Genomic DNA, 57,671 nt, shown 5'->3' on the forward strand with positions numbered 1-57,671 from the left:
CGGCGTTGAGCAGCCCCGGTTGCACGACCGCGGTGCGCGTGACGGGATCGACGTCGATCGAGCGCATCGCCTCGGTGCTCAGCACGATCCCGCCGTCGACGGCGGTGGCGCCGCCCGACAGGCCCGATCCGGCGCCGCGTGGCACGACCGGCACACCGTGCTGCGATGCCCACCGCATGACCGCCTGCACGTCCGCGGTCGACCGGGCACGCACGACCGCGAGCGGTCGCCCCGCCTCGGGATCGCGCGCACGATCGCGTCGATAACCTTCGGTGACGTCGGGATCGTCGACGACGCTCGACGCGTCCTCGAGGACATGTCGCAGCGTGGCGACCAGATCGGCGGTGGCGGTCATGTCAGAACCGTGTCGTGCGTCACGCCGGTTGTCAACACTGCCGGGCCGCCCGGCTCACCCGAATTCGACACCCTGCGCGAGGGGCAACTCGGTGCCGTAGTTGATCGTGTTGGTGGCACGGCGCATGTACGCCTTCCACGCGTCGGAACCCGATTCGCGGCCGCCGCCGGTGTCCTTCTCGCCACCGAACGCGCCGCCGATCTCGGCGCCCGACGTGCCCAGGTTGACATTCGCGATGCCGCAATCGGATCCGTCGGCGGCCAGGAAGCGCTCCGCCTCGCGCTGGTCGGTGGTGAAGATCGCCGACGACAGGCCCTGCGGCACGTCGTTGTGCACCGCGATCGCGTCGTCGAAGGTCTCGTAGGCCATGACGTAGAGGATCGGCGCGAACGTCTCGGTCCGCACGATCTCGCTCTGCACCGGCATCCGCACGAGCGCGGGTGTGACGTACCACGCGGTGTCGCCGACGCGCTCGCCGCCGATCACCACGGTGCCGCCCTCGTCGCGGGCCCGTGCGAGGGCGCTGCACATCGCGTCGTAGGCGTTCTCGTCGACGAGCGGACCCACGAGGGTGGACGCGTCGAACGGATCGCCCACCGGTAACGACCGGAACGCGGCCGCGACACGGTCGACGAGTTCGTCGACGATCGACGTGTGCGCGACGACGCGCCGCAGCGTCGTGCAGCGCTGGCCCGCGGTGCCTGCGGCCGCGAACACGATGGCGCGGACCGCGAGGTCGAGATCGGCCGACGGGGCGACGATCGCGCCGTTGTTGCCGCCGAGTTCGAGCACGCACCGGCCGAACCGTGCCGCGACGCGCGGTGCGAGCGCGCGGCCCATCCCCGTCGACCCGGTCGCGCTCACGAGTGCGACGCGTCGATCGTCGGCGAGTCGCTCGCCCACGTCCCGCCCGCCGACGAGCATCCGGTGCACGTCCTCGGGGGCGCCGGTGTCGCGGGCGGCGCGGCGCAGCAGTGCGTCGCACGCGAGCGCCGTCAACGTGGTGCGCTCGGACGGCTTCCACACCACTGTGTCGCCGCACACCAGCGCGACGGCCGTGTTCCACGACCACACCGCGACGGGGAAGTTGAACGCAGACACGACGCCGACGACACCGAGCGGGTGCCACGTCTCCATCAGTCGATGCTCGGGCCGTTCGGAAGCCATTGTCCTGCCGTACAACTGACGTGAGAGGCCGACGGCGAACTCGCAGATGTCGATCATCTCCTGCACCTCGCCGAGCGCCTCCGACGCGATCTTGCCCGCTTCGAGGGTCACGAGTTCGGCGAGATCGGCCTTGTATTCGGTGAGCAGCTCGCCGAGCCGGCGAACGGTGGCGCCACGCACCGGCCCGGGCACGGTGCGCCACTGCCCGAACGCGTGCGTCGCCGCGTCGAGTGCTGCGTCGACGTCGGCGGTCGACGACCTCGTGAACTCGGCGAGTACGGACCCGGTGATCGGTGTGACCGCCGTCGCGGGCGGACCGGAGAAGCCGGACCCTCCGGCCGGAACAGCGGCGCCGATGCGGCCGAGGGCGGCGTGTGCCCGGTCGCGCAGGGCGCGGGGAGCGGGCAGAGGGGGTCCGAGAGTCGATGCGGGACAGGGATCGTGCGGCGTCACGTCGTGATCCTTTCGTGCGGTACCGGATTCGTGCACGGGCAGGCCTTGCCGGGCGTCTTCGGAGTCGGTACGGAACGGGAAAGTCCGTTCGGGACACCGGGTCCGCGGGCTGCGCTAGCCTGCCGGGATGGATTCTTCACGGACCGACGGGCGGGGGAGCGCCCTCGACGACATCGACCGTGTCCTGCTTCGCGAGTTGGTTGCCGACGGGCGGTCGACGCTCGCGGCCCTCGCGGACAAGGCAGGGCTGTCGGTGTCGGCCGTGCAGTCCAGGGTCCGGCGTCTCGAGGCGCGCAAGGTGATCGAGGGCTACACCGCTCGCGTCGATCCCGAGGCGCTCGGCAATGCGTTGTCGGCGTTCGTGGCGATCACCCCTCTCGACCCGTCGCAACCGGACGACGCTCCCGCGCGGCTGAGTGCACTTCCCGAGATCGAGGCGTGCCACTCGGTGGCGGGCGAGGAAAGCTACATCCTCCTCGTGCGGGTGGCCTCGCCCCGTGCACTCGAGCATCTGTTGCACGAGATTCGCACGACGGCGAATGTGCACACCCGCAGCACGATCATCTTGCAGACATTTTACGACCGACATTGATCGACACCGGTAGATTTACGTGAAACACGGGCCGTTGACGCAATTCCACGCATATCCTGGTGGCATGACTGCCACGGTCGCGAGTGCCGTCCCGGCGGGCCGGGTGCGGGAGATCCTCGCGCGGAACATGCTCACCGACGGCTTCGACCTGGTGCTCGACCTGCGGCGTTCGCACGGCACGACGCTGGTCGACGAGCGCGACGGCACCCGATACCTCGACATGTTCGGGTTCTTCGCCTCGTCGGCTCTCGGCACGAACCACCCCGCGTTGGCCGAGGACGCGGGGTTCCGGGACGAACTCGCGCGCGCTGCCGTGAACAAGCCGAGCAATTCCGACGTCTACACGGTCGCGATGGCGGAGTTCGTCGCCACCTTCGAGCGGGTACTCGGCGATCCCGCGCTTCCGCACCTGTTCCTCGTCGACGGTGGCGGGCTCGCGGTCGAGAATGCGCTCAAGGTGTGCTTCGACTGGAAGAGCCGCATGGCGCAGCAGCAGGGCCGCGACCCGGCACTGGGCCGCTCGGTCCTGCATCTGACCGAGGCATTCCACGGCCGCACCGGCTACACGATGTCGCTCACCGGCACCGACCCGGTCAAGACCGAGCGCTTTCCCGTCTTCGACTGGCCGCGCATCGACGCGCCCTATCTCGCCGACGGGCGCGACACCGACGCGGCCGAACGTCGTGCGCTCGCGCAGGCCGAGGCGGCATTGCGCGAGCGCGGCGACGACATCGCGTGCTTCGTCGCCGAGCCGATCCAGGGGGAGGGCGGCGACCATCATTTCCGTCCGGAGTTCTTCCAGGCGATGTACCGGCTGTGCCGGGCGCACGACGTGTTGTTCGTGTTCGACGAGGTCCAGACGGGGTGCGGAATCACCGGCACGAACTGGGCGTACCAGCAGATGGGCGTCCAGCCGGATGTCGTCGCCTTCGGCAAGAAGACGCAGGTGTGCGGCATCATGGCCGGGGGCCGGGTCGACGAGATCCCCGACAACGTGTTCCGGGTGTCGTCGCGTCTCAACTCGACGTGGGGCGGCAATCTCACCGACATGGTCCGGGCCCGGCGGATCCTCGACGTGATCGAGCGGGACGGCCTGGTCGCGCGCGCCGCCGAGACCGGCGCGTATCTGCTCGCGCGGCTCGACGATCTCGCCGCGCGTCGCCCCGAGGTCACCGAGCCACGCGGACGCGGCCTGATGTGTGCGTTCACCTTGCCGTCCGCCGAGCGGCGCGACGACGTCGTTGCGCGGCTGCGCGCCGACGAACACGTGCTGATCCTGCCGACCGGGCAGCGCGGCATCCGGTTCCGGCCGCCACTCACGGTGACGACTGCCGCGCTCGACCGTGCGGTCGAGTCGATCGACCGCGTCCTCGCAGGGTGAGAACTGCCGCGTAACCCAGGGTGCCGAGCACGGCGCCCACGGCATCGGCTGCGAAATCCCACGGGGATCCGGACCGGCCGAGCGGAGCGATCGCACCCTGCGCCACCTCCGACAACGCCCCGAACACGACGATCCACGAGAGCGTCGCGGCCGCGGACAGTCCGGCGAAACGGGACGTCGCCGCGAGGACCGCGAACATCGTCGCGTGCACCAGCTTGTCCGAGCCGTCGGCGCCCTGCGGGGTTGCCGACGCGGGCATGAACAGCACGATCAGGACGGCGATCGTGCACACGACGAGCGGAAACCGCCGGAGCAGCGCCGCCCGTGCCGGTGCCGTCATCGGTGTCGGCGGTGGCCGCCGTGCAGCAGCGTGCCGGACAGCGGGATCAGCAGGAAGAACAGCCACGCGTGGTCGATCGGGACGGTGAAGAACAGGGCGAGCGCGACGAGCGGCATGACCGCGACCGCGGTGCGCCGCCAGGTGCGCTCGCCGTCGGTGCGCGCCGGACGCTCACCCGACATGCGTGCCGGCGCGTCCGACGGCAGGTCGGTGAAGAGCTTGTCGAGGTCGCCGCGCGTGCGCGCGTGCGTGACCTGCGCGCTGCGCTCGTCGAACTCCGCGACGGTGAGGCGTCCGGCCGCGAAATGAGTGCTGAGCTCGTTCAACGCGCGATCGCGTTCGGCCGTGCCGATACGGACCTCGGGGGCATCGGACATGGGTTCACACTACTGCGTGCGTTCACGTGCCGGAACCGACGAGAGCGGCCGTGCACCTTCGGGTGCACGGCCGCTCTCGCAGTCGAGGGACCGGCTACTTGATCTCGGCGAGCACGGTGCCCTGCGTGATCGCAGCGCCCGCCTCGACCGCGAGACCCGAGACGGTGCCCGCCTTGTGCGCGGTGACCGGGTTCTCCATCTTCATGGCCTCGAGCACGGCGATGAGATCGCCCTCGGCCACCTCGTCGCCGTCTGTGACCGCGACCTTGACGACGGTGCCCTGCATCGGAGCGGTGACCGAGTCACCCGACGCCGCGCCGCCGTGCGCGCCGCCGCGCGTGCGCGCCTTGGGCTTCTTGCGCACGACGCCCGCGCCGGAGCCGCCGCCCGCGCCCAGCGTGAACTGGCCCGGTAGCGACACCTCGACGCGACGGCCGCCGACCTCGACGACGACATTCTGCCGCGGCAGGGCGTCGTCCTCGTCGATCGGCTCGGCGCCGGTGAACGGCGGGATGGTGTTGTCCCACTCGGTCTCGATCCAGCGCGTGTGGACGTCGAACTTCGTGCCGTCGCCGATGAACGCGGGATCGTCGAGCACCGCACGGTGGAAGGGGATGACCGTCGCGAGACCCTCGACGGTGAACTCGGCGAGCGCGCGGCGTGCACGACGCAGCGCCTCGTCGCGGTCGGCGCCGGTGACGATGAGCTTGGCGAGCATCGAGTCGAACTGGCCGCCGATGACGCTGCCGGACTCGACGCCCGAGTCCAGGCGGACGCCCGGACCCTCCGGGGGATCGAAGGTGGTGACCGGGCCGGGGGCGGGCAGGAAGCCGCGACCGGCGTCCTCGCCGTTGATGCGGAACTCGAAGCTGTGGCCGCGCGGCGTGGGGTCCTCGGTGATCGAGAGCTTCTCGCCGTTCGCGATCTTGAACTGCTGCAGCACGAGGTCGACGCCCGACGTCTCCTCGGTGACCGGGTGCTCGACCTGCAGGCGCGTGTTGACTTCGAGGAACGAGATCAGGCCGTCCTGGCCGACCAGGTACTCGACCGTGCCCGCGCCGTAGTAGCCGGCCTCGCGGCAGATGGCCTTGGCCGACTCGTGGATCTGGGCCCGCTGCTCGTCGGTGAGGAACGGCGCGGGTGCCTCCTCGACGAGCTTCTGGAAACGACGCTGCAGCGAGCAGTCGCGGGTGCCCGCGACGACGACATTGCCGTGCGTGTCGGCGATGACCTGGGCCTCGACGTGGCGGGGCTTGTCGAGGTAGCGCTCGACGAAGCACTCGCCTCGGCCGAATGCCGCGACCGCCTCGCGCGTGGCCGACTCGAACAGCTCGGGGATCTCCTCGATGGTGCGCGCGACCTTCATGCCGCGGCCGCCGCCGCCGAATGCAGCTTTGATCGCGACCGGGACGCCGTACTCGCGGGCGAACTCGACGACCTCGTCGGCGTTCTTGACCGGGTCGGGGGTGCCGGGAACGAGGGGAGCGCCTGCCTTCATCGCGATGTGGCGGGCGGTGACCTTGTCGCCGAGGTCACGGATGGACTGCGGCGACGGGCCGATCCAGATCAGACCCGCGTCGAGCACGGCCTGAGCGAACTCGGCGTTCTCCGACAGGAAGCCGTAGCCGGGGTGGATCGCGTCGGCCCCGGACTTGCGGGCCGCGTCGATGATCTTGTCGATGACGAGGTAGGACTCGGCGGACGTCGAGCCGCCGAGGGCGAACGCCTCGTCCGCGAGCCGGACGAAGGGCGCGTCGGCATCGGGGTCCGCGTAGACGGCGACACTGCCGTAGCCCACGTCCCGAGCCGCACGGATCACCCGTACTGCGATTTCGCCGCGATTGGCGACGAGCACCTTCGAGATCTGCGCGTTCGCATGACTGGGCACTGAGCCTCCTGAGCTTCTCATGTCTTCGTCGTCCCCGCGGTCTCGGTGGGAGGCCGCGGGACGGTTACGGGCGTCACACCGCAGTGTAGGCACCGTCCAAGCCTGTGCCGACACCGGTAGCCCCTACACGTTAAGCACACCGAAGTGTGCCGCAAACCTACGGGTACCTGCTGCGCAACCCTACCGACGGGTAGGTATCTGCAACCTGTTCCATCCGGGCACGCACGGCGGATATCCACGCGCGAACCTGCCCGGCTGCGACGCCGTTGTCGGGAAAACGCATCGCGATGTTCACGCCGTCCGGCGTGCGGTTGATCCACGCGTACACGTCGTGCGTGTACTGCCTGCTGCGCAGTGCACGGGCGTTGATGTCCGGCCAGTCGTGCGCGCCGGGCAGGAAACGCACGTCCAGGTAGGACACCACGAAATGCGGTGTGATCGACGTGCCCAGGATCCTCTCGACGCGGTCGAAGGCGAACGCTCCTGCGGGCTTCGCGCGGTCGACCGCGGCCGACGCGCGCTGCGCTGTCGACGCGAAAGACGAGTCCTCGACACGGAATTCGAGTGGAGACAGCCCCACGAACCATCCCATCGCCGCGGCCCATTCGGGTTCGTGTCGCGTGTGCACGGGCGTGACGGTGCGGAAGGTGTCGCGGCCCGCGACGTCCAGTCCGGCCTGCGCGAGACATGCGAGCAGGCCGGGGAAGAAGCCGACACCCGCCGCACGGCACGCCTCGCCGAAGCCTCGGTCGCCCGACGCGTCGAGCAGCCACGTCGACACCCCGGTCTGCGGCAGTGACGTGCGCGGACCGATCTCGAGCGGGAACTCGGGCAGCCCGGCGCCGTCGAGCGCGGCACGCCAGATGTCGACGGCCCGGCGCGCGGTGCCCGGTGCGGGTGGCGAGCTGCGCTCTCGGTCGCCGTAGTCGACGTAGCTGCCGACGGGCGGCAACTCGCCGCCGTCGCCCGACCGCGCCTGTTGGTACAAAGTCGTCAGCTCGTGTGCGACGAGCACGATCGAGAACCCGTCGAGGATCGCGTGGTCGCCCGCGAAGAACACGGTGAACCGGTCGGCCCGCTCGACGGTCGCGAACACGTACGACGGCCACGCCCGTGGCGTCGCGCGGTCGTCGAAGATGCGTTGCAGCCGGTCGACATTCGGCATCGACCGCGTCGCGTACACGATGCGGTCGAAGGACACCGAGCCCGTCGGCACGGTGCGACGCTCGATGTCGCCTGCGCCGGTACCGTCACCGTCCGCGACGTCGGTGCGGGTGCGGAGCACCTCGTGCCGGTCGACCCACGCGCGCAGTGCGTGCGAGAACGCGCGCGGGTCGAGCATGCCGGAGATCTCGAACGCCGACCCGAGCCACGACAGCCCGCGGCCGTCACCCGCGGTACGCCGCAGCCGTGCCTCCTGCACGTATGCCGTGCGTCTACGGTCTTCGATCCACGGCCCGGAGGTGGTGGGAAACCACTCGGTGAGCGCGCCTTCGGGCACCGGGTAGTCGGTGAGCTCGGTGAATTCCATCGCCGGAGCGGTCAGCTCCCCGCAGCGCGCAGTCGTCTCTTGATGCGCGCGAGCATCGCCGACATGCCACGCAACCGCAACGGGCTGACGGCGGACGCGAGTCCGAGATCGGTGTAGAAGTCGTCCGGCACCGACAGGATGTCGTCGGCGGGCAGCCCGTCGAGACCCTGATGCAGGATCGACGCGAAACCGCGCGTGGTGGGTGCCTCGGGCGGCGCGCTGAAGTACAGCCGCACCGCGCCGCGGTCGGAGTCGTCGACCGTCAGGAACAGGGGCGACTGGCACTCCGGAACGGGTTCCATCGCGTCCTGCTCGAGTTCGGCGGGCAGTGCCGGGAGCTCACGGCTGAATTCGAGCAGCAGCGCGAGCTTGTCCTGGCCTTCGACGGCGGCGAAGTCGTCGACGATCTCGGCGAGAGCCTCGGGCAGAGCGGTCATGAGCGCGCGGGAGCCTCTCCCGGCTCGTCGCCCTGGACGATCGGGACACGCACGGTGTTGCCCCACTCGGTCCACGAACCGTCGTAGTTGCGCACGTGCTCGAAGCCGAGCAGGTGCGTGAGGACGAACCACGTGTGGCTCGAGCGCTCGCCGATGCGGCAGTACGCGACGACGTCCGAGTCCGCGCCCAGCCCGCCGTAGATCTCGTCGAGTTCGGCGCGCGACTTGAACCGGCTGTCCGACGCCGCGGCCTTGGCCCACGGGATGCTCACCGCGGTGGGGATGTGCCCGCCGCGCAGGGCGCCCTCTTCGGGGTAGTCGGGCATGTGGGTGCGTTCGCCCGTGTACTCCTGCGGCGAGCGGACGTCGACGAGGGGACCGCCGCCGAGGTGCGCGAGCACGTCGTCCTTGAACGCGCGGATGGGCTCGTCGCGGCGCTCGACGACGGGATAGCCCGACGTGGTCACGTCCGGGACGTCGAACGCGGTGTCGCGGTTCTCGGCGATCCACGCGTCCCGGCCACCGTCGAGCAGGCGCACGTCCTCGTGGCCGAAGAGCGTGAACACCCACAGGGCGTAGGCGGCCCACCAGTTGCTCTTGTCGCCGTACACCACGATCGTGTCGTCGCGGCGAATGCCCTTGCGGTCCATCAGTTCCGCGAAGCGCTCGCCGTCGATGTAGTCGCGCGTGACGGGGTCGTTGAGATCGAGATGCCAGTCGATCTTGACCGCGCCGGGGATGTGGCCGACGTCGTAGAGCAGCACGTCCTCGTCCGACTCGACGACCTTGAGGCCGGGGGTGCCGAGGTGAGCCGACAACCACTCGGTCGACACCAGCCGATCGGGATGTGCGTACTGGGCGAAGGACGCATGGGGATCGGGCGCGACAGGCACGGGCAGCTCCTGGTTCGATGCGGGTCGGGGCTCGGGTGCGGCCCCCGGTCGGACCCACCACCGTGCGGGCCCGGTCACGATTCTATGCCCCGGCGGCGCCCCGGATCGACCGGCGGAGCCCTGTCCGCGCACGGAGCCGGTGTCACACGATCGGAGACCCGTATCCGACGAGTTCCTTCGCGGCTGCGACCGGCGCGACGCCGCCGCCCGCGACGCTCTCGAGGGTCGCGGTGAGCACGTCGAGGAAGTCCGCGATCGTCGCGTTCGCGACCGCGGTGTCCGGGAAACGCGATCGCAGCGCGAGGCCGCGCGTCGTGCGCGAGATCCAGAACTGCGCGTCGTCGGCCATGGTGACGTTGCTGATGTGGTGCGCGTTGAGCCGTTCGTGGTCCGCGGTGCCCGGCAGTTTGCGGTAGTCGATGTACGACACCATGAACACATCGGTGCGCGTGCGGCGGTAGGACGAGCCGAGGCTGTCGATCACCTGCGACATGGTGACCCCACCCAGTGTGAGCGCGTGCCGGAAGGCGGCGTGCGTGGCACGCAACGACGACACGAAGTCGCCGTCCACCTCGACCACGATCGGCGCGCTCGTGGTGAGCCAGCCGATTGCATTGGCCCACTGCGGATCCCGTCGAGTGTGCAGCGGAAACTGCATCGGCAGCACCGAACTCGCGCCCATCGACTCGAGCGCCGTCGCGATCGCGGTGAGGGTGCCGGTGAACAGGCTGCCGCCCCCTGCGACACACAACTCCTCGAACGCGGCGGTGTCGGCCTCGCCGAGCAACTCGCGCACGTCCGCGCCCTGCGGGGCGGGCCTGCCGGGCTCGACACCGAGGTCGAGCGGGAAACTCGGTGCCGTGCCGCCGCACCGCGCGTAGAAGCGGCCCCATTCGCCGATCCGTGGGTCGTCCGGATCGGCGGCGGGCTGCTCGGACTCGAGCCGGCAGTAGCTCAGGAAACTGCCCGCGTCGCCGAGTTTCTCGGTGAGCGCGCGTGCCGTGTCGCTCGCGTCGCGCTCGCCGCCCGCACACGACCCCTCGCGGCCCGAGAACGACTCGTAGATGCTGCGCAGCTCGCCGAGCGCGATCACGAGCGAATACCCGTCCACGAGCGTGTGATCGAACGCGCTGATCACGGTGTGGTGGCCGGCGCGTTCGACGGTGGCGAACGTGTACGCGGGGTAGGTGAGCGGATCGCACACCTCGGTGAAGTGGGTGCGCAGGTGATCGCGCAGCTCGCCCGCGTCGTCGATCGCGACGGGCGTGGACGCAGTGACGGCGACCTGCGCCGGATCGAAGTCCACGCGGTGCATGTGCTCCGGGCCCACGTCGAACCCGCTGTGCAGGGTGTCGTGCCGTGCGATGAAGTGCCGCAACGCGAGTTCGAGCGCGTCACGATCCAGCTCACCGGGCAGATCGAAGGCTGCCGCCATCCACACGCTGCGCCCGACTCCGTGGGTGCGGGCGGTGTCGAGGTGGAAGCGCTGGTTGTACGACGGTGGCGTCGCCGACCGCCGCGCGACCGTGGGGGAGACGAGCCACTCGGTCACGACACCGGGCTCGAGGACGTAGCGGTCGATCGACGTCACCTTCATGCGGTCACCTCGCTCGGTTCGGGGGCAACGGCATCGGTGCCGCCGGGAACGGAGATCGTGTAGTCACCCGTCGCCGCCACCGTGCGGATCACCTGCGACACGCGCTCGGCGTAGCGGCCGACCGACTCGTGCGCCGCGGGGGTGTCCGGGTGGGAGATCGCCATCCATGTGCCCTCCGCGACGCGGTTGACCCAGAGGGAGGCGATCGTGGTGTCCTTGCCGCCCACGATGCCCGTCGCGCGGGTCGACACGAAACTTTCGTTGTCGGGGACTCGTCGGCCGTCGATGTACGACACGATCGGCGGCGGCGTCAGATCGCCGCCCGCCGTGCCCGCCGCCGTGCCCGCCGCGCCGGTGACCGTCTCGAGCGCCTGCTGTGCCGACACCGCACCGACGGCCTTGCCCGCGCGGAACGCAGCCTGCCCGCGTGCCGCGAGCTCCGCGAAGGATGTGGCGCCCGCGCCGTCGACGAGCACCGGGACGAGGTTGATGAACCAGCCCTGGGCGAAGAGGAAGTCGTTCTCGCGGGTCGACACGGGAGACAGTGCGAGGTAGCGCTCTCGACCGGCGAGTTCACGTTCGGCGACCGCGAGTGCCGCGAACACTCCGCCCACGAAATTCGCGCCGAGTTCCTTGCACCGCGCCCCGAAGCGGTCGCACTCGGCCGCATCCGCCAGATCGAAGCGGCTGCCGATCGCGGGCTTCGGGCCGTCGGCGACGCCGAGATCGAGCGGAAAACCCGGGAAACTGCCGCCGCTCGCCATCAGGTGGCCCGCCCACTGCACGACCTCGGGCGACTGCGGGGTGAGGGCCGCAGCACGCTCACGTTCGCGCGTGCTGTACTCGACGTAGCTGCCCGGAGCAGGAAGGTCGGGCTCGTGACCTGCGCGGATCGCGTCGTGGATCGTACGGATCTCGGCGTACGTGAGCAGCATCGACATCATGTCGGTGTGCGCGTGGTCGACCGCATGGAACAGCGTGAACGTGTCGTCGTCGTGCACGACTGCGCCGAACACGAAGGCGGGCCACGCGAGTGCACTCGTCTCGCTCGCGAACCGCGCCGCGATGTGATCGCGCACCGCCTCGGCGGTGCCGAGGGGAGCCGGATCCGACGCGCTCAGCGTGATGTCGGCAGGCGCCACCGCCTTGCGCACGAGCGCGTCGGGTGCATCGTCGGCGTCGACGAACTCGAAGCGGCTGTGCAGAGTGTCGTGCCTGCGCACGTAGTGCTCGAGCGTCCGCGTCACGACGTCCACGTCGAACGGGCCGTCGAAGTCGAACGCGAGACCGATCCACGGCGACTGGGGCTCGCCACGCTCGGCCGTCGCACGGGCACGTCGCAGATGCCGCTCCTGCATCGTGGTGGCAGGAGTCGCGGCGATCGGAGCGTCGACGGCCGCGCGCGCCGCGTCCACACTCGCGGTCCAGTCGACGACACGACCGGGGCGCGGTTGCCAGTGCGTGATCAAGTTGAGGTCCATCGGGGGCAGCTCCTGAGTACGAGTGCATCGGTGCGTGGGAACGGTGCGGGGACGGTACGAGGGTCGCTGCCGGTAACAGCATGAGCCACGACGCGGTCGGGCGCGAGGCCGGGGACCGGGAAAGCACTATGACGTCTGTTACACGGCACCTGCCCCTGTCGTACATCGCACGTGAGATCGGGTACGGCATCGGAACCCACGGTCGGCAGCACCCTACACACCCGCTCGCGTGGGTGGGTGAGGCACGACACGCAGTCCGCCGCCGCAGCATTCGCTAGTGTGACGCGAATGGCCCCCGTCCTCACCGGTCGCCGTGCACGCTGGGCGCCGTGGCTCGGTCTCGCCGCCAGCCTCACCGCAGTGTTCATGCAGTTGCTCGACGCGACGATCGTCAACGTCGCGTTGCCGAGCATCGCGGTCGATCTCGACGCCACCGTGTCGATGCAGCTGCTCACCGTCACGGTCTACACGCTCGCGTTCGCATGCTCGCTCATCACGGCCGCGCGCGTCGGCGACATCCTCGGCAGGCGCGTCGTGTTCCTCGGCGCGCTCACCGTGTTCGTTCTCGCGTCCGTTGCGTGCGGGCTCGCGCAGACCGACACCGCGCTGGTCGGGTCGAGGGCGGTGCAGGGGCTTGCCGCCGGCTCGATGTCGGCGCAGACCTTCGCGCTCATCGCCGGCTCGTTCCCGAAGCGCGCGCACCCCAAGGTGTTCGGCATCTACGGCGCGACGATGGGCATGGCCACGGTGTGCGGCCCGCTCGCGGGCGGCCTGCTCATCGACTGGGATCTCGCGGGTCTCGGCTGGCGACTGGTCTTCCTGGTGAACCTGCCGATCGGCCTCGCCGCGCTCGTCGTCGGGTGGCTGTTCCTGGTCGACGCGAAACCGCCCGGCCGCAGGCGGCTCGACCCGATCGGTGCGGTCGCGTCGGCGGTCGGCCTGTTCCTGCTCGTGTTCCCGCTGGCAGAGGGGCGCGAACGCGGTTGGCCCGCACCGCTGGTCGTCATGCTGTGCGCCGCCGTACCGGTGCTCGTGGGCTTCGTGGTGTACGAGTGGTGGCTCGGCAGGCGCGGCGGCGACCCCGTCGTCGACGTGCGCCTGTTCCTCGACCGCGCGTTCTCGCGCGGCGCGCTGCTTGCCTTCGCATTCTTCGGCACGCTCACGTCGCTCGTGTTCACGATCTCGCTCACGCTGCAGTTCGGATTCGGGTTCTCGCCGCTGCGCGCGGGCCTCACGACGCTCCCGTGGGCGGTCGGCACCGGCGCGGCCGCGGTCGTGTCGGCACTCGTGTACCGGCGCATCGGCAACCTCGTGCTGCCGCTCGGAATGGGCTTGTTCGCAGGCTCGCTCGTGCTCCTGTCGGCGCTACTGCAGCACGAGGGCACCGATCCGCGCTGGCTCGTGCTCGCAGGCCCGCTGCTCGTCGGCGGTGCGGGCATGGGGCTGTTCGTCGCGCCGTTGCAGTCGGCGATCCTCGCCTCGGTGCGGCCCGCGAATGCGGGCTCGGTGTCGGGGCTGTTGCCCACGGTGCAGCAGGTGGGCAGCTCGATCGGGCTCGCCGTGATCGGGGTGGTGTTCTTCAATCTCGTTGCCGGACAAGCGCCCACCGCGGTCGACGAGCAACGGCCCGGACTCGTCGCCCAGTTGCGTGCGGACGGGGTGCCCGAGCCCTACCTCACGCGCGCGGCCGACACCTTCGTCGACTGTGCCCGCGAACAACTCGGGTCGTCGTCGCCCATGCGAGTGCCCGAGCACTGCACTCGGACGCCCGGCGGTGACGGCACGCTCGACCCGAACACGCAGCGCATGGCGGACGGGGCCGTCGCGGCGGCCACCCAGTCGACGCGTGCCGCGGCGGGCGAGGCGTTCCTGCAGGCCGAACGCCGGGTGCTGTGGACGATCGGCGGTGTGGCCGTCGTGGTGGGGGCACTCTCGCTCACGTTGCCGCGCCGCAACCGGCTGGTCGGCGACGAGGAGTCGGACGCAGTGGACCCCGGTGCTCAGGAGTGGATGGACGATCCGGAGCGTGTCACCACGGGCTCGGTCACCACGGGCCCGGTCACCACGACGGGGCAGCCGACCACAGGTCGGTGACGTCGACCTCGAGCGCACGCAGCAGCGAACGCACGAGCGGCAGTCCGATACCCACGACCGACGACGGATCGCCCTCGATGCGGTCGACGAACCAGCCGCCGAGGCCGTCGAGCGTGAACGCGCCCGCGACGGCGAGCGGCTCGCCCGACGCGAGATACGCGGACAGCTCGGCATCGGACGGTGTGCCGAAGTGCACGACGGTCTCGCTGTGCGCGGCCTGCTCGCCCGCGACGACACCGTCGGACACCTTCAGTACACAGTGACCGGTGAGCAGGGTGGCGCTGCGGCCGGCCATCGACGCCCAGCGCGTCCGCGCCACGTCGACCGTGCCCGGCTTGCCGAGCAACTCGCCGTCCTGCAGGAGCATCGAATCGCAGCCGACGACGACCGCGTCCTCGATGCCGTCCCGGACGACGCCGGGCACGACCGCGTCCGCCTTCGCGCGCGCCAGCTCCGTGACGACCGTGTGCGGCGCTGCCGCCGCCCCGAGTGCCCGCGTGACGGCATCCTCGTCGACCCCCGACACCCGCACCGTCGGTTCGATGCCCGCAGCGCGGAGAACCGACAGCCGGGCGGGAGAGGCCGACGCGAGGACGAACCTGGTCACCAGGTGCGCCAGGCGCTCGCCACGTTGGGGAACGAGTACGGCGACGTCGGCGCGAACACGCGGTGCATCCGGGTGGGCGAACCCCACAGCTCCGGCGGCAGTGCCGACTCGGCCGGGCCCGACGAGGCGGCCGCCGCCGACAGGACCGCGACGAGCGCCGCGATGTCCTCGTCGGTGGGTGCGCCCTTGACGATGCGGATCGCGTCCGCACCCGACTGAGCCGAAGCCGATTCGGCGGCTGTGCTCGAAGCCGAGTCGTCTGCTGCGGCAGGGTCGAAACTCACGGAAACCTCGATCGTGGATGCGTCGTCGGCGGCCGCGGCCGCCGTGTCGTCGGCAGGCCGGCCCGCGGGCGCCGTTTCGTCGGTGCGCAGACTCATAGCGGGATGTTTCCGTGCTTCTTCGGGGGCAGGCTCACCATCTTGCGCTCGAGCAGTCGCAGACCGGCGACGATCTGACCGCGGGTGTGGCTCGGCGGGATGACCGCGTCGACGTAGCCACGCTCGGCGGCGACGTACGGGTTGACGAGCGTGTCCTCGTACTCGTCCTGCAACTCGATGCGCAGCGCGTCGACGTCCTCGCCGTTCGCTTCCGCGTCCTTGAGCTTCTTGCGGTACACGAATCCGACCGCGCCCGAGGCGCCCATCACGGCGATCTGCGCGGTGGGCCACGCGAGGTTGAGGTCAGCACCCATGTGCTTGCTACCCATGACGTCGTACGCGCCGCCGTAGGCCTTGCGCGTGATGACGGTGATCTTGCCGACCGTGGCCTCGCCGTACGCGTACAGCAGCTTCGCACCACGGCGGATGATGCCGTTGAACTCCTGCTCGGTGCCGGGCAGGAAGCCGGGGACGTCGACGAGCGTGACGATCGGGACGTTGAACGCGTCGCACGTGCGGACGAAGCGCGCGGCCTTCTCGGACGCGTCGATGTCGAGGCAGCCCGCGAACTGCGTGGGCTGGTTGGCGACGATGCCGACGCTGCGGCCGTCGATGCGCCCGAAGCCGACGATGACGTTGGCGGCGCGTTCGGCCTGCACCTCGAGGAACACGTCGTCGTCGAGCAGGCGCGAGATGATCTCGTGCATGTCGTACGGCTGGTTCGCCGAGTCGGGAATGATCGTGTCGAGTTCGAGGTCCTCGGCGGTGATCGAATCCTCGATCGATCCCGAGATCGGGTCGGACGGGAGCATCCGCGGAGCGGCGCCCTGGTTGTTGGACGGAAGGTAGGACAGCAGGTCCTTGACGTAGTCGAGGGCGTCCTGCTCGTCGGACGCGACGTAGTGCGCGGCACCCGACTTCACCATGTGAGTGTGCGCGCCGCCGAGTTCCTCCATCGTGACGTCCTCGCCGGTGACCGTCTTGATGACGTCGGGACCGGTGATGAACATCTGGCTGGCCTGGTCGACCATGACGACGAAGTCGGTGAGTGCGGGCGAGTACACGTGGCCGCCCGCGGCCGCGCCGAGGATGAGCGAGATCTGCGGGATGACGCCCGACGCCTGCACATTGCGGTGGAAGATCTCGCCGTACAGGCCGAGCGAGACGACGCCTTCCTGGATGCGCGCGCCCGCGCCGTCGTTGATGCCGATGAGCGGCCGGCCGGTCTTGATCGCCAGATCCATGACCTTGACGATCTTCTCGCCGTACACCTCGCCGAGTGATCCGCCGAAGACCGTGGAGTCCTGCGAGAACACGCACACGTCGCGGCCGTCGATCGTGCCGTAGCCGGTGACGACGCCGTCGCCGACGGGCCGGTTCTCGGCGAGACCGAAGTTGGTGCTGCGGTGGCGGGCGAGCGCGTCGAGCTCGACGAACGAACCCGGGTCCAGAAGCGCCTCGATCCGCTCGCGGGCGGTGAGCTTGCCCTTCGCGTGGACCCTCTCGATCGCTGCTTCGCCGCCGGGGGCGAGCGCGGCCTCGTTGCGGGCCCGCAGGTCGGCGAGCTTTCCGGCGGTGGTGTGGATATCAGGCGACGCCGCCGCCTCGGGCGTGGATGGCTCCTGAACAGTGGTCATGACACGTGAGCTTAACGACGCGCCACCCGGTGCCCGCAACCCAGGTAGGGGAGTTGGATCGGCCGTCCGCAAGCTACTGGCGAGTAATGCCGGTCACATCTTTTCCCGCCCCGGTGCATCCGTCCGATTCCGTACGCCCTTCTAGGCTCTGCGTCATGTGGACGAACCTGGACCGCCCCCCGCTCGACGAGGCCGCACTGCGCAAGGCGCTCGTCGCAGGTGCCGGGGCGCCGGCCGATCCGCGGTCGTTCTGGCGGCGTCTCGACGTCGTCGCCGAGACCGGATCGACCAATGCGGATCTGCTCGACCGCGCTCTGCGCGGCGACGCCGACCGGCACGTGCTCCTCGCGGAGTACCAGTCGGGGCCGCGTGGGCGGCACGCGCGGCCGTGGGTGAGCCCGCGGCAGGCCCAGATCTCGATGTCGGCGGTGCTCACGATGCCGGGACGGACACTGTCGGACATGGGCTGGCTGCCGCTGCTCACGGGGGTGGCGGTCGTCGACGCGTTGCGGTCGATCGCCGACGTGCCTGCCGAGCTCAAATGGCCCAACGACGTCCTGATCGGAGGCCGCAAGGTCGCCGGAATCCTCGCCGAGGTCGCGTCGGCGGCACCCGACCCGACCGCGGTGGTGGGTGTGGGCCTGAACGTCTCGCTCACCGCGGACGAACTGCCGGTCCCGACCGCGACCTCGCTGGTCCTCGAGCACGCGGCGACCGCCGACCGCGACACCCTCGTCCGCGGGCTCGCGCGTGCCCTCGCGCAGCGATGGAGCGAGTGGGCGGCCGCAGGCTGGGACGTCGAGGCGCTCGCGGACGCGTACCGCGCACGCTGCGCGACGATCGGGCAGTCGGTGCGCGCCGAACTGCCCGGCGGCCGCGTCCTGCTCGGCACCGCCGTCGACATCGACCGCGACGGCAGGCTCGTCGTGCAGACCGACGACGGCACGCGCACCGCCGTCGCGGCAGGCGACATCACGCACGTACGCGCCGTCGAACGGTAGGGCCGGACCGCGATTCACACGTACTGGGAGACACTGGGATCATGGGATATCCGGAAGACGCCCTCGCGCCCGACGAAGAACTCGTCCTCCACCGGCACCCGCACTGGAAGATGCTGCTCGTGCCGGGCCTCGTGTTCGTCGTCGCGTCTGCAGTCTGCGGATTCGCGCTCGGTCTGGTGCAGCGGAACCTGACCGGCGCCGCCGCCACCACCGTGACGGTGGTCGTGCTGGTCGTGTGGGGCGCGCTCGTCTTCTGGCGATCGGTCGTGCCGTTGCTGCGCTGGCTCACGACGCACTTCATCGTCACCGACCGCCGCGTGCTCGTGCGCGAAGGTCTCGTCACACACACCGGCATCGACATTCCGGTCGCGCGCGTCAGCAACGTCCAGTTCCGGCACGGCCTGATCGACCGGATGCTGCGGACCGGGACGCTCGTGATCGTCGCGGCCTCGGACGATCCACTCGAGTTCGACGACATCCCGGACGTCGAACGGGTGCATTCGCTGCTCTACCGACAGGTCATGGACGCCGGTGACGCTCGGTGGTGATCGCGCCGTTGCGGTCCGGCATCCGGTGGGCTCCGTACGCTGTCCCTGTGACCGCAGTCCTGCTTGCCGAAGACGACGAAGCCATTGCCGCACCCCTGTCCCGTGCGCTGGGCCGCGAGGGGTACGACGTCACGATCGAGCAGACCGGCCCGGCCGCATTGCAGGCCGCGCTCGACGGCTCGTTCGACCTGCTGATCCTCGACCTGGGTCTGCCCGGCATGGACGGACTCGAGGTGTGCAGGCAGGTCCGGGCCCGCAGTTCGGACCTGGCGGTCCTCATGCTCACCGCGCGCACCGACGAGGTCGACTTCGTCGTCGGCCTCGACGCGGGCGCCGACGACTACGTCGGCAAGCCGTTCCGGCTCGCCGAGTTGATGGCGCGGGTGCGTGCGCTGCTGCGCAGGCGTGGCGGCGGCGACGACGCGGTGGTCGAGGTCGGTGGCATCCGGCTCGACCCCGCCGCGCGTCGTGTGCTCGTCAACGGCTCCGAGGTCACTCTCGCGAACAAGGAGTACGAGCTGCTGCGCGTGCTGCTCGAACACGCCGGTCAGGTCGTCTCGCGCGAGACGATCCTGCGTGAGGTGTGGGGAGACGCCGAGCTGCGCGGCTCGAAGACACTCGACATGCACATGTCGTGGCTCCGCCGCAAGATCGGCGACGAGGGCCCCGCCGCCGAGCGGCGCATCGCGACGGTGCGCGGCGTCGGCTTCCGGATCAACACCGACTAGGCGGGCTCGTGCGCAGGCGGATTCTGCAGTCGATCCTCGCGGTCGTCATCGTCACCGGTCTGGTGCTCGGTCTGCCGCTGATCTACACGGCGTGGCTGTGGGTCGAGGATCTCACCCGCTCGGATCTGCAGACCCGGCTCGACCGCATGGCCGCGGAGATCGTCGCCCAGGAAGGCGACAACGGTGCCGTCGAGGGGCCGCTCGAGATGGGTGCGCTCCGGTTCCTCATCCCGCAGGGCGGGCATCTCGTCGTGGTCTACCCGACGACGGACGATCCTGCGGTGCGCGTCGACATCGGTCCCACCGGCGTCCCGTCGCCCGTGGTCGAATCCTTGTCGCTCGGCACCTCCGGGTCGTTGCGTCTCGAGGTGCCGTCCGGGCCGATGCGCACGCAGCAGCGTCAGGCGGTGGGGGCGGTGAGCCTGTTGGTCCTCGCGTCGATCGGCGCGGGCGCGGTCGTCGCGGTCATCACCGCGCGGCGGCTGTCCGACCCGCTGCGCGACGTCGCGAGGCGCGCCGCGCGACTCGCGGAGGGCGACTTCCGGCAGGATCCGCGACGACACGGCATTCCCGAACTCGACCGGGTCTCGGACGTCCTCGACTCGGCGACCGTCGACATCCTCGGCAGGCTCCAGCGCGAACACGCGCTCGTGGGCGACGTGTCGCACCAGTTGCGCAGCCGGCTCACCGCGGTGCGGCTACGCCTCGACGAGCTGTCCGAGCATCCCGATCCGGCGGTCGTCGTCGAGGCCCAGGAAGCGATGGCGCAGGTCGACCGACTCACCGCGGCGATCGACGATCTCGTGCGATCGTCGCGTGGTCCGGCCGCGGACGAAGAGGTCGCGGTGCTGGGCGAACTCGAGAGTGTGATCGCCGACTGGGAGGTGCAGTTCCGGGAAGCGGGTCGTTCGCTCTCCCTGCACGGCGATCCGCGGCTCGCGGCGCGGCTGTCCGGCTCGCGGCTGCGCGAAGCGGTGGCCGTGCTCGTCGACAATGCGCTCGTGCACGGTGGGGGAGACTGCACGGTGTCCGTGCGGTTGCTGCCGGCCCGTGACGAGAGTGGCCGCGAGCCGCTCGTGTGCGTCGAGGTGGCCGACGAAGGCGAGGGCGTCGACAACGAACTCGCACCGCACATCTTCGACCGTGGCTTCTCGAGTGCGGGGTCCACCGGGGTCGGACTCGCGCTGGCACGGGCCCTCGTCGAGGCCGACGGTGGACGGCTCGAACTGCGCCGCCGCCGGCCTGCCCTGTTCTCGATCTTCCTGCCGACGGTGCGCCGCGAGGTCGCGCCGCCGGGCGTGAGTGAACCGCGCTGACCGGGTCCGCCTGCTCGGGTCAGCGCTCGACTTCGTGATCGCGCCGGTCGTGTTCCCACGCGGTGAGGTCCTCGACGAGCGGGCCGGTGAGCATGGTGTCGGTACCGCCGTCGTGGTGCCCGCCGTGCGGGTCCGCGTCGTCGCCGGTGTTCTCCTCGGGGAACACGAACCGGCGGAACGCCCAGAACCGGAACACCATCTGGAGCAGGTTGCCGATCACGTACGCACTCACGAAGTCGGCGATGTTCTCGACGGTGAGACTCACATTGGGCACGCGCAGGTTGAACGCGTAACTCGAGATGTAGAGGGGAACGAAGCTCAGCACGACGCCGACACCGCTGACGGCGAAGAACAGGATCGCCTCGGACGCGCGCTCGCGGCCGCCGCGGTGCTTGAACGACCACTCGCGGTTGAGCACGTAGGACACGAGCACGGCGACCACGCCCGCGATGATCTTGGCCGAGACGGGCTTGGCCTCCATCACGGTGAGCTTGAGCGTGTAGAAGATGCCGGTGTCGACGATGAAGGTGGTACCACCCACGATCGCGAACTTGATCAGCTCCGAATGGCGCAGAGCGAGGTCCCGGAGTGGTTGGGGTACACGGGCCAGAACCCCTTCGACGAACGACACAACGGTTCAGTGTACGAACTACCACGCCCGGATGACCAACACGTTGCCGAACGCCACATCGTGTCGGACCGCGGCGACCAGCGGTTATCCGGACATATCGGGCTCTGCGCCCTCGCTGACCAGCACGGGTGGTGGGCGTGACACCATGGACGCCGTGACCGGAACTCCAGACTCCGCCCCGCGCCCCACGAGCCCGCGCGACCGATCGGCCGCATTGCCGGTCGTCACGATGATCGGGGGCGGTCAGCTCGCCCGCATGACACACCAGGCCGCGATTGCACTGGGGCAGACCCTGCGCGTGCTCGCCGGGGCGCCGTCGGAGCCTGCCGCGCTCGTGACGTCGGACCTCGTGCTCGGCAGCCACACCGACCTCGTGGCGCTGCGCGAAGCGGCGGTCGGTTCGAGTGCGTTCACCTTCGACCACGAGCACGTACCCACCGAACACCTCGAGACGCTGGTCGCCGAGGGCGTCAACGTGCAGCCGCCGCCACGCGCGCTCGTGTACGCACAGGACAAGCTCGCGATGCGGCGCAAGCTCCGGGAGATGGGTGCGCCGGTGCCGCCGTTCGCGGAGGTCACGTGGGCGGGCGATGTCGAGAAGTTCGCCGACGAACACGGGTGGCCGGTCGTGATCAAGGCGATCCGTGGAGGCTACGACGGCCGCGGCGTGTGGATGCCGGAAGACGCGGACGAGGCCGAGGGCATCGTCGCCGAGCAACTCGACAAGGGTGTCCCGCTCATGGTCGAGCAGAAGGTCCCGATGCGCCGCGAGCTGTCGGCGATGGTCGCGCGGTCGCCGTTCGGGCAGGGCGCGGCGTGGCCCGTGGTCCAGACAGTGCAACGAAACGGCCAGCTCGCGGTCGCGATCGCGCCCGCGCCGTCGCTCGCACCCGAGGTCGCCGAGCAGGCGTCCTCGCTCGCGCTGCGGCTGGCGGCCGAACTCGGTGTGGTCGGTGCGTTCGCCGTCGAACTGTTCGAGACCGAGAACGGCGAGATCGTCGTCAACGAACTCGCGATGCGCCCGCACAATTCCGGCCACTGGACGATGGACGGAGCCCGCACGTCGCAGTTCGAGCAGCATCTGCGCGCGGTGCTCGACTACCCGCTGGGCGACACCTCGCCGCTCGCTCCCGCCACGGTGACGGCCAACGTGCTCGGCGCCGAGCACGCCCCCGAGATGAGCATGGACGAGCGCGTCCACCACCTGTTCGCGCGGATGCCCGACGCGAAGGTGCACCTCTACAGCAAGGGCGAACGCCCCGCGCGCAAGATCGGGCACGTCAACGTCGTCGGCGGTCCGGGCTCGGTCGACGACCCGCAGTACGTGGCGGACCTGCGCGAGCGCGCCGAGCGCGCCGCGCACTGGCTCTCGCACGCCGAATGGACCGACGGCTGGAACGAACACACAGGAGAGACGAAGTGACGGCAACCGGCGGCCCCCGGGTCGGGCTCATCATGGGCAGCGATTCCGACTGGCCCACGATGGAGGCGGCGGCGCTCGCGCTCGCCGAGTTCGAGGTGCCCTTCGAGGTGGGCGTCGTCTCGGCGCACCGCACGCCGCAACGCATGCTCGACTACGCGCGCGACGCCGCAGGCCGGGGCCTCGAGGTGATCATCGCGGGTGCAGGCGGCGCCGCGCACCTGCCCGGCATGGTGGCGTCGGCCACCCCGTTGCCGGTCGTGGGCGTACCGGTTCCGCTGAAGCATCTCGACGGCATGGATTCGCTGCTCTCGATCGTGCAGATGCCCGCGGGAATCCCGGTGGCGACGGTGTCGGTGGGCGGGGCGCGCAATGCCGGGCTGCTCGCGGTGCGGATCCTCGGTGCGGGCGATCCCGCGCTGCGGACGCGCATGGAACGCTTCCAACGCGACCTCGAAGCGATGGTGCTCGACAAGGACGCGGCGCTCCAGCGCAAGCTGCTCGGCTGACGCGGCGGCAGGCGGTCCGGCACGCCGCTCAGTCGAGCGTGCGCGTCACCTTCTCGACGTCCACGCGACGGTGCTGCGCGTCGGCGTCCGGTGCGGTCACCTGCACCAGGGATGCGCCCGCCGCGAACACCGCGAGCAGATTGTCGACGAGTTCGTCCGTGCTGTTCCACGGCCGAGTCGACAACACACGGTCGGTCGCGGCGAGCCCGGACCGCTCCGCCGCGCCCCGCGCGTCCGCGACCACCTCGGCGACCGAACGGCCGGCCAGTGCAGTGCCCGCGCCTGCCGGATCGAAGCGGTCGCCGTGCATGCGCACCGACGTCGCATAGTCGGTCACGCCGATCGGCAGATCCCGCACCGGCATCCCGAAGGCGTCGAGCGACAGCGCCACCACCTCGGGTGCGGCGGCGTCGACGCCGCCGGCGGTGACGAACGCCAAGTCCACGGACTCGAGGTCGGTGTCGGGCGTGCCGACGGAGACGACCTCGCACCCCGCCCACCACGCGCCGAACAGCACGGCCGCGGTCTGCCAGTGCGCGGGCAGCGCGACGGCGACGCGCGAGCCCGGGCCGAGCGCGAACTCGTCGCGGATCATGTTGGCGGTCTTCGCGACCCAGTTCGCGAATGTGACGGCCGACACCTCGATGCGCTCGCCCGTCGAATCGTCGTAGTACGTGATGCGCGGGCCCGCGGGGTCCGCCGCGACGATCGGGGTGAGGAGTGCTCCGGTGAGAGTGGGGTCGGTCGGCACGTGAGGCTCTTCCTTCTGCTCGGTCAGTTGACGCACCGCGCGCCGGTCGCGGCGGTGATGGGCGGCCCCGCGGGCACCGGCGTCGCGGTGCCGGACGTGCCGTCGCTCCCGCCCGTGCTGCTCCCCGACGAGCTGCTGCCGGACGAGGTGCTGGTCTCGGACGAACTCGAGCCGGTCGACCCGGTGCTGGTGGCGGTGCCGGGGCCGTCGTAGTCGGACGCGAGCACGACCCGCACGGTGCCGGACCGGAGTGTCGGGTCGGAGTCGGTGGCGACGTCGCCGAGCGCTGCCGCGACGGCGGCGGCCTCGTCGTCGTCGGCCGAGTGCCCGTACACCGTGGTCTCGGAGACGGCCGACGCGCCCGCGTAGTTGCCGACCTCGCCCTTGCGATAGCCGAGGTCGACGAGTGCCTGCGACACGTCGGTCGCCAAACCGCCGATGTCGCCTGCGTTCTCGACATCGACCGTGATCGACGATTCGTCGACGTCCGGTCCGTCGGTGGTCGTGCTCGACTCGGAGTCGTCGGTCGTGCTCGACTCGGAGTCGGCGCCGTCGCCCACGAGGGTCGCGACGAACTTCTCGACCTCCTTCGAATCGACCTTCACGATCGACTCGCCGTAGTCGGTGGTGGCCGCGAGGTCCTGCACGGGAATCGTGCGGAACTGCACTTCCCCGCCCGACAGATTCTGCAGCTGGGTCGCGAAGTCGACGATGTCCCAGTTCTCGTCGAGCACGACCGACCGCTCGACCGCGCCGGAGAGCTGCCCCAGCTTCGCGGGATCGCTGAGCGTGCGGGCGCTGAGCACCTTGTTCACGAGCGACGCCATGAACACCTGTTGACGCACGATCCGGTCGAGGTCGCCGCGGGGCAGGTCGTGACGTTGGCGCACGAACGACAGCGCGTCCGAACCCTGCAGGGTCTGCTCGCCCTCCTGGAAGTGCGCGCCCGACAGCGGCTCGTCGACCGCGGAGTTGAGGCAGACGTCGACGCCGCCGACCGCGTCGGTGAGCAACACGAACCCGAGCAGGCCCACCTCGGCGTAGTGGTCGACCGTGATGCCGGTCAGTCCGGCGACCGACTTCACCAGAGCCTCGCGGCCCGCCTTGGTCGACTCGTCCTCGGCGGCGCGTTCGCTCTCGCCCGAATCGAGCAGTTGTTGCTTCTCCTCGGCCTTGGTGGCGCCGTACGCCGCGTTGATCTTGGACTTTCCGATGCCCGGCACGTCGACGTAGGAGTCGCGCGGTATCGAGATCGCGGTAGCGGAACTGCCGTCGGTGGGCACGCGGATCAGGATGATCGTGTCGGTGTTGTTGGCTTCTTCCTCGCCTGCGCGCAGCGAGTCGAGTTCGTGCTGCGACAGCGGGTTGCCGTGCGCGTCGGTGCGGCTGTCCGTGCCGACCATGAGGATGTCGATCGCGCCGTCCTCGGAGCCGCCCAAGCCGAGGCCGCTCGCGGTAGCCAGATTGTTGCGGATCGAATCGATGCTGCGCCACGCGAGCCCGGTGAACACGAGCGCCAGTACCGACAGGACGACGACGGCGAGCCGTAGACGTTTGCGGGCGGCCCCTGCCTTCGGTCGGGAGTCGGGTTGCGCGTAGGTCACGGGCCCAGGCTACTGGTCGCATGCGCCGGATCGGGGCAGTCGCGGCCGGGCGTGCCAGACTGTCGGGCGTGAATCGCATTCTCGTCACGGGCGCCGCCGGTCAGCTCGGCACCGCCGTGGTCGACCGCGCCCGCCGCGGCGGTCTCGACGTCGACGCCCGCACGTCCCGCGAACTCGACGTCACCGACCCGGCGGCGGTGCGGGACGCGGTCGCAGCCGGCACCGTCGTCGTCAACTGCGCCGCCTACACGGCCGTCGACGCGGCCGAGACCGACGAGGACGCGGCGCGGCGCGTCAACGCCGACGGACCCGGCCTCCTCGCGGCCGCGTGCGCCGCGGCCGGCGCGCGGCTCGTGCACGTGTCGACGGACTACGTCTTCGGAGGAGACGCGCGTGCCGCGTACGACGTGGCCGACTCCCCGGCCCCGCAGACCGCCTACGGGCGCACGAAGCTCGCGGGCGAACGCGCGGTGCACGCCGCACTGCCGAGCGCGACGATCGTGCGCACCGCGTGGGTCTACACCGGCACCGGCACCGATTTCGTCGCGACGATGCTGCGGCTCGAACGTGAGCGCGAGACCGTGAACGTCGTCGCGGACCAGGTCGGTGCGCCCACCTACACCGGCGACCTGGCCGACGGTCTGCTCGAGATCGTCGCCCGCGACGCACCGCCGCCGCTGCTGCACTTCACGAACTCGGGTCGCGCGAGCTGGTACGACCTCGCCCGCGCGGTCTTCGAGGAAGCGGGTGCCGATCCCACCCGCGTCGTACCGTGCACGAGCGCCGAATTCGTGCGGCCCGCGCCGCGCCCCGCGTTCTCGGTGCTGTCGTTGCGGGCATGGCAGGATGCCGGGTTCACGCCGCCGCGTGCGTGGCGGACCGCGCTCCACGAGGCGCTGCGATGAGCGGGGCGCAGGAGCCGGCGCGTCAGCCGCTACGCTTGCCCGCGTGAGTTCGAAGCTGGCCGTGGTGACGGTGACCTATTCGCCCGGCGAGCATCTGGAGCATTTTCTCCGCACGCTCGACGACGCGACGTCCGAGAAGCCGCAGGTCGTGATGGCCGACAACGGCTCGACCGATGGCGCACCGGAGGCAGCCGAGGCGAGTCATCCGCGCGCGCGGCTGCTGCGCACCGGAGGCAACATCGGCTACGGCGGTGCCGTCAACCGTGCGGCCGCGGAGATCGACGACGACATCGAGTTCCTGGTGGTCGCCAATCCCGACGTCCGGTGGTCTCCCGGCGCGCTCGACGCGCTGGTGGACGCCGCCGAGCGGTGGCCGCGTGCGGGCGCGCTCGGTCCGCTCGTGCGCGAGCCCGACGGCTCGGTGTACCCGTCGGCGCGCGAGGTCCCCGGGCTCGTGTCCGGGGCCGGGCACGCGGTGCTCGGCAAGGTGTGGCCGGGCAATCCGTGGACGACGCGCTACCGCCAGGAGCGCGAAGCCGTGGGGGAGCGAGCCGTGGGCTGGCTGTCGGGTTCGTGCCTGCTGTTGCGCCGCTCGGCGTTCGATTCGATCTCGGGCTTCGACTCGCGGTACTTCATGTACATGGAGGACGTCGACCTCGGCGACCGGCTCGGCCGCGCGGGCTGGCTCAACGTGTACGTCCCGACCGCCGAGGTCACCCACGCGAAGGGGCACGCCGCAGGCAGGCACCCCGAGTTGATGCTGCCCGCCCACCACCGCAGCGCCTACCGGTTCCAGGCCGACCGGCACCCGCACGTGTGGCAGGCACCGCTGCGGCTCGCGCTGCGGATCGGGCTCGCGGTCCGATCGAAGGTCGCGGTCGCCGCAGCGGTCCGTGCCCGCCGCGACGGTTCCGACTGATCTCGCGCCCGCGCTGCGGCACCCGACTCACCACCTCGACGACCGAAGCACCCATGAGGGGACCACGACCCATGACTTCCACCGAGACCGAGCAGACGGCACCGGCCGCAGGTGCCCGCAACACCGACGCCGTGGTGCTGGTCGGCGGCAAGGGCACGCGGCTGCGCCCGCTCACCCTGTCGGCGCCGAAGCCGATGCTGCCGACCGCGGGGCAGCCGTTCGTCGCACATCTGCTCGCGCGGATCCGTGCCGCGGGCATCGAGCACGTGATCCTCAGCACGTCGTACAAGGCGGAGGTCTTCCGCGAGCACTTCGGCGACGGCTCGTCGATGGGTCTCGAGATCGAGTACGTCACCGAGGACGAGCCACTCGGCACCGGCGGTGGTATCCGCAATGTGGTGCCGCTGCTGCGCGGCGACCACGTCGCGGTGTTCAACGGCGACGTGCTCACCGGCAGCGACCTGGGCGGCATGCTGGCGCTGCACGACGAGAAGCAGGCCGACGTCACGCTGCACCTGGTACGCGTCGGCGACCCGCGGGCCTACGGCTGTGTGCCCACGGACGCAGACGGCCGGGTCACCGCATTCCTCGAGAAGACGCAGGACCCGCCGACCGACCAGATCAACGCGGGCTGCTACCTGTTCCGCCGCGAGATCGTCGAGCAGATCCCGGCCGGGCGGCCCGTGTCCGTCGAGCGTGAGGTCTTCCCCAATCTGCTCACCGGCGGCGCGCGCGTGTACGGCTATGTCGACCACGCGTACTGGCGCGACATGGGCACACCGGAGGATTTCGTGCGCGGCTCCGCCGACCTCGTGCGCGGCATCGCGCCGACACCTTTGCTGGACGGCGAGCGCGGGGAGGCCCTCGTGCACCCGAGCGCAGGTATCGGTGCAGGCGCGCTCCTCATCGGCGGCACGGTCGTCGGGCGGGGGTGCGAGGTCGGTGCGGGGGCGCGGCTCGACGGTGCGGTGCTGTTCGACGGCGCCGTGGTCGAGGCGGGTGCCGTCGTCGAACGGTCGATTCTCGGATTCGGCTCGCGTATCGGCCCTCGCGCCCTCGTGCGCGACGGTGTGATCGGTGACGGTGCCGACGTCGGGGCCCGGTGCGAGCTGCTGCGCGGGGCGCGGGTGTGGCCCGGCGTGACACTTCCCGACGGCGGAGTACGGTTCAGTACCGACGTGTGAGAGATCCACGTGCGCAAGACCCGATGTCGCGGCCGGGGAACGGTCCGGCGTGTAGTTCAGCAGTGGTAAGGGATCGTGAGATGGGCCAGTTCACGCGCTATGTCGCACTGGGGGATTCGTTCACCGAAGGGGTCGGCGATCCCGACCCGGCGCGCGCGAACGGGCTGCGCGGCTGGGCCGACCTGGTGGCCGAACAGCTCGCGGCGCACAGCGCCGACTTCACGTACGCGAACCTCGCCGTGCGTGGGCGGTTGCTCGGGCCCATCCTCGACGAACAGATCGAGCCTGCACTCGCGATGAACCCCGACCTCGTCACGATCTACGCAGGCGGCAACGATCTGATGCGGCCCAAGGTCGACGTCGACGCGCTCGTCGCCCGGTACGACGCCGCGATCGGCCGACTGGCCCGCGGCGGCGCGACGGTCGCACTGTGGACGGCCTACGACGCCGGCTGGTCACCTGTGTTCGGCAAGCTGCGCGGTCGACTCGCGATCTACAACGAACTCGTCCGGGAGGTCGCCGATCGGCACGGCGCGGTCCTGGTCGACTTCTGGCGTTTCGCGGAGTACGAGGACTACCGCATGTGGGACTGGGACCGGCTGCACATGTCGCCGCTCGGGCACCGCACCATGGCTGCGCGGGTGCTCGACGCGCTCGCCGTCGAACATTCACTCGAGCCGGTGGTGCTCGAGCAGCAGGCGCCGCAGGCCAAGGCGGACGTGCGTCGAGCCGACCTGATGTGGGCCCGCGACTTCCTGCTGCCGTGGATCGGCAGGCGGCTGCGGGGTACGTCCTCGGGCGACGGCATCGCACCGCGCAGGCCGGAGCTCGCGCCCCTCGGTTGAGCGGCCCGATCAGGACTGGGTGGTCCGATCAGGACTGGGGCGGTCCGATCAGGACTGGGCGGTGCGTGCAGCGTCGTCGCGTCGGGCGTGAGCGAGGCGCACGAGCCGGTCGATCGTGTCCGTCTCGGCGTCCTCGGGCAGCTCGTCGACCGGCCACCACCGCAGGTCCGCGGATTCGGAGCTGCGCACGATGTGCGCATTCGGGCGCGCCCAGACCACGAACCGCAGGTCCAGATGCCGGGTGGGGACGCCGAGCGAACACGTGATGGCGTGCGTGTGCAGCGAGAGCAACTCGGGGTCGATCACGAGATCCGGGATGCCCGACTCCTCCACGGCCTCGCGCAGCGCGGCGTCGACGATCGTGGCGTCGGTGTCCTCGCAGTGCCCGCCGAGCTGGATCCAGCGACCCACGCGCGGATGCAACGTGAGCAGCACGTGGCAGCCGCCCTCGTCGAGCACCAGGCTCGACGCCGTGATGTGCCCGGGAGCGTGGGCGCGCAGGCAGCCTTCCGGAGCCGACCCGAGGAACGCGAGCATCGTCTCGCGCAGCGCGTCGTCGTGCGCGTCGGGTGCTGTCCACGACGACAGCAACTCGGTGGCGGAGTGGTGCAGGCTGGCGGCAGTCATGTCCGTTTCCGGAGGGAAGGGGTGCGGCGAGTGCTCATTTCACCACGAGGGCGTCACCCGGCCCGCCCGGGGTGCGCGGTGGCGGGACGGTGGCGGGATGACCGACCGCGACCGCACCGAGTGGCGCCCACGACTGCGGGATCTCGAGGACGGAACGCACGGTGTCGGGGGCGAAGATCGTCGATCCGATCCAGCAACTGCCCAGGCCCCGTGCCGCGAGCGACACGAGCAGTCCCTGGACCGCGGCGCCCGCGGCGACCGTGAACATCGTCTGTTCGTGCGCGGTGCGTGTGGCATCGGGATAGTCGTGTGCACCGTCCGGCACGCAGAACGGGACCACGATCTCGGGTGCGCGGTAGAGGATCTCGCCGCGCGCGACGCGGCGCGCGATCGACTCGTCCGAACGGCCGTCGCCCCGCAGATCGCGCACCCAGTCCTCGCGCATCGCGTCGAGCAGCCGGGTGCGCGTCGCGGCATTGCGGACCCACACGAACCGCACGGGACGGGTGTGATGCGGAGCGGGCGCGGTGAGTGCGTCGGCGACCGCGGACTCGAGGTCGTCCGGGTCGACGGGTTCGGGCGCGAACGACCGGATCGAACGGCGGAGCGGCACCGCCTCCCGGCGGCCCTGCTCGACCGCGAGTTCGGTGCCGAGGCTGAACAGGTCGTCGGCCCCCGTGCGGATCAGATCGCGCGCGGTGGAACCGTCGTCGCGCACCGCCATGCCGCGGACCACGGCGACCGGCACCGCGCCGAGCTTGCCTTTCACCAGATCCGCCGCGGCCGCGAGCTCGTCGGCCACCGCGATCTCGGTGACGACGAGTTCGTTGCCCTGGCCGTCGTGGGCGCCGGCGTAGCCGTGCAGCACCGCGAGACCCGCGGACCCGATCGCGACGTCGGTCTGGCCGTTGCGCCACGCGCGGCCCATCGTGTCGGTGACGACCACGGCGACCGTGACACCGAGGCGTTCGCGGAGTGCGGAGCGCAGTGCCTCCGCGCTCGCGTCGGGGTTCTCGGGCAGCAGTGCGAGTTCGCCGGAGCCGACGTTCGAGCCGTCGATGCCCGATGCGGCCTGCACGATGCCGAGTTTGTTCTCGGTGATGAGGGTGCGGCCCTTGCGCGCGAGCACGCGCACCGCCTCCTGCTCGACGAGCCGGCGGCGCAGCGCATCGCGCTCGTCCGGATCTGCGGGCGCGGCGACGAGCCTGCCCTCGGTCTTCGAGAAGACCTTGCTCGTGACGACGAGGACGTCTCCGTCCACGAGATCGGCGCCCGCTGCGATCAGTGCGTCGGCGAGGTCGTCGCCCGGCCGGAACTCGGGCAGCCCGGGCACCGGGCGGATCTCGAGGGTGCCGCCGGGGGCGTGATCGGTGGGCAGGGTGTGCTCCGGGGCGGCGGACGCGGAGCCGGGCGTCGTCACAGCGCCACCTCCGCGACGTCGAACGCAGCGCGCACCATGTCGGCGGTGGTCTCCGGATCACGCATGAGCAGCGGTACCGCTCGCACCGCGACGCCGGGCACGTCGGCGGTGTCGTCCTCCGCGACGAGCCAGCCGTCGAGGATCCCGGTGCCCGAGCGCGCGCCGTAGTGCCGCCCGACGCCTTCGGCGGACGTCTCGACGCCGATGACCTCGAGGCACTCGTCGGCCATGCCCCGCACCGGCTTGCCGCCGATGACGGGGGAGACACCGACGACCTTCGCCCGCGTCGTGCGCAGTGCGCCGCGGATCCCGGGGACGGCGAGGATCGCGCCGATGCTCACGACGGGATTGGACGGCGCGAGGAGGACGAGATCGGCGTGCTCGATCGCGTCGAGCACTCCGGGGGCGGGCGTCGCCTGGTCGGCACCGATGTCGGCGAAGCTGTGCGTCGGGATCTGCGCGCGGTAGCGCACCCACCACTCCTGGAAGTGGATCGCCTTCCGATCGCCGCTCTCGGGGTCGGTGACCACGACATGGGTTTCGCTGCGATCGTCGGTGACGGGGAGCAGTCGCACGCCCGGTTCCCAGCGCGCGCACAGTGCCTCGGTGACCGCCGACAGCGGGTAGCCCGCGCGCAGCATCTGGCTGCGGATCAGGTGGGTCGCGATGTCCCGGTCGCCGAGGCCGAACCAGTCCGGTTTCGCGCCGTACGCCGCCAGTTCCTCCTTCGCGCTCCACGTCTCGCCGCGATGGCCCCACCCGCGCTCGGGGTCGATGCCGCCGCCGAGGGTGTACATGCAGGTGTCGAGGTCCGGGCAGATCCGCAGACCGTGCATCCAGACGTCGTCGCCGACGTTGACGATCGCGGTGACATCGTGCGCGTCCGGATCGCCGGGGGAGACGGACTCGAGGAGGCTGCGCACTCCTTGCAGAAAACGCGCCCCGCCGACGCCGCCGACCAATACAGTCACATTCACGGCCCCGAGCCTAGTGTGCGCGCCCGGGGCCGGGATTTCGCGCGTAGTAGTTCAAGAAAAAACAAGCTTGAAATACTAATCAACGAATTTCGCGGTTTTGACCACGACACGCGGGCCCGTGCCATAATCACAAGTATGTCATTTCACCGCAGAGGCCCGGGATGGCTTGCAGCGGGCATCTTCTCGAACGAATGTTCGACCGGATGCGACATTCGAGAATGAGAGATCTGCGCTATCACAGGTGAGGAGGCGGAACGATGCCCAACGAGTACGCCCAGTGGGACTCTCACGAACAGGCCGAATCAGAGTTTTCCCGGCCGACTGTGACCGACGAATCGCAGGTTCGAAATCACGATGATCGCCCGACATTGAGCCTGATCAGCGGTTTCGACGAGCTTTTCGACGACATCGAAGAGCAGTGGCAGGAACGCGCTTTGTGCTCGCAGACCGATCCCGAAGCCTTCTTTCCCGAGAAGGGCGGATCGACCCGCGAGGCGAAGCGCATCTGCCAGGGCTGCGAGGTGCGTGACGAATGCCTCGACTACGCCCTCGCGCACGACGAGCGGTTCGGCATCTGGGGCGGTCTGTCGGAGCGGGAGCGGCGCCGCCTCAAGCGCGGCATCGTCTGACGGGTTCGTCGCGTCCGGGGCTTCAGTCCTCGGGGCTGTACCCGTCGGGGTCGATGACGTCGGGGTCGACGTCGAGATACGTGGCCACCTGCTGGACGAGCACCTCGTGCAGCAGATCGACCAGGTCGTCCGATTCCTCGGCGCGCTGCTCGAGCGGCCTGCGGAACAGCACGATGCGTGCACGCGTCGCGTTGGCGTGACGGTCGACGCCCGCGGGCACCAGGCGCGACAACGGCACCGGGCCGTCGGCCACCACCTCGGGCGGCCAGTTCACCGAGTCCGGGTCGAGCGCGTGGATGCGCGGCACGTCGTCGACCGCGATGTCGAGACCGCGCAATCGTTCGTTCCAGCGGTCGTCCACCGGGGCGAACGCTTCGAGGACGAGCATGTCGAACTTCTCGGCACGCGAACGCCTGCCGGGCGCGTCGAGCGGAAGGACCGACCCGCGAACGCCTCGCCCGCGACGCTCCACCGAACGGGACGTGACGCGGCGGCGACGTGCTCTGGCCATGCCGGGCAGATTACGGCATCGGCGTCGACATCGATTACGGGATCGAGGCCGACATCGACGGTGTGTCCCACTGTGAGTGCGGGGACGGGAGGGATATGGTGCTGCCTGTGAGATCTCTGCGTCGATGCTGCCGGCCAGGCTGTAAGAACCCTGCTGTCGCGACGCTGACGTACGTCTACTCCGACTCCACCGCGGTCGTCGGCCCGCTCGCCACCGTCGACGAGCCGCACTCGTGGGATCTGTGCGAGTCGCACGCCTCGCGGATCACGGCTCCCAAGGGGTGGGAACTCGTACGGCACGAGGGCGCGTTCGCGTCGAGCACGCCCGACGAGGACGACCTCACCGCGCTCGCCGAGGCGGTCCGCGAAGCCGGGATGCGCGAGCGTCCCGAATACGACCGGCCTGCGGATTCCCCGGGCGACGAGCGCATGCAGGTACCGCCGGTACCGCGCACCGGCCGCCGCGGTCATCTCCGGGTCCTGCCCGATCCCGCCAACTGAGCTTCCGCTTCCCCTCGCCGATTCCGGCGTCACCGGCCGGTTCCCCGATCCACGAGGCAGCGGTGTCCGCGGCGGCCGTTAGGCTGTCCGCACGTTTCACCGCCCGTGAAGGAGATCCCCTGTGCCGCGTTCCTCCGTGTCGCGTTCCCCCGAGCTCGTCCACTCGGTCGTCAAGGCGTACGACGTCCGCGGCGTGGTCGGCGACCAGCTCGACGAATCGTTCGTCGAGGCGGTCGGTGGGGCGTTCGCGCGCCTGATGCGTTCCGAGGGCGCCACCCGTGTCGCGGTGGGTCACGACATGCGGCCGTCGTCTCCCGCGCTCGCGCGTGCCTTCGCGGGCGGCGTCACGGCGCAGGGGCTCGACGTCGTGCTCATCGGCCTCGCCTCCACCGACCAGACGTACTTCGCCTCGGGTCTGCTCTCGTGTCCGGCGGCGATGTTCACCGCGAGCCACAATCCCGCCGAGTACAACGGCGTGAAGATGTGCCGTGCCGAGGCCAGCCCGGTCGGGCAGCAGAGCGGCCTCGCCGAGATCGCGCAGGACATCGTCGACGGCGTGCCTGCATTCGACGGAACACCCGGCGCTGTGTCCGAGCAGAGCGTGCTCGACGAGTACGCGGAGTTCCTGCGCCGCGCCGTCGACCTGTCGGCCATGAAGCCGCTGAAGATCGCGATCGACGCGGGCAACGGCATGGCCGGTCTGACGGCGCCCGCGGTGTTCGACTCGCTGCCCGTCACCGTCGATCCGCTGTACTTCGAACTCGACGGCACCTTCCCCAACCACGAGGCCAACCCGCTCGACCCGAAGAACCTGGTCGATCTGCAGCAGCGGGTACGCGAGAGCGGCGCCGACCTCGGCCTCGCATTCGACGGCGACGCCGACCGGTGCTTCTTCGTCGACGAGCGAGGGGAAGTCGTCTCGCCGTCGGCCGTCACCGCGTGCGTCGCGCAGCAGGCGCTGCGCGACGAGCCCGGCGCCACGATCATCTACAACGTCATCACCTCCCGCGCGGTCCCCGAACTCGTCGGCGAGCTCGGCGGCGTCCCGGTGCGCACGCGCGTCGGCCACTCGTTCATCAAGCAGCAGATGGCCGAGACCGGCGCGGTGTTCGGCGGCGAGCACTCGGGGCACTACTACTTCCGTGACTTCTGGCGTGCCGACTCGGGCATGCTCGCGGCGCTGCACGTGCTCGCCGCGCTCGCGGCGCAGGACCGCCCGCTGTCGGAGATGATGCAGTCGTTCACGCGCTACGCCGCGTCGGGCGAGATCAACTCGACGGTCGCCGATGCCGCGGCCGAGACGGAGGAGGTCGTCGCCGCGTTCGCGTCGCGGGCGCTGTCGACGGACACCCTCGACGGTGTCACGGTCGATCTCGGCGATCACGCGTGGTTCAACCTCCGGCCGTCCAACACCGAGCCGCTGCTGCGTCTGAACGTCGAGGCGTCGACGCGCCCCGAGGTGGACGCCCTCGTCGCCGAGATTCTGGGTATCGTTCGCTCCTGACTGCAATAGTGGTCGGGGAGGCGAAGAATCGGATTTCGGAAAGGGGGCGGTGACGTGACTGCGCCGTTGCCCCTCGTCGATCTCGACGACGCCGACGCGCTCGTCGCGGCCGATCGCGACGGTGTGTTGCGTTCGGCCGCGACTGCGGGAGCCCAGGTGCGTGCCGTGCATTCCGCGCTCGACGAGGGCGTGCTCGCACGCCTGTCCGGAGTGCGCCCGCGCAGCGTCGTGTTGGTGGCGGGTGGGGACCGTGCCGGACGGGGCGCCTCGCTGGTCGCCACCGTCGCGAGCGGCGCGCTCGGATTCCCGGTGCTCACCGCGGCGTGCACGCCTCCATGGGTCGGTCCGCTCGACGTCGTGATCGTGGCAGGAGACGACGCGGGCGATCCCGCGCTCGCGTCGTCGATCGACGCCGCCGTGCGCCGGCGCGCCGACACCGTCGTCGTGGCACCGGACGAGGGCCCGGTGCGCGAGGTCGCGGCCGGGCGCGCGCTCGTGCTGGCGCCGCGCGTACCCGCGCTGCGTCGTCACACCACGGCGGGCCACCTCGCCGCGTTCGTCGCGGTCCTCGCCACTCTCGATCCGCGGTGGCGCGGCGGCACCGAGTCGCTGCGCGCGCTCGCCGATGCGCTCGACGCGGAGGCCCTCACCGACGGCCCCGCGGGCGAGGTCTTCCGCAACCCGGCGAAGACGATCGTCGCGCGCCTGCACGGCAGGCGTGGCCTGGTCACCGGAGGGTCGCCGCTCGCGCTCGAGATCGCGCGCACGGCGAGCGACGCGTTCGTGCACGCGGGTGCGGTGGTAGCCGCGGCGCCGCTGTCCGATGTGGTCGCGTCGGCCCGCGTGCTGCGTGGCGACACGGGAGTCGCCGATTCGATCTTCTACGACCCCGAGATCGACGGGCCGCCTCCCGTCGACCCGGTGCGTGTGCTTGCCGTCGCGACGGCAAGCGACCGCGACGTCACACGGCGCCGCGTCGAACTCTTGGGCGATGCGCACGTCCTCACCGTGGCCGGAGACGACGCCGACGCGGCGGTGGCAGGGGCCGACGAACTCGACGAGGCCGCGTTGCTGGTGGCGCGCTTCGACATGGCTGCGGCATATCTCGAACTGATCGGCGGTCGGTAGTGGACATCCTCGACGGTGTCGTGCGGAACTATGCCTGGGGGTCGCGCACCGCGCTTGCGGCGATGCGGCGCGGGCCGGTTCCGTCGCCGTATCCGGAAGCGGAGCTGTGGCTCGGCGCGCATCCTGCCGATTCGGCGCACGTGCGCACCGACGACGGCCCGGCATCGCTGCTCGAGGTCGTGCACGCCGACCCCGACAAGCAGCTGGGTCTCGCGGCGGGCGAGCAGTTCGGCGACCGACTGCCGTACCTGCTCAAGCTGCTCGCCGCCGACGAGCCGCTGTCTCTGCAAGCGCACCCGAGCCGCGCCCAGGCGGAGGAGGGGTTCGCGCGCGAGGAGGCCGCGGGCGTTCCGCTCGACTCGCCGGTGCGCAACTACAAGGATCCGAGCCACAAACCCGAGTTACTCGTCGCCCTGGGCGATTTCGAGGCGCTCGCCGGCTTCCGGTCGCCCGAACGCACCGTCGAGCTCCTCACCGCGCTCGACGTCGCCGAGCTCGCGCCGTACGTGGCGCTGCTCGCGGGTCAACCCGACTCCGACGGTCTGCGCGCGCTGTTCACCACCTGGATCACCCTGCCGCCGCAGGTGGTCGCCGATCTCATGCCCCGCGTGCTCGACGGCTGTATCGCGCTGCTCGCCCGCGAACCCGACGGTCCGTTCACCCGCGAGGCGCGGACCGCATTGCAGCTCGCGGAGTCGTATCCGGGAGATACCGGGGTGCTCGCGTCGTTGCTGCTCAACCGGCTCAGCCTCGAAGCGGGCCAGGGCCTGTACCTGGGTGCGGGCAACCTGCACGCCTACCTGCACGGTGTCGGTGTCGAGATCATGGCGAACTCGGACAACGTGCTGCGGGGCGGTCTGACGCCCAAGCACGTCGACGTGCCGGAGTTGCTGCGGGTGCTCGACTTCGACGCGCTCGAGTCGCCGCTCGTCGAACCGCGGCAGATCGCGGGCACCGGGCAGTACGTGTACGACACCCCCGCTCCCGAGTTCGTGCTCACCCGCATCGAACTCGATGGCGCACGCCCGTCGGTCACCTCGGAGATGCGCGGCCCGCGCATCCTCGTGTGCACCGAGGGCGACGCGCAGGTGTGCTCGGGTGGTCGGCGACTGGATCTGCCGCAGGGCTGCGCGGCATGGGTTGCCGCCACCGACCCGGTCGTCACGCTCGACGTGGTCGGCGACCGCGCGCAGGTGTTCGAGGCGTCGGTCGCGCCCTAGCCTTCGCGGTCCTATCCGGGACGAGGTTCCGTGATCGTTCCGAACGCGGGTCGTCGTGCGGGGCCGGCGCCTAGTCTGGCGGAATCGACGTCAGGAGCCGCCCGTGACCACCGACGACCGGTCCGGCCCGCACCACCCCCGGGCGAGGGGATTGTTCCGGACCAAGAGCATCGAGCAGTCCATCCGGGACACCGACGAGCCCGACACCAGGCTGCGCAAGGACCTCACGTCGTGGGATCTCACCGTCTTCGGTGTCGCGGTCGTCATCGGCGCGGGCATCTTCACGCTGACCGCGCGTACCGCGGGCAACGTCGCGGGCCCCTCGGTGTCGCTCGCGTTCGTGCTCGCCGCCGTCACGTGTGGGCTCGCCGCACTGTGCTACGCCGAGTTCGCGTCCACCGTGCCGGTCGCGGGCAGTGCCTACACGTTCTCGTTCGCGACGTTCGGCGAGTTCGCGGCATGGATCATCGGGTGGGACCTGATCCTCGAGTTCGCGCTCGCGGCATCGGTGGTCGGGAAGGGATGGTCGCTGTATCTCGGGGAGTTGCTGGGTGACTTCTCCCCGCGCGCCGATCTCGGCCCGGTCACCGTCGACTGGGGCGCGGTGCTGATCGTCGCCGTCATCACGGTGCTGCTCGCGACGGGCACGAAACTGTCCTCGCGCGTATCGCTCGTCGTGACCACGATCAAGGTCGGCGTCGTCGTGCTCGTCGTCGTCGTCGGCGCGTTCTTCATCGACAAGTCGCACTACTCGCCGTACATCCCCCCGTCGCAGCCGGGCTCCACCGGGGAAGGTATCCACCAGTCGCTGTTCTCGTACGTCACGGGCGCGGGCGGCAGCACGTTCGGGTGGTACGGACTGCTCGCCGCCGCGAGCCTCGTGTTCTTCGCGTTCATCGGGTTCGACGTCGTCGCGACGACCGCCGAGGAGACGAAGGAACCGCAGAAGGCGCTGCCGCGAGGCATTCTCGGTTCGCTCGCGATCGTCACGGTGCTCTACGTCGCGGTCACGCTGGTGCTCACCGGCATGGTCGACTACACCGCACTCGCGGGCGACGAGTCCACCCTCGCCACGGCGTTCGGCATCGTCGGCGTCGACTGGGCCGAGTGGGTCATCAGCTTCGGCGCGCTCGCGGGACTCACGACGGTCGTCATGGTGCTCATGCTCGGTCAGACGCGGGTGCTGTTCGCGATGGCGCGCGACGGACTGATGCCGCGCCGTCTCGCCCCCACCGGCAGGCACGGCACGCCCGTGCGGATCACGGTGCTGGTCGGTGTCGTCGTCGCGGTGCTCGCGGGCTTCTTCCCGATCGGGACGCTCGAGGAGATGGTCAACATCGGCACGCTGTTCGCGTTCGTCGCGGTGTCGATCGGCGTCATCGTGCTGCGCCGGACCCGACCGGACCTGCCGCGCGGTTTCCGGGTGCCGTTCGTGCCGGTGGTGCCGATCCTCGCGGTGCTCGCGTGCGTGTGGCTCATGATCAACCTGTCGGTCGAGACGTGGCTGCGGTTCGTGGTGTGGATGCTCATCGGCCTCGTGGTGTACTTCGTCTACAGCCGTAGGCATTCGGTGATGAACGAGACGGGTGATGCCGACCGGGGCTGACCACCCGCATCCTGGCTGCCGCGTGGTGGGTGGGCTACCGATAGCCTGAGGACATCAGCATCGTCGATCAGGAGAGAGGCACATGACGACCTCAGTTCCCACCAACCCGGTTGTGGAAGAGCGCAACGGGATCGAATACAAGGTGGCGGATCTGTCGCTTGCGGAGTACGGGCGCAAGGAGATCCGGCTCGCCGAGCACGAGATGCCCGGTCTCATGGCACTCCGGCGAGAGTACGCGGAGGTCCGGCCGCTCGCGGGCGCCCGCATCTCGGGCTCGCTGCACATGACGATCCAGACCGCCGTGCTCATCGAGACGCTCGTGTCGCTGGGCGCCGAGGTGCGCTGGGCGTCGTGCAACATCTTCTCGACGCAGGATCACGCCGCCGCCGCGGTCGTCGTGGGCCCGCACGGCACGCCCGAGGAGCCGCAGGGTGTCCCGGTGTTCGCGTGGAAGGGCGAGACCCTCGAGGAGTACTGGTGGGCCGCCGAGCAGATGCTCACGTGGCCGGGTGAACCCGCCAACATGATCCTCGACGACGGCGGCGACGCGACGATGCTCGTTCTGCAGGGCAAGCAGTTCGAGAAGGCAGGCGTCGTTCCCCCCACCGACGACGAGCACGACTCCGACGAGTACAAGGTGTTCCTCGCACTGCTGCGCCGCTCGCTCGAGGCGAACCCCGGCAAGTGGACCGCGATCGCGGAATCGGTGCGCGGCGTCACGGAGGAGACCACCACCGGCGTGCTGCGGCTCTACCAGGTCGCGGCGGCGGGGGAGCTCGCGTTCCCCGCGATCAACGTCAACGACTCGGTCACCAAGAGCAAGTTCGACAACAAGTACGGAACCCGGCACTCGCTGATCGACGGTATCAACCGCGGCACCGACGTCCTGATCGGTGGCAAGAAGGTCCTCATCTGCGGCTACGGCGACGTGGGCAAGGGCTGCGCCGAGTCGCTCGCGGGCCAGGGCGCACGAGTGCAGGTCACCGAGATCGACCCGATCAACGCGCTGCAGGCCCTCATGGACGGCTTCGACGTCGTGACGGTCGAGAAGGCGATCGGCGACGCCGACATCGTCGTCACCTCGACCGGCAACAAGGACATCATCTCCCTCGCGCACATGAAGGCGATGAAGGACCAGGCGATCCTGGGCAACATCGGTCACTTCGACAACGAGATCGACATGGCGGGCCTCGAACGGTCCGGTGCCACGCGCATCAACATCAAGCCTCAGGTCGACCAGTGGGTCTTCGAGAACGGCAAGTCGATCGTCGTGCTGTCGGAGGGTCGCCTGCTCAACCTCGGCAACGCCACGGGCCACCCGTCGTTCGTGATGAGCAACAGCTTCTCCAACCAGGTCATCGCGCAGATCGAGCTCTGGACCAAGCCGGACGAGTACGACAACGAGGTGTACCGCCTGCCGAAGCACCTCGACGAGAAGGTCGCCCGCATCCACGTCCAGGCGCTGGGTGGCGAGCTCACGAAGCTCACCAAGGACCAGGCCGAGTACATCGGCGTCGACGTCGAGGGCCCGTACAAGCCCGAGCACTACCGCTACTGACGTGCCGGCACTCGTCGCCCTCGAGGGCCTCGACGGCGCGGGCAAACGCACCCTGGTCGGCCACGTGGTCACCCACCTGGCCGACCGGGGGTTGCGCGTCGCCACTCTCGACTTCCCGCGCTACGGACGGTCGGTGCACGCCGACCTCGCGTCGGAGGCACTGTCCGGAGCGCACGGCGACCTCGCGTCGTCGGTCAACGCGATGGCGCTGCTGTTCGCACTCGACCGTGCGGACGCGGCGGTCGACCTTCGCCTGCTGCTGGCCGAACACGACATCGTGATCCTCGACCGGTACGTCGCGTCGAACGCGGCGTACAACGCGGCGCGCCTGCACCAGGACGTCGACGGCGAGGTCGTCACCTGGGTGCGTGAGCTCGAGTTCGAGAGGTTCGCGCTGCCCGTGCCCGACCTGCAGCTGTATCTCGACACGCCCGTGACCCTCGCCGAGCTTCGGGCGCGCGCCCGCGAGGCCGACGAGGACCGCCCCCTCGACGCCTACGAGCGTGACAGCGCGCTGCAGGTCCGTACGCGTGAGCTGTACCTTCAGCTTGCCGAACGAGCCTGGATGTCGCCGTGGCGGGTGCTCGATCCGGCCGTCGATCCCGGCGCGGTGGCCGACGTTCTGGCACTCTCGTGTGAACAGGACGGCACGCCGGGACGGTGATCGCACTGTTACCGGCCCGAGAGGTGTAACGATAGGGACATGAAGCCCAGGATTCTGGTCGTCGACGACGACGCGGCACTTGCCGAGATGGTCACGATCGTGCTGCGAGGCGAGGGGTTCGAACCTCACGTCGTGGGCGACGGCACGCACGCGCTCACCGCCGTGCGGGAGATGCGTCCCGATCTCGTGCTGCTCGACCTGATGCTGCCCGGCATGAACGGCATCGACGTGTGCCGCGTGCTGCGCGCGGACTCGGGCGTGCCGATCGTGATGCTCACGGCGAAGACCGACACGGTGGACGTGGTCCTGGGCCTCGAGTCGGGCGCCGACGACTACATCATGAAGCCGTTCAAGCCGAAGGAACTCGTGGCACGTGTCCGGGCGCGGCTGCGGCGCACGGAAACCGAGCCGGCCGAGGTGCTGAGCATCGCCGACATCACGATCGACGTGCCTGCGCACAAGGTCACCCGCGGCGACGAACTCATCTCGCTCACGCCGCTCGAGTTCGACCTGCTCGTCGCGCTCGCCCGCAAGCCGCGCCAGGTGTTCACCCGCGAGGTGCTCCTCGAACAGGTGTGGGGTTACCGGCACGCTGCCGACACCCGCCTGGTCAACATGCATGTCCAGCGCCTGCGCGCGAAGGTCGAGAAGGATCCCGAGAATCCCGAGGTGGTCCTGACGGTCAGGGGGGTCGGCTACAAGGCCGGACCGCCGTGACAGGTGTTTCCAGGTGGCGGCGCCGGGTGAACCGGCGCCTTTCGCCTTTCGTACGGTGGAGCCGGGCCCTCGGCAACTCCGTCGCGCACACATGGCGGCGGTCGCTGCAGTTGCGCGTCGTCGTCTCGACGCTGTCGCTGTCGATGATCGTCATCCTCGTGCTCGGAGTCGTACTCACGAGTCAGATCACCGACCGGCTGCTCGAAACCAAGATCGGTGCGGCCACCGAAGAGCTCGACCGTGCCCGCGCCACCGTCGAGGGGCAGCTCGTCGGCTCGGACGCGTCGACGTCCTTGCAGACCCAACTCGACGGCGCCCGCGCGAATCTCACCAATCGCGATCCCGATTCGGCGGAGAACTCGGGCTCGGCGGGCACCTTCGAGCCCGTGCTGATCGTTCCGGGCGGTGGCCCGCGTGGGCCCACCTCCGCGGGCACCGTGGAGGCCGTCCCCGAGCAGTTGCGCACGTTCGTCGAACGCGGCCAGGTGAGCTACCAGTTCACCACCATCGACGATCCCGACGGCTACAACGGACCCGCGCTCGTGGTCGGTACGCCCACGACGTCGTCGCTGTCGGGGCTCGAGCTGTATTTGATCTTCCCGCTCAACAGCGAGGACCGGAGCCTGTCTCTCGTGCGGGGCACGTTGCTGATCGGCGGCGGCGTGCTCGCCGTGCTGCTGGCAGCCATCTCGCTGCTCGTCGCGCGGCAGGTGGTGCTGCCGCTGCGGTCGGCGTCGCGCATCGCGGTCCGGTTCGCCGACGGGCGCCTCAAGGAGCGCATGCCGGTCCGTGGCGAGGACGACATGGCGCGCCTGGCCATGTCGTTCAACGAGATGGCCGAGAGTCTGTCGAAGCAGATCACCCAGCTCGAGGAGTTCGGCAATCTGCAGAAGAGGTTCACCTCGGACGTGAGTCACGAGCTGCGCACGCCGCTCACCACGGTCCGTATGGCAGCCGATCTGATCCACGACAGCGACCATCTCGAGCCGGGCCTGCGCCGGGCGTCGGAGCTGCTCGTCACCGAGCTCGACCGTTTCGAGGGCCTGCTCGGCGACCTGCTCGAGATCAGCAGGCACGACGCGGGTGTCGCGGAACTCGCGGCCGAGCAACTCGACGTCCGCATGTGTGCGCGCGCCGCGGTGAGCACCGTCCGTCACCTCGCGAAGGACACCGGCACCGAACTCATCGTCGATCTGCCGTCCGAACAGGTGGTCGCGGAGGTCGATCCGCGCCGCGTCGAACGGATCCTGCGCAATCTGCTGTCGAACGCGATCGACCACGGTGAGGGCAAGCCGATCCTGCTACGGCTGCGTAGCGACGACAACGCCGTCGCGTTCGTCGTGCGCGACCAGGGCATCGGCCTGCGCCCCGGCGAGGAGAAGCTCGTGTTCAACCGGTTCTGGCGGTCCGACCCGTCGCGGGTGCGCCGGTCCGGAGGTACCGGCCTGGGCCTCGCGATCAGCGTCGAGGACGCGAACCTGCACGACGGCAGGCTCGAGGCGTGGGGACAGCCGGGAGTCGGCTCGGTGTTCCGGCTCACGCTGCCGCGGGTGCGGGGCCGCAAGGTGTCGGCGAGCCCGTTGCCGCTCGTGCCGGGCACCGCGCGGCACGTGCAGGGCCGGCCGCGGCCCGGCGTCGAAGAGGACCGCATCCGGGCAATCGAGGATGGCGCACCCGAGGACTACGTCGCGGACACCGAGGACGTGCAGGACGACGATTTCACCCCTGCCCCCGACGCCGCTGCCCCCGATGCCCCCGCACGTGACGACTCGGCCGACCCCGCGCCCGATCCCACCGACACCGACGAGCCGGCCGAGCCGGGCGACGATGCGGCCGAGAACAGTCAGGAGCGCGAACGCAGTCAGGAGCACGAGCGATGACCGGCATGCCGTCGACCGATGCACCCCCTGCCCGCCGTGCGCGGCGGCTTCTGGCGGTCGTGATCGCCGCCGTCCTCACGAGTGTCGCGACGGCGTGTGCGAGCCTGCCGGAGTCGTCGGCACCGCAGGCGATCGGCACGATCGAGCAGAACGCCCCCGGCACCTCGGTCGAGGCACCCGAGCCCGGCCGCGAGCCCGACCTGTTGCTTCGCGATTTCTTCAAGGCGAGCACCGACCCCGCCAACCGGCATCTCGCCGCCCGCCAGTTCCTCACCACCGAAACCTCGCGCACGTGGGACGACGAGACGAGCGCCACGATCGTCGACAAGGTCGACGTGCTCCCCGAGACCCGCTCGTCCGATACCGCGACCTACACGATCCGCGCGAACAAGGTCGGCAACCTGCAGCCGGGCGGTCTGTACGAGGCCGAGGAGGGCAGTTTCGAGACCCGCATGGCGCTTCAGCGGGTCGACGGCGAGTGGCGGATCAAGGACCTGCCGCCGGGCGTCGTGATGGACCGCGCGCAGTTCCTCGGTAGCTACCAACGCGAATCGTTGTACTTCGTCGACCCTTCGGGCAGCACCGTGGTGCCCGATCCGCGCTGGATCTCGGCGAGCCAGGACGAGGTGACGACGCAGCTGATCGGCCTGCTCATCGACGGGCCCAAGGACGCCTTGGCCCCCGCGGTGCGCAACGAGCTGTCCGACGTCTCCGTGCGCGGGCCGATCACGAAGGCGGACGGCCGCACGACGTCCGTCGGTGTCGGCGTCGGCGGTGTGCGCATCGACTTCCAAGGTCTCGGCGGGCTCGACGAAGCCGCCCGCGCGCGATTCGCGGCGCAGGTCGTCTGGACCCTGGCGGGCGCCGACATCTCCGGTCCGTACGTCCTGCTCGCGGAGGGCAATCCGCTCGACGAGCGGTATCCGAACGGGTGGACGACCGCCGACGTCGCGTCGATGGATCCGCTCGCGTCGGCGAGCGCCGCGATCGGCCTGCACGCGCTGCGTGACGGCTCCCTCGTGCGTGTCGCCGAGACGGGCATGACCCCGGTGCCCGGCTTCTTCGGTACGAGCGGACGGCTCCAATCGGCGTCGCTGTCGGTCGACGGTGCACTCGTCGCGGGCGTCGTCGATTCGGGCAAACCCGCACCCGAACCGCCGAGCACGCTGATGGTCGGCAGCTATTCCGACGGGCAGGCCGAGGCCGCTCTCGACGGCGGCACCGTCACGCGTCCCACCTGGGCGCCCGACAACTCGTCGCTGTGGGCGGTGGTCAACGGCAACACCGTCGTGCGGGTGGTCCGCGAGTCGGGCAGCGGCAAGCTCAGCGTGGTGAGTGTCGACGCGGGAGCCGTCACGTCGATCGGGTCCACGATCAGTGAGCTGCGCCTCTCCCGGGACGGCGTGCGTGCGGCGATGATCGTCGACGGCAAGGTGTACCTGGCGACAGTCGTGCGCGCGTCGAACGGCGGTTACTCGCTGACCAACCCGAGGCCGGTTGCGGTGGGGCTCGGCAGTCCCGCTGTCGCGCTCGACTGGAGCGACGGGGAGACGATCGTGGTGGCCCGGTCCGCCACGGACATCCCGGTCGTGCAGGTCGCTCTCGACGGTTCGCGCATGGACGCACTGCCCAGCCGCAATCTCACGGCGCCGGTCACGGCAGTCGACGCGTCGCCGACCACCGAGTTCGTGGCCGACGCCCGCGCGGTGTTCCAGCTCAACAACAACGACCCTGCGAGCGACCGCTACTGGCGCGAGGTGCCCGGGCTCACCGGCATCAAGGCGATTCCGATCCTGCCCGGCTGACCCGCCCGAGCCTGTCGGGGGCGCCGTGCACACTGACCGCACGGTTCCGGCGAACAGGGGGGCGGTGGCATGTGGCGTCCGGTCGGTGCACTGGTCGATCTGGTGTTGCCGCTGCAGTGCGGCGGGTGCGGTCTGCCCGGGCGCGCGTGGTGCCGGTGGTGCGCGGCGGTGCTCGAGGACACTCCCGTGCTGTTGCGCCCGCGGGTCGATCCCGGCGTCCCGGTGTGGGCGTCGGGGCCCTACCGCGGCGTCCGTCGCCGAGCGGTGGTTGCGGCGAAGGAACACGGTCGACGCGACCTCGCGGCACCGCTCGGTGCGGGCCTCGCACACGTCCTCGTCCTGCTCGAGCGCTGGGGCGAGATCGACGCGGGCGCGTTCGTGGTGCCTGCGCCCACGCGGGCCCGGGCGGCACGCAGCCGCGGCGGCGACCCGGTCACCGCAATGGCGGTCGCCGCGGTGGGGGAGCAGCGCGTCGTGCCCGCGCTGCGGCTGCACTGGTCGACCCGCGATTCGGTCGGTCTCTCGCAGGCGCAGCGGCAACGCAATCTCGCGGGTGCCATCCGGCTGACCCGCGCCGGTGGACAGTGGTGCACGCGTGTGCCTGCGGGCCTGCCGGTGGTACTCGTCGACGACGTCGCCACCACGGGAGCCACGTGCACCGAGGCGGTGCGGGTGCTGGCCGGCGCGGGGGTCGCGGTGCAGGCCGTCGTCGTGCTCGCGGGTGCGTGAGCGGGCCGTGTGCAGCAGCGGTGTCGGGTGCATCGGCCCAGCGCGTGGGGCCGTCGGGAAATGTGAAATCGAGCGGAACAGTGGCAAGCCCCCCGGTTACGTACTAGCGTCGCGATTACACCCGAACACACAGGTAGGAGGTGGTACTTCACACCTGTTGCCGGGTAGTCGAGTGCTCCCGGCGATGCCCATTTCCGCCGCCGCACACCCGTAGCGGTGCTGCCATCGGGAGGTACGAGTGACCAGTTCTTCACAGGCCACGGCCCCGTCTCAGTTCCCGTCGTTCGCTCGCTCGACCGACGTCGACGACGGCCCCGAGCCGTCGTCCGAGATCGTCGTCGGAGGCCGCAACGTCGAGATCCCGGACCACTTCCGCGTGTACGTTTCCCAGAAGCTCGCCCGGCTCGAACGGTTCGATCCCACGATCTACCGATTCGACGTCGAGCTCGAGCACGAACCCAACCGGCGGCAGAAGAAGAGCTGTCAGCGCGTCGAGATCACCGCGCGCGGCAAAGGCCCCGTCGTACGCGCGGAAGCATGCGGAGACAGCTTCTACGCGTCGTTCGAATCGGTGACCGCGAAGCTCGAGAGCCGATTGCGCCGCGTCAAGGACCGCAGGCGCATCCATCGCGGCAGCAAGACGCCGGTGTCGGTGGCCGAGGCCACCGCGCCGCTCGCGCTGCCCGACGCGGACCGCGCGGAAGAGACGGACGGGTACGACGTCGGCGACGAGCATCTACCCGGCCGCATCGTCCGCACCAAGGTGCACCCGGCCGAACCGATGACGGTCGACGACGCCCTCTACGAGATGGAGCTCGTCGGTCACGACTTCTTCCTGTTCCACGACAAGGAGACGGACCGGCCCTCCGTCGTGTACCGCAGGCACGCGTTCGACTACGGGTTGATTCGTCTGGAATGACGCTGTTCGCGCAGCCCGCGCGCCACTCGGAGCACGGTCGGTTTGCTCGACATCCCGAAAGTGCGCCTACCATGGAATCCGGCCCCGCGTTCCCGCGCGGCCGGATTTCGTGTGTCAGAGATCGAACTGCCGAGGATTGAGGACGTACAAGACCGTGCCGTCGCTGTCGCTGTCGAAGGTGCTCCGTGTTGGTGAAGGTCGCATGGTCAAGCGGCTCAAGCACATCGCCGAGCATGTCGAATCGCTCGAACCCGACTACTCGTCGCTCGCCGACTCCGAGCTGAGGGGCAAGACCGACGAATTCCGGAAGCGCTACGCCGAGGGGGAGACCCTCGACGAGCTGCTGCCCGAGGCATTCGCGGTCGCGCGCGAGGCCGCGTGGCGGGTCATCGACCAGAAGCACTTCACCGTGCAGATCATGGGTGGTGCCGCGCTGCACTTCGGCAACATCGCCGAGATGAAGACCGGCGAGGGCAAGACCCTCACGTCGGTGCTTCCTGCGTACCTCAACGCGATCTCCGGCGGCGGTGTGCACGTCGTCACGGTCAACGACTACCTCGCCCGCCGCGACTCGGAGTGGATGGGCCGTGTCCACCGCTTCCTCGGCCTCGAGGTGGGCGCGATCCTGGCAGGCATGACGCCCGCCGAGCGTCGTGCCGCGTACGCAGCCGACATCACCTACGGCACCAACAACGAGTTCGGTTTCGACTACCTGCGCGACAACATGACGCACAGCCTCGACGACCTCGTGCAGCGCGGGCACAACTTCGCGGTGGTCGACGAGGTCGACTCGATTCTCATCGACGAGGCTCGCACGCCGCTCATCATCTCGGGGCCCACCGACTCGTCGAGCAAGTGGTACAGCGAGTTCGCGCGCATCGCGCCGCTGCTCACGAAGGACGTGCACTACGAGGTCGACATCAAGAAGCGCACCGTGGGTGTGCACGAAGCGGGTGTCGAGCTGGTCGAGGACCAGCTGGGTATCGAGAACCTGTACGAGGCCGCGAACTCGCCGCTCGTGAGCTACTTGAACAACGCCATCAAGGCGAAGGAGCTCTACCAGCGCGACAAGGACTACATCGTCCGCGACGGCGAGGTCATCATCGTCGACGAGTTCACGGGCCGCATCCTGGTCGGCCGCCGCTACAACGAGGGCATGCACCAGGCGATCGAGGCCAAGGAGAAGGTCGAGATCAAGGCGGAGAACCAGACCCTCGCCACGATCACGCTGCAGAACTACTTCCGCCTCTACGACAAGCTCTCGGGCATGACCGGCACGGCCGAGACCGAGGCTGCCGAGCTGCACCAGATCTACGATCTCGGCGTCATCCCGATCCCCACGAACCGGCCGATGATTCGTGTCGACCAGGGCGACCTCATCTACAAGACCGAGGAAGCGAAGTTCGCTGCGGTCGTCGACGACGTCGTCGAACGGCACGAGATGGGCCAGCCGGTCCTGATCGGTACCACGAGCGTCGAACGCTCGGAGTACCTGTCGCGGCAGTTCACCAAGCGTGGCGTGGCGCACAGCGTGCTCAACGCCAAGTTCCACGAGCAGGAAGCCACGATCATCGCCGAGGCGGGCCGACTGGGCGCCGTCACGGTGGCCACCAACATGGCCGGTCGTGGTACCGACGTCGTGCTCGGCGGCAACCCCGACATCATTGCCGACCTCGACCTGCGCAAGCAGGGACTCGATCCGGTCAACACGCCCGAGGAGTACGAAGCGGCGTGGAACGAGGTCCTCGAGGACGTCAAGCTGCAGGTCAAGGAAGAGGCCGAGGAGATCCGCGCGGCCGGCGGGCTGTACGTCCTGGGCACCGAGCGTCACGAGTCGCGGCGTATCGACAACCAGCTACGCGGCCGCTCGGGCCGTCAGGGCGATCCCGGCGAGTCGCGGTTCTACCTGTCGCTCGGCGACGAGCTGATGCGTCGGTTCAACGGCGCCACGCTCGAAGCGATCATGACGCGGCTCAATCTGCCCGACGACGTGCCGATCGAGGCGAAGATGGTCTCGAAGGCCATCAAGAGCGCGCAGACCCAGGTCGAGCAGCAGAACTTCGAGATCCGCAAGAACGTCCTCAAGTACGACGAGGTCATGAACCAGCAGCGCACGGTCATCTACGGCGAGCGCCGCCGGATCCTCGAGGGCGAGGACATGGAGGGCCAGGTCGACAGCATGATCGACGACGTCGTGTCGGCGTACGTCAAGGGTGCGACGGCCGAGGGCTACCTCGAGGACTGGGATCTCGAGACGTTGTGGACGGCGCTGCGCACGCTGTACCCGATCACGTTGGACTACAAGGAACTCACTGCCGAGGACGAGAACGGCGTGGCCGCCGACCTGTCGGCGAAGGAGCTCGAGGAGTTGATCCTGGCCGATGCGCACGCTGCCTACGAGCGGCGCGAGGCAGAGATCGACGGCATCGCGGGCGAGGGCGGCATGCGCCAGCTCGAGCGGCGCGTGCTGCTCAGTGTGCTCGACCGCAAGTGGCGCGAGCACCTGTACGAGATGGACTACCTCAAGGAGGGCATCGGCCTGCGGGCGATGGCTCAGCGGGATCCGCTCGTCGAGTACCAGCGCGAAGGTTTCGACATGTTCACGGCGATGCTCGAGGGTCTCAAGGAGGAGTCCGTCGGGTTCCTGTTCAATGTGCAGGTCGAGCCGGCGCAGCCCGCTGAGCCCGCGGTGAGCGTCACCGCAGCGTCGGCCGCTGCGAACGCGATGACCGCGCCGCGTCCGCAGGGCATGGCGACGCAGACTGCGTCCGCCGAGGGCGCGGCCGCGCCGGCGGCGTTGCGGGCCCGGGGGCTCGACGACGACCAGCCGCGTGGACTCACCTACTCGGGGCCGGCGGAGGACGGCAGCGCCGCGCTGAGCCGCCCGAACGACGACGCGCCCGCTGCCGAGGCGGGCACGCGCAGGCAGCGCCGCGAGGCGGCGCGCAAGCAGGCGAAGGCCGGTAAGAAGAACGCGAAGCGCAAGCGCTGACCGGCGCGAGGGAGACAGCCGAAGGGGCCGTCAGAGCAGCTGCAGAACCGTGAGCTGCCAGGCGGCCCCTTCGCGTGTGCGCCGCGCGTCGATGCGGCCTGCGACCGCATGTGTGCGCCCGCCGCGCGCGTAGGTGGCGAAGATCTCCGCCGACGACGGGCCCGGTTGGCAGCGCACCCGCCCCAGCACTGCGGGTGCCTGCGGGGGCGCCGCGGCGGCTGCCGCGGCGAGTGCGCGCGTCGTGTCCACGACCGACTGCGAGAACACGTGCCGTAACCGGCCTGCGCTGCGTCTGCGGTCGACCACTTCGAGCGCCGACCGGAGCGCGAATTCGGCGAAGCGGTGCATGTCGGTGGGTGCGGGTGGTGCCGCGGGGGAGCGCCCGGATCCAGGGGAGCGTCGCGCGGTGCGCGCATGGGTGTGGGGCGCGGTGCGCGCATGGGTGTGGGGCGCGGTGCGCGCATGGGTGCGTAGACGTGAGGCCTGTGTGCCCAGCGGCGGCTCGCACCGCGGGGCCCGTGTGACGTGAAGGCGCGCGGCCGGTTCGGGCGCGGCAGTGGCCTGTGTCCCTGCGGGTTGCGACTCGTCGGGCAGCGGCGGATCGGGTAGCGACGGATCGGGTAGTGACGGAGCAGTCATGGTCCCCCCAGTGACAGCGCCGCGTGCCCCCCACGCGGCGAATGTGCCGACATCCTTGCACGAGTGGTGCGCTCGCGCTCGGCGAGCGGCTGTCGTGTCGCCGCGGGCCCGGTGGCCGCTTACAGTGGGGCCGTGCGCGGACTGATCGTCGACTACGGGGGCGTGCTCGCGGGTCCGGGTTCGGATCGCGCGGGTGTCGTCGACGTGCTCGTCCGGGTCCGCGGCCACGGTGTGCGTACCGCGATGCTCAGCAACGATCCCGGCGGCCCCGGCCGCGGTGCCGATGCGTTACGGGCACTCGCCGGTCCAGCGACCGGCGACACCGCGACCGGCGGGGCCGACCGCGGTGTCGTTCCGCTTTTCGATCACGTGGTGCTGTCGGGAGATGTGGGCGTCGCGAAGCCGTCGCCCGCGAGCTATCGGCTGGTTGCGCAACGGCTCGGGCTCGCGCCGTCCGAGTGCGTGTTCGTCGACGACCTGGCGAGCAATGTCGAGGGCGCGGTCGCGGTCGGTATGGTCGGCGTGCATTTCCACGACAGTGCCGCTGCGCTGTTCGAACTGTCGGTGCTCTTCGAGAGCCCGACGCCGTCCGGACGGGCGGACCGCCGACGACCGCCAGGGGGGACGCGATGATCACGAGGCTCACGGCACAGGACGCGTCCTTCTATTTTCTCGAGGGCGGCTCGACACCGATGCACGGCGGTTCGCTCGCCGTGTTCTCCCGTCCGCGTGGCGGATTCGAGTACGAGACGCTGCTGCGTGTCGTCGAGCAGAGGCTGTGCCTCGTGCCGCGCTACCGGCAGAAGGTCAGGGAGGTGGTGCTCGGCCTGGCTCGTCCGGTGTGGGTGGACGATCCGGACTTCGACATCGAGTACCACGTGCGCCGCAGCGCGTTGCCGCGGCCCGGTACCGACGAGCAGTTGTTCGACCTGGTCGCCCGGCTCACGTCCCGACCGCTCGACACGACGCGCCCGCTGTGGGAGATGTATCTCGTGGAAGGGTTGTCGCGCAACAGGTTCGCGATCTTCACGAAGTCGCATTCAGCGCTCGTCGACGGCATCGACCACCGCGACATCGGGCATGTCGTCCTCGACGACGCGAAGGCGGTGCCCGAGCAGGGCGAGGAACTGTGGATGCCCGGCCCGGAGCCGAGCGCGACGACCCTCCTCGCGGGCGCGGTCGGCGAGTTGATCGCGCGCCCCGCCGAAGGCCTCGGCCTCGTACGCAAGGGGTTCGGCGACGTCGCGTCGACGGTCGGCGGTGCGGTCGAGGCCGTCGAGAACACTGCGGCGGTGCTGCGCATCGCGACATCGCGTGCGCCCTCGAACCCACTGAACCGGCCGATCTCACGCAACCGGCGCTTCGCCACCGCACGCACCGATCTCGAGGCCTATCGTGCGATCCGCCGCCGCTACGGCGGCGAGATCAACGACGTCATCCTCGCGGTCGTCGCCGGGGCGCTGCGCAACTGGCTGCTCTCGCGCGGCGAACTGGTCGGCGAGGCGGCGCGGGTCCGGGCGATGGTGCCCATCTCGGTGTACGACCAGGACGACTCGTCATCGGCGTACGACCCGTCGGAGGACGGATCCGGGTACGCCGAGCCGAGCAGGAAGGTGTCGTCCTTCCTGATCGATCTGCCGGTCGGCGAGGCGAATCCGGTGGTGCGGCTCTCCCACGTGCAGCATGCCTCCGCCGAGTTCGCGAAGCAGAGCAGGCAGGTCACGGCGGCCACGATGGTGCGGCTGAGCGGGTTCGCACCCGCGACTCTGCATGCGGTCGGCGCTCGTGCCGCGAGCACGTGGTCGCGGCGGATGTTCAACCTGATGGTCACGAACGCTCCGGGGCCACAGGCGCCGCGGTATCTCGGTGGTGCCCGCATGCTCGAGATGTATCCGGTCGCGCCGCTGCTCGAGAATCAGTCGCTCGGCATCGCTTTGACGTCCTACGACGGCCACGTCTACTACGGTTTGAATGCCGACCGCGACGCGATGGCCGACGTGGCGGTGGTGGCGTCGTTGCTGCGCGAGTCCCTCGACGAGCTCGCGGACGCAGCGGGGTGAAGACCGTGAGTCCACAAACTTCGGAGGACAGGTGGGTATGACGCGGGTGTACGTGCCGGCGACGTTGGAGTTGCTGCAGCAGTTCCTCGACAGCGGCGAGTTCGATCCGATGAGCCGCACGGCGTTCGCCGTCACCGGTCCGTTGCGCGAGTCGTACGCGTCGGGCGACGACGAAGAACTCGAGGCGGTCGCGATGGGCGAGGCGGCGCGAGCGTCGCTGCGGTTGCTCGCGGGCCGCGTGGGTGAGGGCGCGGACGTGCGGTTCCGGCGTGCGGTGGTGGCCGCGGACGTCGACGAGGTGACCCCGCGGCCCGATCTGGACGACGCGGTCGTGCGGCTGAAGGCGCCGCTCACGATGGCGCAGGTGGCGTCCGTGCATGTCGATCTCGAGGACGCCGAGGGGGCTGTCGAGCGCGCGGTGAGCGTGGTCGACGAGGCCGATCTGGGTGACCCCGAAGCGGAGTTCGTGCTCGGCGACGCCGAGGACCACCCGCTCGCGTGGTACGCGACCCAGGAGCTGCCGTTCCTGCTCGAACTCATGTGAGCCGGTGATCACTGTGATCCGCCACACGGAGCTCGCGTTCGAACCTACGGTACCGTAGGTGCCCGTGACGAGCGGGAGGACGCGCATGGGACTCAAGGAGTGGATCGCGGAGCCGGCAGCCGACCAGCTGTCCGCGAAGCGGACGAGGGCCGCGTGGCTGCGGGAGGCCGCGGCCCGGCTCACGACGCCACTGTTGCCGGACGACTACCTGCACCTGGTGAATCCGCTGTGGTCGGCACGCGAGTTGCGCGGCCGCATCGTCGAGGTCCGCGCCGAGACGGCGACCTCGGCCACGATCGTGATCAAGCCGGGTTGGGGATTCGACTTCGACTACGAACCCGGGCAGTACATCGGCATCGGACTGCACGTCGACGGCCGGTGGCACTGGCGGTCCTATTCGCTCACCTCGCCACCGGGAAGGGAAGGCAAGCGCATCTCGATCGCGGTCAAGGCGATGCCCGAGGGTTTCCTGTCGAGCCATCTCGTCAACGGTGTGCCGTCGGGCACCATCGTGCGGCTCGCCGCACCGACGGGCAATTTCGCGCTGCCCGACCCGCCGCCGTCGAAAGTTCTCTTCGTCACGGCGGGTAGCGGCATCACGCCGATCATGTCGATGCTCCGCACGATGGCGCGCCGCGGCGCCGCGTCGGACATCGTGCACGTGCACTCGGCGCCCGTGGCCGACGACGTGATGTTCGCCGACGAACTCGCGACGCTGGGGACCAGGCTGCCGGGATTTCGCTCCCATGTGCAGCTCACGCGCTCGCAGGGCAAGCTGGATCCGGCCGCGATCACCGAACTCGTGCCCGACTGGCGTGAGCGCAGGGTGTGGGCCTGTGGCCCGCTCGCGCTGCTGGACGAGCTCGAGGCCTACTGGACGAATGCGGGCCTCGCGGGGTCTCTGCATCTCGAGCGATTCGCGGTCTCACGAGCCGACACATCGGGTCAGGGTGGCACCGTCACTTTTGCGAAGTCGGGAAAGACCGTCACAATCGACGGAGCGACAACGTTGCTCGAGGCCGGAGAAGGCGCCGGAGCGTTGCTGCCGTTCGGGTGCCGGATGGGCATCTGCCAGACCTGCGTGGTTCCCATCACGTCGGGGCATGCCATCGATCTACGCTCGGGTAAGCAGCACGCCGAGGGGGAGCGGGTGCAGACCTGCATCTCGTCGGCTGCGGGCGACTGCACCCTCGACGCCTGACGGCACCCATCGGCCCACCGGTGGTGCGTCCGGTCCGACGGCAAGGGCTTGTCGCGGCGCCCGCTCGACAGGAGGATCGCACGGTGGCCATCACCGACATCAAAGAGTTCGCGCATCTGACGGAGTCGGATGTCGAGGCGCTCGGCAGTGAGCTCGACGCGATCCGCCGGGACGTCGAGCACTCGCGCGGCAAGCGGGACGCGCGCTACATCCGGCGGGTGATCGCGCTGCAGCGCGCGCTCGAGCTGTCGGGTCGGGCGTTGCTGATCGGCAGCCGCCGCCGTCCGCTGTGGTGGGGCGGGGTCGGGCTGCTGTCGCTCGCGAAGATCGTGGAGAACATGGAGCTCGGGCACAACGTGATGCACGGGCAGTGGGACTGGATGAACGATCCCGAGATCCACTCGGTGTCGTGGGAGTGGGACCAGACAGGTCCGTCGGCGCACTGGAAGCGGGCGCACAACTACTCGCATCACACGTTCACCAACATCGTCGGGATGGACGACGACATCGGGTTCGGTGTGTTGCGGATGACCCGCGACGAGAAGTGGCGACCGGTCAACGCGCTGCAGCCGCTCGCCAACCTGCTGCTCGCCGCCACCTTCGAGTGGGGCATCGCGATCCACGACCGCAAGTTCGCGGTCGATCTCGAGGGTGCGGGCAGGCGCCAGCTCGATTCGCAGGCCAACCGCGATTTCGTCCGCAAGATCTTCCGCCAGGTGAGCAAGGACTTCGTGTTGTTCCCCGTTCTCAGCGGACGGGCATGGAAGACGACGCTGTCGGCGAATGCGACTGCGAATCTCGTACGGAACCTGTGGGCGTACGTCGTGATCTTCTGCGGCCACTTTCCGGACGGCGCCGAGAAGTTCACGATGGCCGAGTTCGAGAACGAGACTCGGCACGAGTGGTACCTGCGGCAGATGCTCGGCAGCGCCAACTTCCGGTCCGGGCCCGTGCTCGGCCTGCTGTCGGGAAACCTGAGCTATCAGATCGAGCACCACCTGTTCCCGGATCTGCCGAGCAATCGCTACCCGGAGATCGCGGAGCGGGTCCAACAGCTGTGCCAGAAGTACGACCTGCCCTACACGACGGGTTCGTTGTTCGGGCAGTACCTGCTCGCGCTGCGCACGATCCACAAGCTCGCGCTGCCCGACAGTTGGCTGAGCGCGACGTCCGACGACGCTCCCGAGACGTCGTCCGAACGCAAATTCGCGGCGCTGCGCGGCTCACTCGCGCCCAGCGGAGTGCGGCACGGCCTCGCGTCGGCGCTGCGCGTGCTGCGTGAGCAGAAGGCGGGGATGCTCCGCGAACGGAAGGCGGCCCGTCGACGGCGGTGATCCTCGCCACACGATCTCGTCTACCTACGGTCTCGTAACCTACGGTACGGTAAGTCGCTGTCGCCGTTGGTGGCGGCGCGCGACGGCACGGGTCGAGCTACAGGAGGACGGCATGGCGATCGCCGACATCGAGGAGTATGCACACCTCACCGAAGCCGACGTCGAGGCGCTCGGGCGCGAGCTCGATGCCATCCGCCGTGACGTCGAGGAATCGCGAGGCGCACGCGACGCGCGTTACGTCCGCAACACGATCCGCTTGCAGCGCACTCTCGAATTCTCCGGCCGTGCAGTGCTTTTCGCCAGCCGCAGGCGGCCGGCGTGGATCGCGGGTGCGGGCCTGCTCGGCGTGGCGAAGATCGTCGAGAACATGGAACTCGGGCACAACGTGATGCACGGGCAGTGGGACTGGATGAACGATCCCGAGATCCACTCGACGTCATGGGAATGGGACAACAACGACCCGTCCGCGCACTGGAAGCAGACGCACAACTACCTGCACCACAAGTACACCAACGTCCTCGGTATGGACGACGACGTCGGATTCGGGTTGCTGCGCGTCACGCGGGACCAGAAGTGGTACCCGTTCAATCTCGGCAATCTGGCCTACAACACGCTGCTCACGCTGTTCTTCCAGTGGGGCGTCGCGGTGCAGCATCTCGAACTCGGCAAGATCGCGAAAGGTCGTGTGCCCAAGGAGGAGACGCGTCGAAAGCTGCGCGAGGTGGGCAGCAAGATCGGCCGTCAGGTCGCGAAGGACTACGTGTTCTACCCGGCGCTCACCGGCCCGGCATGGAAGAGCACGATCACCGCGAACTTCGCAGCCAACACGATCCGTAACGTGTGGTCCAATGCGGTCATCTTCTGCGGCCATTTCCCGGACGGCGCAGAGAAATTCACCAAGGCCGACATAGACGCCGAGACGCACGAGCAGTGGTA

General features: G+C 69.9%; 54 protein-coding genes (2 of these 54 running past the window's edge). 33 read left to right on the forward strand and 21 right to left on the reverse strand.

What is annotated here, in order from left to right; translation table 11 throughout:
* Both HCA44_RS03685 and HCA44_RS03690 read right to left on the reverse strand, forming a co-directional pair.
* Positions 1 to 355, reverse strand: partial view of an FAD-linked oxidase C-terminal domain-containing protein gene (locus HCA44_RS03685; protein WP_169647165.1) — the 5' portion only. The gene continues 1,022 nt to the left of window position 1, outside the view; the window shows 355 of its 1,377 coding nt (coding positions 1–355); it begins with the start codon at positions 353 to 355; its stop codon lies off the left edge, out of view.
* Positions 356 to 409: 54 nt separating this feature from the next.
* Positions 410 to 1,930 (reverse strand): aldehyde dehydrogenase family protein, encoded by a 1,521-nt coding sequence (locus HCA44_RS03690; protein ID WP_169647352.1) that lies wholly within the window; start codon positions 1,928 to 1,930, stop codon positions 410 to 412.
* A 172-nt stretch (positions 1,931 to 2,102) separates the two neighbouring features.
* Between HCA44_RS03690 and HCA44_RS03695 the strand changes: the two genes are divergently transcribed.
* Positions 2,103 to 2,567: an Lrp/AsnC family transcriptional regulator gene (locus HCA44_RS03695; RefSeq protein WP_169647166.1), complete on the forward strand. Its 465-nt coding sequence runs from the start codon at positions 2,103 to 2,105 to the stop codon at positions 2,565 to 2,567.
* 64 nt (positions 2,568 to 2,631) lie between these two features.
* A complete protein-coding gene (gene lat / locus HCA44_RS03700) occupies positions 2,632 to 3,948 on the forward strand; it encodes an L-lysine 6-transaminase (RefSeq protein ID WP_169647167.1) in 1,317 nt (438 codons plus the stop codon).
* Here the strand turns inward: lat and HCA44_RS03705 are convergent.
* From HCA44_RS03705 to HCA44_RS03740, 8 genes are all read right to left on the reverse strand, one after another.
* Positions 3,884 to 4,288 (reverse strand): VanZ family protein, encoded by a 405-nt coding sequence (locus tag HCA44_RS03705; RefSeq protein WP_206037643.1) that lies wholly within the window; start codon positions 4,286 to 4,288, stop codon positions 3,884 to 3,886. The genes lat and HCA44_RS03705 overlap by 65 nt on opposite strands.
* A complete protein-coding gene (locus HCA44_RS03710; RefSeq protein ID WP_169647168.1) occupies positions 4,285 to 4,665 on the reverse strand; it encodes a DUF1707 domain-containing protein in 381 nt (126 codons plus the stop codon). The genes HCA44_RS03705 and HCA44_RS03710 overlap by 4 nt, the downstream gene beginning before the upstream one ends.
* A gap of 94 nt (positions 4,666 to 4,759) precedes the next feature.
* On the reverse strand, positions 4,760 to 6,553 hold the full coding sequence (locus tag HCA44_RS03715) for an acetyl/propionyl/methylcrotonyl-CoA carboxylase subunit alpha (RefSeq protein WP_169647169.1): 1,794 nt from the start codon (positions 6,551 to 6,553) through the stop codon (positions 4,760 to 4,762).
* Between the two features lie 157 nt (positions 6,554 to 6,710).
* Positions 6,711 to 8,084, reverse strand: coding sequence for a condensation domain-containing protein (locus tag HCA44_RS03720; RefSeq protein WP_169647170.1), 1,374 nt, complete (start codon positions 8,082 to 8,084; stop codon positions 6,711 to 6,713).
* An 11-nt stretch (positions 8,085 to 8,095) separates the two neighbouring features.
* Positions 8,096 to 8,521 carry a SufE family protein gene (locus tag HCA44_RS03725; protein ID WP_169647171.1) on the reverse strand — a complete coding sequence of 142 codons (426 nt, stop codon included), beginning with the start codon at positions 8,519 to 8,521 and terminating at the stop codon, positions 8,096 to 8,098.
* Positions 8,518 to 9,414: a sulfurtransferase gene (locus HCA44_RS03730; RefSeq protein ID WP_169647172.1), complete on the reverse strand. Its 897-nt coding sequence runs from the start codon at positions 9,412 to 9,414 to the stop codon at positions 8,518 to 8,520. Before HCA44_RS03730 ends, HCA44_RS03725 begins: the two co-directional genes overlap by 4 nt.
* A 142-nt stretch (positions 9,415 to 9,556) precedes the next feature.
* The gene (locus tag HCA44_RS03735) at positions 9,557 to 11,011 is read right to left on the reverse strand and encodes a condensation protein (protein ID WP_240945270.1); all 1,455 of its coding nucleotides are present in this window, start codon (positions 11,009 to 11,011) and stop codon (positions 9,557 to 9,559) included.
* Positions 11,008 to 12,492, reverse strand: a complete 1,485-nt coding sequence (locus HCA44_RS03740; protein WP_169647173.1) for a condensation domain-containing protein — start codon at positions 12,490 to 12,492, stop codon at positions 11,008 to 11,010. Before HCA44_RS03740 ends, HCA44_RS03735 begins: the two co-directional genes overlap by 4 nt.
* 288 nt (positions 12,493 to 12,780) lie before the next feature.
* On the opposite strand from HCA44_RS03740, the gene HCA44_RS03745 reads away from it, so the two are divergent.
* The gene (locus HCA44_RS03745; protein ID WP_240945271.1) at positions 12,781 to 14,586 is read left to right on the forward strand and encodes an MFS transporter; all 1,806 of its coding nucleotides are present in this window, start codon (positions 12,781 to 12,783) and stop codon (positions 14,584 to 14,586) included.
* Here the strand turns inward: HCA44_RS03745 and HCA44_RS03750 are convergent.
* Genes HCA44_RS03750 through HCA44_RS03760 form a run of 3 tightly spaced genes read right to left on the reverse strand, consistent with a single transcriptional unit; the run spans position 14,552 to position 17,210 of the window.
* On the reverse strand, positions 14,552 to 15,193 hold the full coding sequence (locus HCA44_RS03750; protein WP_169647174.1) for a Maf-like protein: 642 nt from the start codon (positions 15,191 to 15,193) through the stop codon (positions 14,552 to 14,554). The genes HCA44_RS03745 and HCA44_RS03750 overlap by 35 nt on opposite strands.
* The gene (locus HCA44_RS03755) at positions 15,190 to 15,573 is read right to left on the reverse strand and encodes an acyl-CoA carboxylase epsilon subunit (protein ID WP_169647175.1); all 384 of its coding nucleotides are present in this window, start codon (positions 15,571 to 15,573) and stop codon (positions 15,190 to 15,192) included. The genes HCA44_RS03750 and HCA44_RS03755 overlap by 4 nt, the downstream gene beginning before the upstream one ends.
* Positions 15,570 to 17,210, reverse strand: coding sequence for an acyl-CoA carboxylase subunit beta (locus HCA44_RS03760; RefSeq protein ID WP_169647176.1), 1,641 nt, complete (start codon positions 17,208 to 17,210; stop codon positions 15,570 to 15,572). Before HCA44_RS03760 ends, HCA44_RS03755 begins: the two co-directional genes overlap by 4 nt.
* A gap of 155 nt (positions 17,211 to 17,365) precedes the next feature.
* On the opposite strand from HCA44_RS03760, the gene HCA44_RS03765 reads away from it, so the two are divergent.
* The 4 genes from HCA44_RS03765 to HCA44_RS03780 are packed head-to-tail and all read left to right on the forward strand — an operon-like array spanning position 17,366 to position 20,803.
* Complete coding sequence (locus HCA44_RS03765; RefSeq protein WP_169647177.1) at positions 17,366 to 18,211, forward strand: biotin--[acetyl-CoA-carboxylase] ligase; 846 nt, start codon at positions 17,366 to 17,368, stop codon at positions 18,209 to 18,211.
* A 41-nt stretch (positions 18,212 to 18,252) separates the two neighbouring features.
* Positions 18,253 to 18,759, forward strand: coding sequence for a PH domain-containing protein (locus HCA44_RS03770; RefSeq protein WP_169647178.1), 507 nt, complete (start codon positions 18,253 to 18,255; stop codon positions 18,757 to 18,759).
* 47 nt (positions 18,760 to 18,806) lie between these two features.
* Entirely contained in the window at positions 18,807 to 19,487 is a 681-nt protein-coding gene (locus HCA44_RS03775; protein WP_169647179.1) for a response regulator transcription factor, read from the forward strand.
* A gap of 8 nt (positions 19,488 to 19,495) precedes the next feature.
* Positions 19,496 to 20,803, forward strand: a complete 1,308-nt coding sequence (locus tag HCA44_RS03780; protein ID WP_169647180.1) for a HAMP domain-containing sensor histidine kinase — start codon at positions 19,496 to 19,498, stop codon at positions 20,801 to 20,803.
* A 19-nt stretch (positions 20,804 to 20,822) separates the two neighbouring features.
* Here the strand turns inward: HCA44_RS03780 and HCA44_RS03785 are convergent, their stop codons facing one another.
* The gene (locus HCA44_RS03785) at positions 20,823 to 21,434 is read right to left on the reverse strand and encodes a GtrA family protein (RefSeq protein ID WP_169647181.1); all 612 of its coding nucleotides are present in this window, start codon (positions 21,432 to 21,434) and stop codon (positions 20,823 to 20,825) included.
* A gap of 154 nt (positions 21,435 to 21,588) precedes the next feature.
* On the opposite strand from HCA44_RS03785, the gene HCA44_RS03790 reads away from it, so the two are divergent.
* Together HCA44_RS03790 and purE are read left to right on the forward strand one after the other, a co-directional pair.
* A complete protein-coding gene (locus HCA44_RS03790) occupies positions 21,589 to 22,857 on the forward strand; it encodes a 5-(carboxyamino)imidazole ribonucleotide synthase (RefSeq protein WP_346764558.1) in 1,269 nt (422 codons plus the stop codon).
* A complete protein-coding gene (gene purE, locus HCA44_RS03795; protein ID WP_346764559.1) occupies positions 22,854 to 23,363 on the forward strand; it encodes a 5-(carboxyamino)imidazole ribonucleotide mutase in 510 nt (169 codons plus the stop codon). The genes HCA44_RS03790 and purE overlap by 4 nt, the downstream gene beginning before the upstream one ends.
* 28 nt (positions 23,364 to 23,391) lie before the next feature.
* Here purE and HCA44_RS03800 read toward each other — a convergent pair whose 3' ends face one another.
* Entirely contained in the window at positions 23,392 to 24,114 is a 723-nt protein-coding gene (locus HCA44_RS03800; protein WP_169647184.1) for a TIGR03089 family protein, read from the reverse strand.
* A gap of 23 nt (positions 24,115 to 24,137) precedes the next feature.
* A complete protein-coding gene (locus HCA44_RS03805; protein WP_206037704.1) occupies positions 24,138 to 25,643 on the reverse strand; it encodes an LCP family protein in 1,506 nt (501 codons plus the stop codon).
* Positions 25,644 to 25,786: 143 nt separating this feature from the next.
* Between HCA44_RS03805 and rfbD the strand changes: the two genes are divergently transcribed.
* From rfbD to HCA44_RS03825, 4 genes are all read left to right on the forward strand, one after another.
* Positions 25,787 to 26,623 carry a dTDP-4-dehydrorhamnose reductase gene (gene rfbD, locus HCA44_RS03810; protein WP_169647186.1) on the forward strand — a complete coding sequence of 279 codons (837 nt, stop codon included), beginning with the start codon at positions 25,787 to 25,789 and terminating at the stop codon, positions 26,621 to 26,623.
* Positions 26,624 to 26,666: 43 nt separating this feature from the next.
* Complete coding sequence (locus tag HCA44_RS03815; RefSeq protein WP_169647187.1) at positions 26,667 to 27,542, forward strand: glycosyltransferase family 2 protein; 876 nt, start codon at positions 26,667 to 26,669, stop codon at positions 27,540 to 27,542.
* A gap of 71 nt (positions 27,543 to 27,613) precedes the next feature.
* Positions 27,614 to 28,726 (forward strand): NDP-sugar synthase, encoded by a 1,113-nt coding sequence (locus tag HCA44_RS03820; protein ID WP_169647188.1) that lies wholly within the window; start codon positions 27,614 to 27,616, stop codon positions 28,724 to 28,726.
* An 80-nt stretch (positions 28,727 to 28,806) separates the two neighbouring features.
* Positions 28,807 to 29,571 carry an SGNH/GDSL hydrolase family protein gene (locus HCA44_RS03825; RefSeq protein WP_169647189.1) on the forward strand — a complete coding sequence of 255 codons (765 nt, stop codon included), beginning with the start codon at positions 28,807 to 28,809 and terminating at the stop codon, positions 29,569 to 29,571.
* A gap of 48 nt (positions 29,572 to 29,619) precedes the next feature.
* On the opposite strand, the gene HCA44_RS03830 is transcribed toward HCA44_RS03825, so the two are convergent.
* The 3 genes from HCA44_RS03830 to cofD are packed head-to-tail and all read right to left on the reverse strand — an operon-like array spanning position 29,620 to position 32,595.
* Positions 29,620 to 30,198, reverse strand: coding sequence for an NUDIX domain-containing protein (locus HCA44_RS03830; protein WP_169647190.1), 579 nt, complete (start codon positions 30,196 to 30,198; stop codon positions 29,620 to 29,622).
* A gap of 34 nt (positions 30,199 to 30,232) precedes the next feature.
* Complete coding sequence (locus HCA44_RS03835) at positions 30,233 to 31,618, reverse strand: coenzyme F420-0:L-glutamate ligase (protein WP_169647191.1); 1,386 nt, start codon at positions 31,616 to 31,618, stop codon at positions 30,233 to 30,235.
* Positions 31,615 to 32,595, reverse strand: coding sequence for a 2-phospho-L-lactate transferase (cofD, locus tag HCA44_RS03840; protein WP_169647192.1), 981 nt, complete (start codon positions 32,593 to 32,595; stop codon positions 31,615 to 31,617). Before cofD ends, HCA44_RS03835 begins: the two co-directional genes overlap by 4 nt.
* Positions 32,596 to 32,963: 368 nt before the next feature.
* Between cofD and HCA44_RS03845 the strand changes: the two genes are divergently transcribed.
* Positions 32,964 to 33,224, forward strand: a complete 261-nt coding sequence (locus tag HCA44_RS03845) for a WhiB family transcriptional regulator (protein WP_169647354.1) — start codon at positions 32,964 to 32,966, stop codon at positions 33,222 to 33,224.
* 22 nt (positions 33,225 to 33,246) lie between these two features.
* Here HCA44_RS03845 and HCA44_RS03850 read toward each other — a convergent pair whose 3' ends face one another.
* Positions 33,247 to 33,735: a metallopeptidase family protein gene (locus tag HCA44_RS03850; RefSeq protein WP_169647193.1), complete on the reverse strand. Its 489-nt coding sequence runs from the start codon at positions 33,733 to 33,735 to the stop codon at positions 33,247 to 33,249.
* Positions 33,736 to 33,842: 107 nt separating this feature from the next.
* Here HCA44_RS03850 and HCA44_RS03855 point away from each other — a divergent pair, with 107 nt between their 5' ends.
* The 13 genes from HCA44_RS03855 to secA all read left to right on the forward strand — a co-directional run bounded on the left by HCA44_RS03855 (position 33,843) and on the right by secA (position 50,957).
* Entirely contained in the window at positions 33,843 to 34,235 is a 393-nt protein-coding gene (locus HCA44_RS03855; protein ID WP_169647194.1) for a DUF3499 domain-containing protein, read from the forward strand.
* Positions 34,236 to 34,371: 136 nt separating this feature from the next.
* On the forward strand, positions 34,372 to 35,739 hold the full coding sequence (locus HCA44_RS03860) for a phosphomannomutase/phosphoglucomutase (protein ID WP_169647355.1): 1,368 nt from the start codon (positions 34,372 to 34,374) through the stop codon (positions 35,737 to 35,739).
* Positions 35,740 to 35,793: 54 nt separating this feature from the next.
* Positions 35,794 to 36,867, forward strand: coding sequence for a tobH protein (locus HCA44_RS03865; RefSeq protein WP_169647195.1), 1,074 nt, complete (start codon positions 35,794 to 35,796; stop codon positions 36,865 to 36,867).
* Entirely contained in the window at positions 36,867 to 38,087 is a 1,221-nt protein-coding gene (gene manA, locus HCA44_RS03870; protein WP_169647196.1) for a mannose-6-phosphate isomerase, class I, read from the forward strand. Before HCA44_RS03865 ends, manA begins: the two co-directional genes overlap by 1 nt.
* Before the next feature lie 103 nt (positions 38,088 to 38,190).
* Positions 38,191 to 39,693 (forward strand): amino acid permease, encoded by a 1,503-nt coding sequence (locus tag HCA44_RS03875; RefSeq protein WP_169647197.1) that lies wholly within the window; start codon positions 38,191 to 38,193, stop codon positions 39,691 to 39,693.
* Between the two features lie 82 nt (positions 39,694 to 39,775).
* Positions 39,776 to 41,251 carry an adenosylhomocysteinase gene (gene ahcY, locus HCA44_RS03880; protein ID WP_169647198.1) on the forward strand — a complete coding sequence of 492 codons (1,476 nt, stop codon included), beginning with the start codon at positions 39,776 to 39,778 and terminating at the stop codon, positions 41,249 to 41,251.
* Position 41,252: 1 nt separating this feature from the next.
* Positions 41,253 to 41,915 carry a dTMP kinase gene (locus tag HCA44_RS03885; protein ID WP_169647199.1) on the forward strand — a complete coding sequence of 221 codons (663 nt, stop codon included), beginning with the start codon at positions 41,253 to 41,255 and terminating at the stop codon, positions 41,913 to 41,915.
* A gap of 39 nt (positions 41,916 to 41,954) precedes the next feature.
* Entirely contained in the window at positions 41,955 to 42,632 is a 678-nt protein-coding gene (gene mtrA / locus HCA44_RS03890; RefSeq protein ID WP_169647200.1) for an MtrAB system response regulator MtrA, read from the forward strand.
* Positions 42,629 to 44,512 (forward strand): MtrAB system histidine kinase MtrB, encoded by a 1,884-nt coding sequence (mtrB, locus tag HCA44_RS03895; RefSeq protein ID WP_346764560.1) that lies wholly within the window; start codon positions 42,629 to 42,631, stop codon positions 44,510 to 44,512. The genes mtrA and mtrB overlap by 4 nt, the downstream gene beginning before the upstream one ends.
* Positions 44,513 to 44,517: 5 nt before the next feature.
* Positions 44,518 to 46,317 carry an MtrAB system accessory lipoprotein LpqB gene (lpqB, locus tag HCA44_RS03900; protein ID WP_169647356.1) on the forward strand — a complete coding sequence of 600 codons (1,800 nt, stop codon included), beginning with the start codon at positions 44,518 to 44,520 and terminating at the stop codon, positions 46,315 to 46,317.
* Between the two features lie 69 nt (positions 46,318 to 46,386).
* Positions 46,387 to 47,046 carry a ComF family protein gene (locus tag HCA44_RS03905; RefSeq protein WP_169647202.1) on the forward strand — a complete coding sequence of 220 codons (660 nt, stop codon included), beginning with the start codon at positions 46,387 to 46,389 and terminating at the stop codon, positions 47,044 to 47,046.
* A 331-nt stretch (positions 47,047 to 47,377) separates the two neighbouring features.
* Positions 47,378 to 47,965, forward strand: coding sequence for a ribosome-associated translation inhibitor RaiA (gene raiA, locus HCA44_RS03910; RefSeq protein WP_346764578.1), 588 nt, complete (start codon positions 47,378 to 47,380; stop codon positions 47,963 to 47,965).
* A 154-nt stretch (positions 47,966 to 48,119) separates the two neighbouring features.
* A complete protein-coding gene (gene secA, locus HCA44_RS03915) occupies positions 48,120 to 50,957 on the forward strand; it encodes a preprotein translocase subunit SecA (protein WP_169647204.1) in 2,838 nt (945 codons plus the stop codon).
* Between the two features lie 30 nt (positions 50,958 to 50,987).
* On the opposite strand, the gene HCA44_RS03920 is transcribed toward secA, so the two are convergent.
* Positions 50,988 to 51,596, reverse strand: a complete 609-nt coding sequence (locus HCA44_RS03920; RefSeq protein ID WP_169647205.1) for an Rv3235 family protein — start codon at positions 51,594 to 51,596, stop codon at positions 50,988 to 50,990.
* A 132-nt stretch (positions 51,597 to 51,728) separates the two neighbouring features.
* On the opposite strand from HCA44_RS03920, the gene HCA44_RS03925 reads away from it, so the two are divergent.
* From HCA44_RS03925 to HCA44_RS03950, 6 genes are all read left to right on the forward strand, one after another.
* Entirely contained in the window at positions 51,729 to 52,229 is a 501-nt protein-coding gene (locus HCA44_RS03925; protein ID WP_169647206.1) for an HAD-IA family hydrolase, read from the forward strand.
* Positions 52,226 to 53,656 (forward strand): wax ester/triacylglycerol synthase family O-acyltransferase, encoded by a 1,431-nt coding sequence (locus tag HCA44_RS03930; RefSeq protein WP_169647207.1) that lies wholly within the window; start codon positions 52,226 to 52,228, stop codon positions 53,654 to 53,656. The genes HCA44_RS03925 and HCA44_RS03930 overlap by 4 nt, the downstream gene beginning before the upstream one ends.
* Positions 53,657 to 53,693: 37 nt before the next feature.
* The gene (locus tag HCA44_RS03935) at positions 53,694 to 54,200 is read left to right on the forward strand and encodes a hypothetical protein (RefSeq protein WP_169647208.1); all 507 of its coding nucleotides are present in this window, start codon (positions 53,694 to 53,696) and stop codon (positions 54,198 to 54,200) included.
* Between the two features lie 85 nt (positions 54,201 to 54,285).
* Entirely contained in the window at positions 54,286 to 55,401 is a 1,116-nt protein-coding gene (locus HCA44_RS03940; protein ID WP_169647209.1) for a ferredoxin reductase, read from the forward strand.
* Between the two features lie 83 nt (positions 55,402 to 55,484).
* Positions 55,485 to 56,735, forward strand: coding sequence for an acyl-CoA desaturase (locus HCA44_RS03945; RefSeq protein ID WP_169647210.1), 1,251 nt, complete (start codon positions 55,485 to 55,487; stop codon positions 56,733 to 56,735).
* Positions 56,736 to 56,847: 112 nt separating this feature from the next.
* Positions 56,848 to 57,671, forward strand: partial view of a fatty acid desaturase gene (locus HCA44_RS03950; protein ID WP_169647211.1) — the 5' portion only. Its footprint extends 415 nt past the window's final position; 824 of the gene's 1,239 nt are visible here — the first part of the coding sequence; the start codon lies at positions 56,848 to 56,850; its stop codon lies beyond the right edge, outside the window.

The sequence above is a fragment of the Rhodococcus sp. HNM0569 genome (genome assembly GCF_012726205.1).
Taxonomy (GTDB): Bacteria; Actinomycetota; Actinomycetes; order Mycobacteriales; family Mycobacteriaceae; genus Rhodococcus_F.

Excerpts from the sequence above, each read along its gene's own strand:
- HCA44_RS03695 (WP_169647166.1), top strand. The coding sequence starts at position 2,103 with ATGGATTCTTCACGGACCGACGGGCGGGGGAGCGCCCTCGACGACATC.
- lat (WP_169647167.1), top strand. The coding sequence starts at position 2,632 with ATGACTGCCACGGTCGCGAGTGCCGTCCCGGCGGGCCGGGTGCGGGAG.
- HCA44_RS03705 (WP_206037643.1), bottom strand. The coding sequence starts at position 4,288 with ATGACGGCACCGGCACGGGCGGCGCTGCTCCGGCGGTTTCCGCTCGTC.
- HCA44_RS03710 (WP_169647168.1), bottom strand. The coding sequence starts at position 4,665 with ATGTCCGATGCCCCCGAGGTCCGTATCGGCACGGCCGAACGCGATCGC.
- HCA44_RS03720 (WP_169647170.1), bottom strand. The coding sequence starts at position 8,084 with ATGGAATTCACCGAGCTCACCGACTACCCGGTGCCCGAAGGCGCGCTC.
- HCA44_RS03725 (WP_169647171.1), bottom strand. The coding sequence starts at position 8,521 with ATGACCGCTCTGCCCGAGGCTCTCGCCGAGATCGTCGACGACTTCGCC.
- HCA44_RS03735 (WP_240945270.1), bottom strand. The coding sequence starts at position 11,011 with ATGAAGGTGACGTCGATCGACCGCTACGTCCTCGAGCCCGGTGTCGTG.
- HCA44_RS03740 (WP_169647173.1), bottom strand. The coding sequence starts at position 12,492 with ATGGACCTCAACTTGATCACGCACTGGCAACCGCGCCCCGGTCGTGTC.
- HCA44_RS03745 (WP_240945271.1), top strand. The coding sequence starts at position 12,781 with ATGGCCCCCGTCCTCACCGGTCGCCGTGCACGCTGGGCGCCGTGGCTC.
- HCA44_RS03755 (WP_169647175.1), bottom strand. The coding sequence starts at position 15,573 with ATGAGTCTGCGCACCGACGAAACGGCGCCCGCGGGCCGGCCTGCCGAC.
- HCA44_RS03760 (WP_169647176.1), bottom strand. The coding sequence starts at position 17,210 with ATGACCACTGTTCAGGAGCCATCCACGCCCGAGGCGGCGGCGTCGCCT.
- HCA44_RS03765 (WP_169647177.1), top strand. The coding sequence starts at position 17,366 with ATGTGGACGAACCTGGACCGCCCCCCGCTCGACGAGGCCGCACTGCGC.
- HCA44_RS03770 (WP_169647178.1), top strand. The coding sequence starts at position 18,253 with ATGGGATATCCGGAAGACGCCCTCGCGCCCGACGAAGAACTCGTCCTC.
- HCA44_RS03820 (WP_169647188.1), top strand. The coding sequence starts at position 27,614 with ATGACTTCCACCGAGACCGAGCAGACGGCACCGGCCGCAGGTGCCCGC.
- HCA44_RS03825 (WP_169647189.1), top strand. The coding sequence starts at position 28,807 with ATGGGCCAGTTCACGCGCTATGTCGCACTGGGGGATTCGTTCACCGAA.
- HCA44_RS03830 (WP_169647190.1), bottom strand. The coding sequence starts at position 30,198 with ATGACTGCCGCCAGCCTGCACCACTCCGCCACCGAGTTGCTGTCGTCG.
- HCA44_RS03850 (WP_169647193.1), bottom strand. The coding sequence starts at position 33,735 with ATGGCCAGAGCACGTCGCCGCCGCGTCACGTCCCGTTCGGTGGAGCGT.
- ahcY (WP_169647198.1), top strand. The coding sequence starts at position 39,776 with ATGACGACCTCAGTTCCCACCAACCCGGTTGTGGAAGAGCGCAACGGG.
- mtrA (WP_169647200.1), top strand. The coding sequence starts at position 41,955 with ATGAAGCCCAGGATTCTGGTCGTCGACGACGACGCGGCACTTGCCGAG.
- lpqB (WP_169647356.1), top strand. The coding sequence starts at position 44,518 with ATGCCGTCGACCGATGCACCCCCTGCCCGCCGTGCGCGGCGGCTTCTG.
- HCA44_RS03905 (WP_169647202.1), top strand. The coding sequence starts at position 46,387 with ATGTGGCGTCCGGTCGGTGCACTGGTCGATCTGGTGTTGCCGCTGCAG.
- HCA44_RS03920 (WP_169647205.1), bottom strand. The coding sequence starts at position 51,596 with ATGACTGCTCCGTCACTACCCGATCCGTCGCTACCCGATCCGCCGCTG.
- HCA44_RS03930 (WP_169647207.1), top strand. The coding sequence starts at position 52,226 with ATGATCACGAGGCTCACGGCACAGGACGCGTCCTTCTATTTTCTCGAG.
- HCA44_RS03935 (WP_169647208.1), top strand. The coding sequence starts at position 53,694 with ATGACGCGGGTGTACGTGCCGGCGACGTTGGAGTTGCTGCAGCAGTTC.
- HCA44_RS03940 (WP_169647209.1), top strand. The coding sequence starts at position 54,286 with ATGGGACTCAAGGAGTGGATCGCGGAGCCGGCAGCCGACCAGCTGTCC.